Annotated in this window: 48 protein-coding genes (1 of these 48 cut by a window edge); 18 read left to right on the forward strand and 30 right to left on the reverse strand. The window is 70.7% G+C overall.

From position 1 onward, the window contains the following. Positions 1–248: 248 nt before the first annotated feature. Positions 249–3,671 carry a hypothetical protein gene (locus HZZ10_RS10470; protein WP_179913462.1) on the forward strand — a complete coding sequence of 1,141 codons (3,423 nt, stop codon included), beginning with the start codon at positions 249–251 and terminating at the stop codon, positions 3,669–3,671. 285 nt (positions 3,672–3,956) lie between these two features. Here the strand turns inward: HZZ10_RS10470 and HZZ10_RS10475 are convergent, their stop codons facing one another. Next, a complete protein-coding gene (locus HZZ10_RS10475) occupies positions 3,957–4,859 on the reverse strand; it encodes a sugar phosphate isomerase/epimerase family protein (RefSeq protein WP_179913463.1) in 903 nt (300 codons plus the stop codon). A 272-nt stretch (positions 4,860–5,131) separates the two neighbouring features. On the opposite strand from HZZ10_RS10475, the gene HZZ10_RS10480 reads away from it, so the two are divergent. Together HZZ10_RS10480 and HZZ10_RS10485 are read left to right on the forward strand one after the other, a co-directional pair. Beyond that, positions 5,132–5,920 carry a 3-ketoacyl-ACP reductase gene (locus HZZ10_RS10480; RefSeq protein WP_179913464.1) on the forward strand — a complete coding sequence of 263 codons (789 nt, stop codon included), beginning with the start codon at positions 5,132–5,134 and terminating at the stop codon, positions 5,918–5,920. 63 nt (positions 5,921–5,983) lie between these two features. Then, positions 5,984–8,296: an L-aspartate oxidase gene (locus HZZ10_RS10485; RefSeq protein ID WP_308507551.1), complete on the forward strand. Its 2,313-nt coding sequence runs from the start codon at positions 5,984–5,986 to the stop codon at positions 8,294–8,296. A gap of 84 nt (positions 8,297–8,380) precedes the next feature. Here the strand turns inward: HZZ10_RS10485 and HZZ10_RS10490 are convergent, their stop codons facing one another. From HZZ10_RS10490 to HZZ10_RS10500, 3 genes are read right to left on the reverse strand one after another with little or no spacing between them, the layout of a single operon-like run. Further along, positions 8,381–9,178: an ABC transporter permease gene (locus HZZ10_RS10490; RefSeq protein ID WP_179913465.1), complete on the reverse strand. Its 798-nt coding sequence runs from the start codon at positions 9,176–9,178 to the stop codon at positions 8,381–8,383. Further along, positions 9,175–9,933 (reverse strand): ABC transporter permease, encoded by a 759-nt coding sequence (locus HZZ10_RS10495; RefSeq protein ID WP_179913466.1) that lies wholly within the window; start codon positions 9,931–9,933, stop codon positions 9,175–9,177. Before HZZ10_RS10495 ends, HZZ10_RS10490 begins: the two co-directional genes overlap by 4 nt. Then, positions 9,930–10,919 carry an ABC transporter ATP-binding protein gene (locus HZZ10_RS10500; protein ID WP_218928657.1) on the reverse strand — a complete coding sequence of 330 codons (990 nt, stop codon included), beginning with the start codon at positions 10,917–10,919 and terminating at the stop codon, positions 9,930–9,932. The genes HZZ10_RS10495 and HZZ10_RS10500 overlap by 4 nt, the downstream gene beginning before the upstream one ends. Before the next feature lie 348 nt (positions 10,920–11,267). Between HZZ10_RS10500 and HZZ10_RS10505 the strand changes: the two genes are divergently transcribed. From HZZ10_RS10505 to HZZ10_RS10530, 6 genes are all read left to right on the forward strand, one after another. After that, entirely contained in the window at positions 11,268–11,969 is a 702-nt protein-coding gene (locus tag HZZ10_RS10505) for a hypothetical protein (protein WP_179913467.1), read from the forward strand. Positions 11,970–12,018: 49 nt separating this feature from the next. Further along, complete coding sequence (locus HZZ10_RS10510) at positions 12,019–12,246, forward strand: helix-turn-helix domain-containing protein (RefSeq protein WP_308507552.1); 228 nt, start codon at positions 12,019–12,021, stop codon at positions 12,244–12,246. 90 nt (positions 12,247–12,336) lie between these two features. Then, positions 12,337–13,452, forward strand: a complete 1,116-nt coding sequence (locus tag HZZ10_RS10515) for an iron-siderophore ABC transporter substrate-binding protein (RefSeq protein ID WP_228087412.1) — start codon at positions 12,337–12,339, stop codon at positions 13,450–13,452. Further along, positions 13,452–14,492 (forward strand): FecCD family ABC transporter permease, encoded by a 1,041-nt coding sequence (locus HZZ10_RS10520; RefSeq protein ID WP_179913468.1) that lies wholly within the window; start codon positions 13,452–13,454, stop codon positions 14,490–14,492. Before HZZ10_RS10515 ends, HZZ10_RS10520 begins: the two co-directional genes overlap by 1 nt. Continuing rightward, entirely contained in the window at positions 14,489–15,601 is a 1,113-nt protein-coding gene (locus HZZ10_RS10525) for a FecCD family ABC transporter permease (protein WP_179913469.1), read from the forward strand. The genes HZZ10_RS10520 and HZZ10_RS10525 overlap by 4 nt, the downstream gene beginning before the upstream one ends. Continuing rightward, positions 15,580–16,416 carry an ABC transporter ATP-binding protein gene (locus tag HZZ10_RS10530; RefSeq protein ID WP_218928658.1) on the forward strand — a complete coding sequence of 279 codons (837 nt, stop codon included), beginning with the start codon at positions 15,580–15,582 and terminating at the stop codon, positions 16,414–16,416. The genes HZZ10_RS10525 and HZZ10_RS10530 overlap by 22 nt, the downstream gene beginning before the upstream one ends. Here the strand turns inward: HZZ10_RS10530 and HZZ10_RS10535 are convergent. From HZZ10_RS10535 to HZZ10_RS10565, 7 genes are all read right to left on the reverse strand, one after another. Then, positions 16,413–16,688 (reverse strand): hypothetical protein, encoded by a 276-nt coding sequence (locus HZZ10_RS10535; RefSeq protein ID WP_179913470.1) that lies wholly within the window; start codon positions 16,686–16,688, stop codon positions 16,413–16,415. The genes HZZ10_RS10530 and HZZ10_RS10535 overlap by 4 nt on opposite strands. A gap of 235 nt (positions 16,689–16,923) precedes the next feature. Further along, entirely contained in the window at positions 16,924–18,087 is a 1,164-nt protein-coding gene (locus tag HZZ10_RS10540) for a Gfo/Idh/MocA family protein (RefSeq protein ID WP_179913471.1), read from the reverse strand. 171 nt (positions 18,088–18,258) lie between these two features. Then, on the reverse strand, positions 18,259–18,741 hold the full coding sequence (locus HZZ10_RS10545) for a DUF4870 domain-containing protein (RefSeq protein WP_179913472.1): 483 nt from the start codon (positions 18,739–18,741) through the stop codon (positions 18,259–18,261). 277 nt (positions 18,742–19,018) lie between these two features. Next, positions 19,019–21,082 carry a beta-galactosidase gene (locus HZZ10_RS10550; protein ID WP_179913473.1) on the reverse strand — a complete coding sequence of 688 codons (2,064 nt, stop codon included), beginning with the start codon at positions 21,080–21,082 and terminating at the stop codon, positions 19,019–19,021. A 151-nt stretch (positions 21,083–21,233) separates the two neighbouring features. After that, positions 21,234–22,595: an ABC transporter substrate-binding protein gene (locus HZZ10_RS10555; RefSeq protein WP_056136219.1), complete on the reverse strand. Its 1,362-nt coding sequence runs from the start codon at positions 22,593–22,595 to the stop codon at positions 21,234–21,236. Positions 22,596–22,673: 78 nt separating this feature from the next. Then, positions 22,674–23,642, reverse strand: coding sequence for a carbohydrate ABC transporter permease (locus HZZ10_RS10560; protein WP_056136221.1), 969 nt, complete (start codon positions 23,640–23,642; stop codon positions 22,674–22,676). Further along, a complete protein-coding gene (locus HZZ10_RS10565; protein WP_056136223.1) occupies positions 23,639–24,595 on the reverse strand; it encodes a carbohydrate ABC transporter permease in 957 nt (318 codons plus the stop codon). The genes HZZ10_RS10560 and HZZ10_RS10565 overlap by 4 nt, the downstream gene beginning before the upstream one ends. A 305-nt stretch (positions 24,596–24,900) precedes the next feature. Here HZZ10_RS10565 and HZZ10_RS10570 point away from each other — a divergent pair, with 305 nt between their 5' ends. After that, positions 24,901–26,010, forward strand: coding sequence for a LacI family DNA-binding transcriptional regulator (locus HZZ10_RS10570; protein WP_306525986.1), 1,110 nt, complete (start codon positions 24,901–24,903; stop codon positions 26,008–26,010). A gap of 75 nt (positions 26,011–26,085) precedes the next feature. Here the strand turns inward: HZZ10_RS10570 and HZZ10_RS10575 are convergent, their stop codons facing one another. Beyond that, complete coding sequence (locus tag HZZ10_RS10575; RefSeq protein ID WP_179913474.1) at positions 26,086–26,622, reverse strand: DUF4188 domain-containing protein; 537 nt, start codon at positions 26,620–26,622, stop codon at positions 26,086–26,088. A 68-nt stretch (positions 26,623–26,690) separates the two neighbouring features. On the opposite strand from HZZ10_RS10575, the gene HZZ10_RS10580 reads away from it, so the two are divergent. Together HZZ10_RS10580 and HZZ10_RS10585 are read left to right on the forward strand one after the other, a co-directional pair. Then, a complete protein-coding gene (locus HZZ10_RS10580) occupies positions 26,691–27,326 on the forward strand; it encodes a MerR family transcriptional regulator (RefSeq protein ID WP_179913475.1) in 636 nt (211 codons plus the stop codon). A gap of 119 nt (positions 27,327–27,445) precedes the next feature. Then, entirely contained in the window at positions 27,446–27,916 is a 471-nt protein-coding gene (locus HZZ10_RS10585) for a GNAT family N-acetyltransferase (protein ID WP_056136230.1), read from the forward strand. 88 nt (positions 27,917–28,004) lie between these two features. Here HZZ10_RS10585 and HZZ10_RS10590 read toward each other — a convergent pair whose 3' ends face one another. From HZZ10_RS10590 to HZZ10_RS10610, 5 genes are all read right to left on the reverse strand, one after another. Continuing rightward, a complete protein-coding gene (locus tag HZZ10_RS10590) occupies positions 28,005–30,830 on the reverse strand; it encodes a lamin tail domain-containing protein (protein WP_228087416.1) in 2,826 nt (941 codons plus the stop codon). A gap of 199 nt (positions 30,831–31,029) precedes the next feature. Next, the gene (locus tag HZZ10_RS10595) at positions 31,030–32,058 is read right to left on the reverse strand and encodes a hemolysin family protein (RefSeq protein ID WP_179913476.1); all 1,029 of its coding nucleotides are present in this window, start codon (positions 32,056–32,058) and stop codon (positions 31,030–31,032) included. Then, complete coding sequence (locus tag HZZ10_RS10600) at positions 32,055–33,476, reverse strand: hemolysin family protein (RefSeq protein ID WP_179913477.1); 1,422 nt, start codon at positions 33,474–33,476, stop codon at positions 32,055–32,057. Before HZZ10_RS10600 ends, HZZ10_RS10595 begins: the two co-directional genes overlap by 4 nt. 237 nt (positions 33,477–33,713) lie before the next feature. After that, positions 33,714–34,394: a YceI family protein gene (locus HZZ10_RS10605; RefSeq protein ID WP_179913478.1), complete on the reverse strand. Its 681-nt coding sequence runs from the start codon at positions 34,392–34,394 to the stop codon at positions 33,714–33,716. Positions 34,395–34,466: 72 nt separating this feature from the next. Beyond that, positions 34,467–34,985: a COG4315 family predicted lipoprotein gene (locus HZZ10_RS10610; RefSeq protein ID WP_179913479.1), complete on the reverse strand. Its 519-nt coding sequence runs from the start codon at positions 34,983–34,985 to the stop codon at positions 34,467–34,469. 300 nt (positions 34,986–35,285) lie between these two features. Between HZZ10_RS10610 and HZZ10_RS10615 the strand changes: the two genes are divergently transcribed. Continuing rightward, positions 35,286–35,792, forward strand: a complete 507-nt coding sequence (locus HZZ10_RS10615) for a sigma-70 family RNA polymerase sigma factor (RefSeq protein ID WP_056136241.1) — start codon at positions 35,286–35,288, stop codon at positions 35,790–35,792. After that, positions 35,789–36,502, forward strand: coding sequence for an anti-sigma factor family protein (locus HZZ10_RS10620; protein WP_179913480.1), 714 nt, complete (start codon positions 35,789–35,791; stop codon positions 36,500–36,502). Before HZZ10_RS10615 ends, HZZ10_RS10620 begins: the two co-directional genes overlap by 4 nt. 79 nt (positions 36,503–36,581) lie before the next feature. Here the strand turns inward: HZZ10_RS10620 and HZZ10_RS10625 are convergent, their stop codons facing one another. The 7 genes from HZZ10_RS10625 to HZZ10_RS10655 form a co-directional block, all read right to left on the reverse strand. Next, positions 36,582–38,687 carry a beta-galactosidase gene (locus tag HZZ10_RS10625; protein ID WP_179913481.1) on the reverse strand — a complete coding sequence of 702 codons (2,106 nt, stop codon included), beginning with the start codon at positions 38,685–38,687 and terminating at the stop codon, positions 36,582–36,584. 64 nt (positions 38,688–38,751) lie between these two features. Then, complete coding sequence (locus HZZ10_RS10630) at positions 38,752–39,798, reverse strand: LacI family DNA-binding transcriptional regulator (protein WP_228087418.1); 1,047 nt, start codon at positions 39,796–39,798, stop codon at positions 38,752–38,754. 69 nt (positions 39,799–39,867) lie between these two features. Then, positions 39,868–41,046, reverse strand: coding sequence for a CobW family GTP-binding protein (locus tag HZZ10_RS10635; RefSeq protein WP_179913483.1), 1,179 nt, complete (start codon positions 41,044–41,046; stop codon positions 39,868–39,870). Then, on the reverse strand, positions 41,046–41,519 hold the full coding sequence (locus HZZ10_RS10640; RefSeq protein ID WP_056136248.1) for a tRNA (cytidine(34)-2'-O)-methyltransferase: 474 nt from the start codon (positions 41,517–41,519) through the stop codon (positions 41,046–41,048). The genes HZZ10_RS10635 and HZZ10_RS10640 overlap by 1 nt, the downstream gene beginning before the upstream one ends. An 80-nt stretch (positions 41,520–41,599) precedes the next feature. After that, on the reverse strand, positions 41,600–42,718 hold the full coding sequence (locus tag HZZ10_RS10645) for a DUF4862 family protein (protein WP_218928659.1): 1,119 nt from the start codon (positions 42,716–42,718) through the stop codon (positions 41,600–41,602). 22 nt (positions 42,719–42,740) lie between these two features. Continuing rightward, positions 42,741–44,444 carry a bifunctional 3'-5' exonuclease/DNA polymerase gene (locus HZZ10_RS10650; RefSeq protein WP_179913484.1) on the reverse strand — a complete coding sequence of 568 codons (1,704 nt, stop codon included), beginning with the start codon at positions 44,442–44,444 and terminating at the stop codon, positions 42,741–42,743. A gap of 165 nt (positions 44,445–44,609) precedes the next feature. Then, positions 44,610–45,764, reverse strand: coding sequence for a PrsW family glutamic-type intramembrane protease (locus HZZ10_RS10655; RefSeq protein ID WP_179913485.1), 1,155 nt, complete (start codon positions 45,762–45,764; stop codon positions 44,610–44,612). An 11-nt stretch (positions 45,765–45,775) separates the two neighbouring features. Between HZZ10_RS10655 and HZZ10_RS10660 the strand changes: the two genes are divergently transcribed. Continuing rightward, positions 45,776–45,973, forward strand: coding sequence for a hypothetical protein (locus tag HZZ10_RS10660; protein ID WP_179913486.1), 198 nt, complete (start codon positions 45,776–45,778; stop codon positions 45,971–45,973). Positions 45,974–46,249: 276 nt separating this feature from the next. Here HZZ10_RS10660 and HZZ10_RS10665 read toward each other — a convergent pair whose 3' ends face one another. Further along, positions 46,250–46,870 carry a TetR/AcrR family transcriptional regulator gene (locus tag HZZ10_RS10665; RefSeq protein WP_056136254.1) on the reverse strand — a complete coding sequence of 207 codons (621 nt, stop codon included), beginning with the start codon at positions 46,868–46,870 and terminating at the stop codon, positions 46,250–46,252. Positions 46,871–47,043: 173 nt separating this feature from the next. On the opposite strand from HZZ10_RS10665, the gene HZZ10_RS10670 reads away from it, so the two are divergent. Then, on the forward strand, positions 47,044–49,335 hold the full coding sequence (locus tag HZZ10_RS10670; RefSeq protein WP_179913487.1) for an MMPL family transporter: 2,292 nt from the start codon (positions 47,044–47,046) through the stop codon (positions 49,333–49,335). Between the two features lie 88 nt (positions 49,336–49,423). Here HZZ10_RS10670 and HZZ10_RS10675 read toward each other — a convergent pair whose 3' ends face one another. The 4 genes from HZZ10_RS10675 to HZZ10_RS10690 form a co-directional block, all read right to left on the reverse strand. Continuing rightward, positions 49,424–50,719, reverse strand: a complete 1,296-nt coding sequence (locus HZZ10_RS10675) for an alpha/beta fold hydrolase (protein ID WP_179913488.1) — start codon at positions 50,717–50,719, stop codon at positions 49,424–49,426. A gap of 182 nt (positions 50,720–50,901) precedes the next feature. Further along, on the reverse strand, positions 50,902–52,419 hold the full coding sequence (gene glpK / locus HZZ10_RS10680; protein ID WP_179913489.1) for a glycerol kinase GlpK: 1,518 nt from the start codon (positions 52,417–52,419) through the stop codon (positions 50,902–50,904). Between the two features lie 121 nt (positions 52,420–52,540). Next, complete coding sequence (locus tag HZZ10_RS10685) at positions 52,541–53,278, reverse strand: MIP/aquaporin family protein (RefSeq protein ID WP_179913490.1); 738 nt, start codon at positions 53,276–53,278, stop codon at positions 52,541–52,543. Between the two features lie 174 nt (positions 53,279–53,452). Beyond that, positions 53,453–55,207: a glycerol-3-phosphate dehydrogenase/oxidase gene (locus HZZ10_RS10690; RefSeq protein ID WP_179913491.1), complete on the reverse strand. Its 1,755-nt coding sequence runs from the start codon at positions 55,205–55,207 to the stop codon at positions 53,453–53,455. 123 nt (positions 55,208–55,330) lie between these two features. Between HZZ10_RS10690 and HZZ10_RS10695 the strand changes: the two genes are divergently transcribed. Together HZZ10_RS10695 and HZZ10_RS10700 are read left to right on the forward strand one after the other, a co-directional pair. After that, positions 55,331–56,281: a sugar-binding transcriptional regulator gene (locus HZZ10_RS10695; protein WP_056136265.1), complete on the forward strand. Its 951-nt coding sequence runs from the start codon at positions 55,331–55,333 to the stop codon at positions 56,279–56,281. A gap of 124 nt (positions 56,282–56,405) precedes the next feature. After that, positions 56,406–56,936: an amino-acid N-acetyltransferase gene (locus tag HZZ10_RS10700; RefSeq protein WP_179913492.1), complete on the forward strand. Its 531-nt coding sequence runs from the start codon at positions 56,406–56,408 to the stop codon at positions 56,934–56,936. Between the two features lie 224 nt (positions 56,937–57,160). Here the strand turns inward: HZZ10_RS10700 and HZZ10_RS10705 are convergent, their stop codons facing one another. Further along, positions 57,161–57,301, reverse strand: partial view of an iron-sulfur binding domain-containing protein gene (locus tag HZZ10_RS10705; protein WP_228087420.1) — the 3' end only. Its footprint extends 819 nt past the window's final position; only the last 141 of its 960 coding nucleotides appear in the window; its start codon lies beyond the right edge, outside the window — the gene reads right to left on this strand; it ends in the stop codon at positions 57,161–57,163.

Consider the following 57,301-nt stretch of genomic DNA (forward strand, 5'->3'; position numbering starts at 1 on the left):
CACCCGGCCCCCACGGGGGCGGGCGGGACCCGACAACAGCACAGACCTCAGGACTCGTGGATCTCACGAGCCCGGCACCGCCGTGCAGCGAGACGCCCTGGCGTGACCTGACGGCGAGGGGTGAGGGGGCGGTCCGACCGCCCGTCCCGCCCGATCCCGACCTCCCGCGGGGGCGACCCGACCTCGTCCTCGTGGCTGCGGACACCGCAGCGACCGACCATCCCGAACCCGACCGAGGGACCCCCGCCGTGAACAGCTCTCCCGTCCACCCGTCCACCACGTCCGCCGTGCTCGAGGCGCCCAGCAGCCCGGTGACGCCGGTCGACGCCGAGCTGAGCAGCGGACCGACGCGCATCGCGCTGACGGTGACGGGCGACGTCCGCTCGATCCGCCACGGCGGGTCGACCCTCGTCAGCCAGTACAGCCCCTCGGACCACGACGCGATGATCGGCGGGGTGTTCCTGCGCCGCCACACCGACGGCTCCGTGCAGAGCGCACCGCTCGTCGGCGCGCGCTCGGCGAGCAGCTTCTCCGTGGTCGACGGCTCCGCCCGCTGGGCCGGCGAGGTCCTCGGCGCGGCCTACACGGTCTCCCTCGTCCTCGACCCCACGGGTGACCTCTGGGTCTGGCGCGTCGACCTCGCCTCCGTCGAGGCCGGTGCGGCCGGGACCTACGACGTGGTCGTCGCGCAGGACCTCGCGCTGGCGCCCGAGGGCATGTCGCTGAGCAGCGAGCCCTACGTGAGCCAGTACATCGTCCACCACGTGGTCGAGGGCTCGACCGCAGGCTCGGTCCTCGCCAGCCGCCAGACCATGGCGACGGCCCCGGTCCTGCCGCTCGCCGTGAGCGCGATCGTCGAGGGTGCGCGTGCGCACCTGACCGACGGCTTCTCGCTCTACGGCCTCGACAGCAAGCTCGACGGGCACGCGCACGCCCTCGACACCGCCGAGTGGGACTCCCTCGTCTACCAGTACGAGCTCTCCATGCCGACGCTGCTCGGCCCGACGCTCGACCTCTCCGAGCCGCGCACGGTGCACGCTGTCACGGCCTTCGTGCCGGACTACCGCGGCGAGCTCGCCGACGCGATCGACGCCGTCCCCGGCCTCTTCGACCGCGCCGTCGAGGCTGCTGCCGCAGTGGTCGCGAGCGACGCCGCCGCCCCGGCTGTCCGCTCGCTCCTCGTCTCCGCCCCGCTGTTCGCCGGCCGGGACCTCACCGAGGACGAGCTCGTCGACCTCGGAGCCGGCTCGGTCCTCCAGCCGGAGCGTGCGGCCGACGGCTCGCTGCTCTCGTACTTCACGGCGGACGCCACCCACGTGGTGTCCCGCGCCAAGGAGCTCGCGGTCGAGCGTCCGCACGGCCACGTCGTCAAGGCCGGCACCGACGTCGCACCGAACGACAACATCCTCTCGGCGTCCTCCTACGTCTACGGTGTCTTCGCCTCGCACGTCGTCGTCGGCAACACCTCGGTGAACCGCTTCGTGTCGGTCCAGCGCAACCACCTCAACCTGCTCCGCTCGAGCGGTGTGCGCGCGCTGGTCAAGATCGACGGCGCCTGGAACCTGCTCGGCGTGCCGTCCGCGCTCGTCATGGACCTCGGCGGGCTCCGCTGGGTCTACGAGACCTCGGCCGGACGCATCGACGTGCGCACCACGGCGAGCGCCGAGGGCCGTGTCCTCGAGGTCCGCGTCGACTCCGAGCAGCCTCTCGAGCTGCTCGTCACGGTCGACGTCGAGCTCGGTGACCACGCCTGGTCCGCCGAGCCCGCCCTCGACGGGCGTGCGCTCGTCTTCACGGCCGAGGCCGGGACCGACGTGCAGTCGCACTGCCCCGACCTCACCTACGTGCTCGCGAGCCCGACGGGCCGGATCGGCGACGACTCAGTGCTCTTCGCCGACGGCGAGGCGCGTCGCACCTCGGTCGTGACCGTGGCCTTCGAGGCCGCGACCTCGGCCTCCGTGGTCCTCACCGGTGACCTCGAGGGCCGCGCACCGGCTCTCGACGCCGCTGCGCGCACCCTCGACGCTGCGCTCGACGTGCCCGCCGAGCTCGTGACGCACCGCCGCTACATCGGTGACTTCACGCGCAACCTGCACGTCGAGGGCTCGGGACGCCTCGCCGAGGTCAACCTGCTGCTGCCGTGGTTCACGCAGAACGGGCTCATCCACTTCCTCGTGCCGCACGGCCTCGAGCAGTACTCGGGCGCCGCGTGGGGAACGCGCGACGTCTGCCAGGGTCCGCTCGAGCTCAACCTGGCCTTCGGTCGCTTCGACACCGCACGCGAGATCGTGCTGCGGGTCTTCGGCCACCAGGACCCCGACGGCACGCTGCCGCAGTGGTTCATGTTCGACGCCTACTCCGAGCGCTACTCCGACGAGGCGCACGGCGACGTCGTCGTGTGGCCGCTCATGGCCCTCGGTGAGTACCTGTCTGCGACCGGCGACACGTCGGTCCTCGACGTCGAGGTGCCCTTCTGGGACTCCTCCGCCCGTCGCGCCGGGACCGAGGCCGTCCCCGTCCTGGAGCACGTGCGTGCCTCGCTCGAGTACATCCGCACGCACCGCGCCCCCGGCACCCAGCTGCTCTCCTACGGCGAGGGCGACTGGGACGACACGCTCCAGCCCGCTCAGGAGTCGATGAAGGAGGAGATGGCGTCGGCGTGGACCGTCGCGCTCCTGTTCCAGGCGACGTCGACGCTGTCCGCTCTGCTGCGCGGCGGCTCGCACGACGCGCTGGCCGACGAGCTCCAGGCCGAGGCCGACGTCATCGCCGCCGAGTTCACCGACCGTCTGATGATCGACGACGTGCTCGCCGGCTACGTGGTCTTCGCCCCCGAGGGCCCCTGGCCCGTCATCCACCCGACCGACGACCGCACAGGTCTGCGGTACCGCCTCATCCCGATGACGCGCTCGATCATCGCGGGGCTGTTCACACCCGAGCAGGTGCTGCGTCACGAGGCCCTCGTCGAGGACAACCTGCACTTCCCCGACGGCGTGCGCCTCATGGACCGCCCGGCCCCGTTCCAGGACGGCATCACGAAGTACTTCCGTCGTGGGGAGCAGGCCGCGAACGTGGGTCGCGAGATCGGCCTCATGTACACCCACGCGCACGTGCGCTACACGCAGGCCCTCGCCGCCCTCGGGCGTGAGCGTCTGGTGACCGAGCTGCTGCGCATCAGCCCCGTCGGGCAGTTCGAGCGCCTCGACCACAGCGCCGCACGCCAGCGCAACTGCTTCTACTCCTCCTCGGACGCGGGCTTCACCGACCGCTACGACTTCGCGGAGAACTTCGACAAGCTCCGTGACGGCTCGGTCCAGGTCAAGGGCGGGTGGCGCGTGTACTCCTCGGGTCCCGGCATCTACCTGCGCCAGCTGGTGCACGGCGCGCTGGGCATCACCGAGCGCGCCGGCGGCGTGGTCTTCGACCCGGTCCTCGCGGCCGAGGACGACGGCACCGTGCTCGGTGTCGACCTCGCGGGCGTGCACCGCCGCGTGACCCTGCACGTGGTCGCCGGTGACGCACCGGTCCGCGTCGAGGTCGGTGGCGTCGCGGTCCAGGGCGCCGAGGTCCCCGCGCACTACCGCTCGGGCGGGCTGTTCGTGGCCTCCGAGCAGCTCACGGGCGACGTCGACGTCTACGTCGGCCTCGACCGCAGCACCCTCGCGGGCTGACGCACGACCGCCTCCCGGCCCCCCACTCGCGAGGTCGTACGGACACGCCGGATCACGCCCTCTGAAGGGCGGGTCTGGCGTGTCTGTACGACCTCGGTGCGCTGCGTACGACCTCGGTGCGCTGCGTACGACCTGGGTGCGCTGCGTGCGACCTGGGCGCGGGCGGGGCGACCTGGGTGGCGAGCGACTGACAGCATGACGACGGCCCGGTGGCCGCCTGCGCCCGAGGAGGGGACGTGCAGGTGACCACCGGGCCGTCGGTGTCTCCGGGCCGCGGTGCGCGGCTCAGAGGTACGGCTGCACGAGCGCTGCGTAGCGCTCGGCGACCGTCCGGATCACCACATCCCCTGCGGTGTCCCAGATCTGCTGGTTGAAGATCTCGACCTCGACGTCACCGGCGTAGCCCGTCGCGGCCACCCACCGGGTGATCGTCGGGAAGTCGACGTAGCCGTCGCCCATGTACCCGCGGGAGAGCAGCGGGTCGGCCGCGAGAGGGAGCAGCCAGTCGCACACCTGGTACGACGCGATGCGTCCCTCGGCGCCCGCCCGCGCGACCTGTGCCTCGAGGTCCGGGTCCCACCACACGTGATACGTGTCGACGACCACGCCGACCACGTCGGCCGGGTGCGGGGCCGCGAGGTCCAGGGCCTGCCCGAGCGTCGAGACGACAGCGCGGTCGGCCGCGAACATCGGGTGCAAGGGCTCGAGCACGATGCGCACGCCGTGCTCGGCGGCGAAGGGCGCGAGGTCGCCGATGCGGTCGGCGACACGCTGGCGGGTCGCGACGATGTCGCGGCCGGCGTCCCGCTCGGTCGGGTCCTGCGAGGTCCGCGCGGGCTCGCCCGGGCCGGGGTTCGCGCCCAGGCCGCCGACGACGAAGACGAGCTCGCTCGTCCCGACGGTCGCCGCCTCGACGATCGCGGTCTTGTTGTCCTCGAGGGCCGAGGCGATCCCCGCGTCGTCGGAGGCCGTGAGAAACCCGCCCCGGCACAGCGACGAGACGCGCAGACCGGCGTCGGCGACGACCTTCGCGGCCTTGTCGGCTCCGATCTCCTGGACCCTGTCCCGCCACAGCCCGACCGCTCCGTAGCCGGCGCGCGCCGCACCGTCGACGGCCTCGGTCAGGGTGAGCAGCTTGGTGGTCGCGGTGTTGAGGGAGAGCCTGGACAGGTCTGCGCCGGAGGTCATCGTCGAGTCCGTTCGAGAGGGCTGCGGGCACCCCAGGTCGGAATGCGCTTTCCGGCGAGCCTAGTGAGGCAAGGGGGCAGGGTCAAGACGCTGACGCGCGCGGCCGGAGGCTGCGGTGCGCGGGCTGGAGGCGCGCGGCCGCTCCTGTCCGACCGGGCAATGGAAAGCGCTTGCCCAAACTGTCGATCTCTGAGAGCATCGACGGCACGTGAGCGTCTCCGCGCGCTCAGACCTGACGACGGGCGACGGTGCCCGCACAGACCGGAGGACGAATGACCCAGGTTGCTCTTGTCACCGGCGGGAACCGCGGGATCGGGCTCGGCATCACCCGCCGGCTCCTTGCTGACGGCTACGCCGTCGCGATCCTCGCGACCCGGCCCGAGCCCACCGAGCTGCTCGACGAGCTCCGGACGAGCGGACCCGACGGTGGCCCGGCCGAGGTGCTCTACGTCCAGGGCTCTGTCGCCGAGGTGGCCGACCACGCGCGCTTCGTCGACGCCGCGCTCGAGGCCTGGAGGCGGATCGACCTGCTCGTCAACAACGCCGGTGTGGCCCCGACGGTCCGGGCGGACCTGCTCGAGGCCGAGCCCGAGAGCTTCGACAGGGTGCTCGGCATCAACCTGCGCGGCCCGTACTTCCTCACCCAGCGTGTCGCCAACGCGATGATCGCCGGGCGCGGTGAGGCCTCGGGCGTCGACCGTCCTGTCGGGACGATCATCAACGTCTCCTCGATCTCCGCGACGGCGGTGTCGACCAACCGCGGGGAGTACTGCGTGTCGAAGGCCGGCGTCTCGATGGGGACACAGCTCTTCGCCGTGCGCCTGGCACCCGAGGGGATCGTCGTCTACGAGGTGCGCCCCGGAGTCATCGAGAGCGACATGACCGCGGGCGTGCAGGAGAAGTACGACAAGCTCTTCGCCGACGGCCTCGCCCCGATGCCGCGCTGGGGACGCCCGAGCGACGTGGCCGGCGCCGTCGCCGTCCTCGCCTCGGGGCAGACCCCGTACTCGACAGGCGAGGTGTTCCACGTCGACGGCGGGCAGCACATCCCGCGCCTCTGACGCGACCTGCCGCCACCCTCCCCTCTCTCTCGGACCGCCGAGACCGTCCTGCCAGGAGTCACCGTGACAGCCCCCGCCACACCTGAGACGACCGGAACGACCAGCCCCGCGGCCTTGCGCGAGGCAGGTGACCACTCGGTCAACGCGACCTTCGACGTCGAGACCGTGCGCCTCGCCGGGTACGACGTGCCCGTCGTGAGCGCCAACACGGTGATCGTCGGGACCGGCTCGGCAGGGTTCTGCGCCGCTGACCGGCTGTGGGAGTTCGGCCAGGAGGACGTGGTCATGGTGGCCGACAAGGTCAACGCCGGCTCGTCGCGCAACGCCGGGTCGGACAAGCAGACGTACTACAAGATGACGCTCTCGGGCGGAGACGGCGACTCGGTCCGCGAGATGGCCGAGACGCTGTTCTCGGGCGGCGCGATGGACGGCGACAACGCGCTCTGCGAGGCTGCGCTCTCAGCCCGCGGGTTCCTCAGGCTCTGCGAGCTCGGGGTGCCGTTCCCGCAGAACCGCTACGGCGAGTTCATCGGCTACAAGACCGACCACGACCCGCGACGCCGGGCGACCTCGGTCGGCCCGTACACGTCGCGGTCGATGGTCGAGCAGCTCGAGAAGAAGGTGCACCGCAACGGGACGCGGATCTACGACCAGTGCCGGGTCGTGGATGTCGTCACGCGCGACATGGTGAGTACAGCGGGTACAGCGGGTACAGCGGGTGCTGCAGATGCGGCCGGCGCCGGACCGGCCGCGGTCACGGACGGTGCCCCCGACGGTGCGACGAGCGAGGTCGTCGGGCTCCTGTGCCTGCGGACCGACGTGGTGCACGACGGCACAGAGAGCCCCTTCGTGCTGTTCCGGGCCCGCAACCTCGTCTACGCGACCGGCGGGCCCGCCGGTATGTACGCGACCTCGGTGTTCCCCAACGGTCAGTGGGGTGCGTCGGGTGCTGCGTACCGCGCCGGGGTCCACGGCAAGAACCTCACCGAGTGGCAGTTCGGCCTCGCCTCGACCAAGCCGCGCTGGAACGTCTCCGGCACGTACATGCAGGTGATGCCGCGCTTCGTCTCGACCGATGCTGACGGCGGGGACGAGCGCGAGTTCCTCAGCGAGACGATCCCCGACTACGGGCGTCAGCTGTCGATGATCTTCCTCAAGGGCTACCAGTGGCCCTTCGACATCCGCAAGGCCCTCGACGGCTCGTCGCTCATCGACCTGCTCGTCTACCAGGAGACTGTGCTGCGCGGACGCAAGGTCTACCTCGACTTCACGCGCAACCCCGTGCAGCCTGAGCTCGACGCGTCGAAGATCTCGCCCGAGGCGCACGCCTACCTCGAGCGGGGTGGTGCGTTGTTCGGCACGCCGATCGAGCGCCTCAAGCACATGAACATGCCGTCCTACGAGCTGTACCTCGGCAAGAACCCCTACGTGGACCTCGAGAAGGACTGGCTCGAGGTGGACGTGTGCGCCCAGCACAACAACGGCGGACTGGTCGTCGACGCGTGGTGGCAGTCGAACGTCGCCGGGTTCTTCCCGGTGGGCGAGGCTGGCGGGGCGCACGGGATCTACCGTCCCGGGGGAGCAGCGCTCAACTCTGGTCAGGTGGGGGCGACGCGGGCTGCGCAGTTCATCGCCGTGCGCCGCACCGACGAGCCGGTCGACCTGACCTCCTTCAACGAGGCCGCGGCGCCGCTCGTCGAGTCCGCCGCCGCCCTGGTGGCACGGGCTGCGGGCCGTGCCGCGGCGGGGGAGCCTGACAACACCGGTGAGCTGCTGCGCGCCACGAGCGCCCTGATGAGCGAGAAGGCCGGCCCGGTCCGTTCGGCTCAGTCGATCACCGAGGCGCTGGCCCAGGTGACAGCGTGGCTCGCCGCCTACGACGACCTCGTGGTCGCCGACCCGTCCAGCCGCCGGTCGGTCAACCGGACCTTCCTGGTCCGCGACATCCTCACCACGCAGTACGTGTACCTCTCGGCGATGGCCGACTACGTCGACCACGGCGGACGCAGCCGTGGGTCTGTGCTGTACACCGACGCGTCGGGCCACCTGCCGCAGGTCGGCTTCGGCGACGACCCGCAGGCCGAGCTCGACCTTCCGGAGATCTTCAGGTTCGCCCTCGACGGCGGGGCCCTCGACGGCGTGGTCCAGGAGGCGTCGTGGACGGGTACGGAGAGCGCATACCGCGGGGGAGCGGGTGAAGTCCTGGGCGCCGCCGAGGAGGTCGGGGCGGAGCAGGAGGGGTTGGGTGCCGCAGAATCCCGCCGCAGGGCCGGGACCTGCGACTTCACGTGGCGGCCGGTGCGTCCGATCCCCGAGGACGACGACTTCTTCGAGAACGTGTGGCGCAGCTACCGTGAGAACAGGAACATCGTCTGACGCACGCTCGTCGACGACACAGACCACGACGGCTCAGGGCTCCGCAGGGGGAGGACTGGGCCGTCGTGCTGTCCGGTGACGGGATCAGCTGGTCATGACGGCGCTGCCGTGCTTGCGTGCGCGCACCTCGGAGGCCCTCACGGCGAGACGGGCCACCACCAGCAGCGCGCAGAGCAGGACTGCCTCGATGATCAGCGCACCTGCACGGCCTGACGCCGCCGAGTCGCGGGTCGCGTCGATCAGCCCCGCACCAGGGACCAGGCGGACCAAGGGCTTGAGGGCGGCGGGATAGGCGACGGCTGGCAGCAGGGCTGTGCTGAGGAGCGGCATGAGCAACGCATAGGCGGTCGCCAGGACGTGAGGGTCGCGCAGGGAGAGCCCGGCGGCGAGGATCAGCAGCCCTGTGACAGAGCCTGCCAGGGCTGCGACGACCAGGAATCCTAGGTGCCACCCCACGTCAGGGAGCTCGTGGGTCGCGGCTGCGACGACGAGCGATGTCGTCGTGCCGACCGCCATGCCTGCGGCCGAGGCGACTGCTCCCCTGCCGAGCCACAGGGCTGACGAGGCCAACCCTCCCGAGGACAGGAGAGAGTCGACCACCCCGAGGCGCCTGTCTGTCATCCCGAGGTCGACCATCAGTGCCGATGCCGTCGTCACCGCGACCATCACGGCGCACCTGTAGGCCACTGCCGCGCCGGCCTCACCGCCGGCCGACGAGCTCATGGCGGTCAGGAAGATCACGCTCAGCACCGGGGTCGCGAGGCAGACGACCAGAGCGGTCGACCAGGTCGCGAAGGCCGTCAGGCTCTGCCGGGCGACAGATGCGCTGGATGCGAGCAGGGTCGTCCAGACCGTGACGGTGTCAGACCTGGGGCCGTTCACAGCAGGGCCAGCGTCCCGCGCGACCGGGCTCGGTCCAGTGCGTCCCGGAACCCGAGTCGTGCGACGAGCAGCCAGGAGACCGTCGCGCATGCCGACAGTCCCAGCCACACCAGACTCGGGTCGGCGTCGTCGAGCAGAGCTCTGACTGTGGCGACAGGACCTGTGAGCGGGCTGAGCACCGAGAGCCATCGGAGGTAGACGGGTGACGAGTCGAGGCTCGTCACGATCCCGGACACCATCCACACCGGGATGACGAGGAGGGCCTCGTAGACGATGGCGTGCCGTGTCAGCACGAAGAAGACGGCGATGGTCAGTGCGGCCGCGACGCACCCGACAGCGAAGAGCACGACCGAGACCAGCATCAGCAGAGAGGTCGACCACCCGACCTGTCCACCGCAGACGAGGACGGCGAGGACTGCCACCGGGAAGCACAGGAGTCCGGAGCAGGCGGTCGAGGCCACGAGGGGGACGAAGATGCGAGCGGCCCCGTGCGGTGAGACGGCCAGGAGGGGGAGCGTCCCCTGGAACCGCTGGAAGCCGATCATCCCCGCAGACATCGTGGTCAGCGACCACATCCCTGCCGCCCCAGCCTCGAACCAGACCTGGTCGCCGAGCGGTGCGCCGAGCCCGTAGGCGACGAGTGCCTTGACCGCGACGAAGCTCACCGGAGTGACGACGATCAGCTGGACGAAGAACGAGTTACGGAGCATCTGACGGCTGTGGAAGCCCACCATGAGCGCGGCGTCCCGGCTCATGACGCGGCGTCGATCAGGCTGTCTGGCGCGCCGCCGGTCCCCGAGCCGCCTCGGTCGGCGAGCAGCGCCAGGTAGCACTCCTCCAGCCCAGCGGCCTGCGTCTTCTCGCCACGCACGAGGAACGGCAGGTGGGCTGATCCTGGCACAGCACCCGAGCGCCAGGCGACGACGACCTCGGTCATGAGCCCACGGGCATGGACGTCGACAGAACGCACGCCTGGGGATGACAGGAGCTGGCTGCGGTAGGACTCCGCCCAGTCGTCGATCAGGTACGACGACACCTCGCCGATCCCCGCTGCCGCCCCGATCGCCTGCGCGTCGCCCTGAGCCAGCGTCCGTCCGCCGGCGATGACGACGATCGTGTCGGCGAGGAGCTCGACCTCACGCATCGAATGGCTCGTCAGCAGGGCCGAGGTCCCGTCTGCCACGAGCTGCCGCACCAACGAGCGGACCTCGACGGCGACCTCTGGATCGAGGCCGATGGTCGGCTCGTCGAGCAGCAGCAGCGCTGGCCGTGTCACGATCGCCCGCGCGATGTGCAGTCTCTGGACCATCCCGCGCGAGAAGGTCTCGACGCGGGACCGAGCCCGGTCGGCGAGCCCGACCTGGTCGAGCACGTCGCTCAGAGCCCGCCGGGTGATCCGGGCTCCTTGCACTGCTGCGAAGAACCTGAGGTTCTCCTGCGCGGATGCGCGGAGGTAGAAGCCCCGCTCACCGCCCAGCACGAGACCGATGTTCTGGCGAGCGGTGCGGGTGTCTCGGACGACATCGTGCCCGAGGACAGAGATGCTCCCCGACGTCGGCAGCAGGAGCGTCGAGCACATGCGGACCGTCGTGGTCTTGCCGGCGCCGTTGGGGCCGATGAGGGCGCAGACCTGGCCGGCAGGAACAGAGAGGTCGAGTCCGTCGACCGCGCGTCGCCGCTCTCTACCCCTCGAGAACTCGCGCACCAGAGAGCGGCAGGAGAGGACATCAGGTGCGGTCACAGGGCGTCCTCCAGGAGGCGGAGTCCCAGCTGGTTCGGCCCGGAGGTGCGATCGTCGGTGCTGGCGTGCTCTGCCGTGATCGATACCAGGCTCATGTCTTCACCGTTCTTCGGTAGCCCTCGGGCGAACTTCCGAACGGTAGCATCAAGGGGGCGAAACCGGCAAGACTGGCCTGTAGGATCTTTTGCCCATACCTAGGGTTGGCCGCGGGTGTCGCTGGAGAGTGGGGCGTCGTGCTGCCCCGAGGGCAAGGGTCTTGCGCTGCGACTCTCGAGGGGGTTGCCACGGCCGCACAGCCCCATTAGATTATCGACATCAATAATATCGATCTCGATAACAGGGGGCATCATGGTGGGACGCGCCGGCTCGACGGGTCGTGACGGAGACGGTGGGACCGTGCTCCTCGGGTGGGTCGGAGAAGCACAGCTCCCGGAGGAGCCGGCGTCGCGCACGAGCACTCCGGTGCGGTGGATCGCAGGAGCGGTGGGGGTCGTCACCGTGCTGGCCGTGGCGCAGCTCCTCATCGAAGCGCTCACGGTGCTGCTTGCCCGTCAGGCTGCTCCGTACGAGTCGTCCTTCGGTTCCAGGGTCCACGCCACGGAGCTGCCGCAGCTCCTCGAGCTGACGAAGAACGGTGGTCGAAACCCCGTCTACCTCGACGAGCTCCCGACGACGCTCCGCGTGATCGCGGCGGCGCCTGTGCTCGTCCATGCCGCGACGATCCTGGTCGCCGGGGTCCTGGTCGTCGGTCTCGTCCTGGCTGTCACCCACGGGCGGAGGTCGTGGACGTCGGCTCGGCCGATGCTCGCGCTGCTCGGACCTGTGCTGCTCGCAGGTGGTCTGCTCGTCGGCCTCGGCGACACCGTCGCGGTCCGCCTGGTGTCGACCGCAGTCTTCGAGGTGCCGGGGATCATCTCTGTCGACGGCTTCCGCCTGGCCGGCCCGCAGTGGCCGTGGACGATGATCGCCGCCGGTCTTGTCGTCCTCGTGCTGCGGCTGGTGTTCCGCGAAGGTGCTCGACTCCAGGACGAGGTCGACAGTGTCGTCTGAGTCGTCTGAGTCGTCTGAGTCGTCTGAGTCGTCTGAGTCGCCTGACGTCGTGGTCTGCAGGCTCGACGAGATCCTCGCCGAGCGCGGGATGACGCTGACCGAGCTCTCCAGGCGGACCGGGATCACGATGGCGAACCTGTCGGTGCTCAAGACGAACAAGGCCAGGGCGGTGAGGTTCACGACGGTCGCGGCTCTCTGTGCCGCTCTGGGTGTGGGGCCGGGGGACCTGTTCGTCCTGCGCGCCGAGGCCTCGCGGAGCGGTGTCATGGCTCCCTGAACTGCGCGCGGACCGGATGTGCAGCAGGTCACACCCCCGATGACAACCCGGTCCTCGTCCGGGGTGCGATCCTGAGGGTAGCCTTACCAAATGACCTCCCGATCGGTGGTCGGCACCTCGACGTCTTCCGGAAGGCACCCCGTGTCCGTCTCCTCAGCACGCCCCACCTCGCGCCTGCGGCGCACACTCGTCGCGGCGGCGACCGCGACCGCGGTGCTCGCCCTGGCAGCCTGCGGCTCGGACGACTCCGCGGACGACACCTCAGGTGACAGCAGCTCGGCTCCCGCCGCCGAGGCTGGCGCCTTCCCGGTCACCATCACCGGAGCCCTCGGTGAGACGACCATCGACGAGGCTCCCGAGCGCGTGGTCACCCTCGGGTGGGGTTCCTCGGACATCGCCCTGTCGCTCGGCGTCGTGCCCGTCGGCATCGAGACCGATGCGTGGGCCGGTGACGAGGACGGCTACCAGCCGTGGTTCCGTGACGCCGTCGAAGAGCAGGGCGCTGAGCTGCCCACCACGATCGAGATGTACCCCGAGCTCGACGTCGAGGCCGTCATCGCCCTCGAGCCGGACCTGATCCTCGCGCCGCAGTCCGGCCTGGACCAGGCGACCTTCGACCAGCTCTCGGAGTTCACGAACGTCGTCGCGTACCCCGAGGGCCCGTGGATCACGCCCCTCGACGAGCAGGTCGAGATCGCCGCGACGGCCCTCGGCGTCCCCGACGCCGCGCAGCCGCTCCTCGACGAGGTCGACACGACCCTCGCCGACGCCGCAGCAGAGCACCCGGAGTTCGCCGACGTCAGCGTCGCCTACGTCGCCTCGCAGGAGCTCGGCACCCTCGCCGCCTACGTGCCCGGCGACCCGCGCGTCGACATGCTCACTGGGCTCGGCTTCCAGCTCGCGCCCTCTGTCGCCGACCTGACCGCCCCCGAGGGCCTGTTCACCGCAGACATCGGCCTCGAGAACTCTGACGTGCTCTCCGACGTCGACGTCCTCTTCACGTGGTTCAACGACGAGACCGAGCAGGCCGCGACCGAGGCCCAGCCGCTCTTCGCCTCGATCCCCGCCTTCGCGTCGGGCGCCTACGTCCCGATGGTCGACCGCCAGCTTGGCATGGCCGTGACTGTCTCCACGCCGCTGAGCGTGCCGTGGGCCATCGACAAGTACGTCCCGATGATCTCCGAGGCCGTCGCCAAGGTCGGGTGATGACCACGCACGTCGACGCACCCGAGCAGGACCGGACGGTCGCGTCCGGTCCTGCTCGGCGCTGGGGGCTGGGCGCCGGGCTGGTCCTCGCGGTCGCCCTCGCGGCGCTCGTCGCCGGGCTGAGCCTGGCCGTCGGCAGCAACCAGCTGCCCCTCGGGACCGTGTGGCGCGAGCTCTTCGCGCCCGACGACTCCTTCGAGGCGACGGTCATCGCGTCCCGTGTGCCGCGCACGGTCCTCGGGCTGCTCGTCGGGGCGGCTCTCGCCGTGTCCGGTGCGCTCATGCAGGGCATCACCCGCAACCCGCTCGCCGACCCCGGTCTGCTCGGCGTCAACACCGGGGCGTCGGCGGCGATCGTGGCGGGGAGCGTCGTCTTCGGCGCCCTCGGGAGCCGCAGCATCTACTTCGCGCTCCCCGGGGCCTTCGCCGTCGCGGTCCTCGTCTACACGATCGGGTCGGGGCGCTCTGGTCCCACACCGGTGCGCCTCGTGCTGGCCGGCGCAGCTGTCGGAGCCGTCCTGTCGGCGGCGATCCAGGCGGTGACGCTCACCAATCCCGAGGTCTTCGACAGCTACAGGTTCTGGGTCGTCGGTTCGCTCGCGGGACGCCCGGCGTCGACCGTCGACATGGTATGGCCGATCATCGTCGTCGGTCTGGTCGCCGGTCTCCTGCTAGGCCGCCCGCTCAACACTCTCGCGCTCGGAGACGAGACGGCGCAGGCCCTCGGCGGCAACGCCGGCCGGACGCGACTGCTCGGTGCGCTCGTCGCGACGCTGCTCGCCGGCGCGGCGACGGCGGCCGTCGGGCCGATCGCCTTCGTCGGGTTGGCGGTGCCGCACATCGTCCGGAGCATCACCGGCTCGGACTACCGCTGGCTCGTCGCCTACTGCGTCGCCCTCGGACCTGTCCTGCTGCTCGGCGCCGACGTGATCGGACGGGTGGTCGCACGACCTGCCGAGCTCATGGTCGGGGTCGTCACGGCCTTCGTCGGTGCGCCCTTCTTGTACGTCGCAGTCCGTCGCTCGGGGAGCGGGCTGTGACCCGCCCGACGACAGTCGCCGAGGCGGTCGCAGAAGACGCCGCCGCAGGTGGCCGAGCCCCGCGCGCTCTGCGCCCCCGGATCGAGGACGGTCATGTCCGCGTGCTCGGTGCGGCCCTGCCGTGGAACGCCCGTGCGACGCTCGTCGTCACGGTGGCCCTGGTCCTCGTCCTGGTCTCTCTCGTCCTGTCGCTCACCCTCGGTCGGCTCGGCATCGCTCTCGCGGACCTCCCCGCGGTGCTGCGCGGCGAGGGCAGCAAGACCGAGCACTTCGTGGTGTTCACCAACCGGCTCCCGCGGGCTGTCGTCGGCATCTGCGCGGGCGCTGCCCTCGGGATCTCCGGCGCGATCTTCCAGAGCGTCACGCGCAACCCTCTCGGCAGCCCCGACATCATCGGCCTCAACGCCGGTGCGGCCGCCGGCGCCGCCGCGGTGACCCTGGTCTGGCCTGGGCTGCTGCCCGCGCCCGTCGGCGCGCTCCTCGGCGGGGCCGTCGCCGTGGTGCTCGTGCTCCTCGGGGCAGGGCGCGGCGTGCAGGCGCCGCTGCGGATGGTCGTCATCGGGATCGGGGTGGGCGCCATGTCGCTCGCCTTCGTGCAGTTCGCCATCACCCGCACGCGCCGCGAGCAGGCCCAGGAGATGGCCGCGTGGCTCAACGGCTCGCTCAACGCACGCAGCTGGGAGCATGTGACGATCATCGCTGTCGCGCTCGTGGTGCTGGGGCTCGCGGCGCTCGCCCTGAGCCGCGGGCTGCAGCACGTCGAGATGGGCGACGACGCGGCTGTGGCCCTCGGTGTCCCGGCCCGGCGGGTCAGGCTGCTGGCCGTCGCGGTCGGTGTCGGTCTGGCCGCAGCGGCCGTCGTCGTCTGCGGGCCCGTCGCCTTCGTCGCGCTCGTCGCCCCGCAGGTCGCCCGCCGGGTGACCGGGTCGACGGGGCCAGGGATGGTCGCGGCAGGCGCGACCGGCGCTCTGCTGCTCGTCGGCGCCGACCTCGTCGCCGTGCACCAGCCGTGGTTCGGCTCGCTCCCTGTAGGCGTGCTCACCGCAGGGATCGGCGGTCTGTACCTCGCCGTCCTGCTCACCCGTGAATGGAGACGTGGAACGCTGTGACCCCCACCGAGAACCTTGAGCCGCTCGAGGCTGCCGTACCGCCCGTGCGGGGGACTGGCCTGCGCCTGGCCTACGACCAGCGGGTCGTGGTCGACGGGCTCGACGTCGAGATCCCGGCGGGCTCTTTCACGGTGATCGTCGGGCCGAACGGCTGCGGCAAGTCGACCCTGCTGCGGGCCCTCGGCCGGACGCTCACCCCGCGGGCCGGCGAGGTCGAGCTCTACGGGACTCCTCTCGCGTCCCTCGGCAACAAGCAGATCGCCCGGATGCTCGCGCTGCTGCCGCAGACCCCCATCGCACCCGAGGCGATCACCGTCCGCGACCTCGTGGGTCGCGGGCGCTACGCCTACCAGACCCTGCTGCGCCAGTGGTCGGCCTCGGACGGGGTTGCCGTCCGCGCGGCGATGGAGGCGACGGGGACCACGGACCTCGCCGACCGCAAGGTGTCCGAGCTCTCGGGCGGTCAGCGTCAGCGCGTGTGGATCGCGATGGTCCTCGCGCAGGACACCGACCTCTTGCTGCTCGACGAGCCGACGACCTTCCTCGACATCGCGCACCAGGTCGACGTCCTCGAGCTGTGCGCCCAGATGCACAGAGAGGGCCGGACCCTCGTGGCGGTCCTGCACGACCTCAACTTCGCGGCCCGCTACGCGACGCACATGATCGCGATGCGCGACGGCGAGATCGTCGCGACGGGGACACCGCACGAGGTGGTCACCGCCGAGGGTGTCGAAGAGATCTTCGGGCTGCGGTGCCGCATCATCACCGACCCGGAGAGCGAGACGCCCCTCGTCGTCCCGCTGGTGACGCGCTAGGTGCTCTCTGGTTCTGACGGAGCACGGAGATAGGCCGCCACGGCCTCCCGCACGAGGGTCGAGAGGTCCCAGCCTTCCTGTGCTGCGCGGTCTCGGGCGGCGACGTCGAGACGCAGCGGTGCTCGGACGTGCCAGACGGGCGAGCAGGCCCCTGGTGCTGTGCGCGGGTCGAGCGGGGGCCGGCCGCGGCGTGCGGGGATGCTGGTGGCTGCGCCGTCTGTCGACGCTCCAGGTGCGTGCTCTTCGGCGAGGCTCGTGTGATCGATGCTCATGCTGCGTCTCCTCTTCGCACAGGTGTCCTGGGTGAGGGACGGGAGCCCGACCCGGACAGCTCCTCACGGTAGCGCACCATTGTCGCGAAGATCATTCTCGCCCGACTCGTCGCACTCTGGGCTCGTGCGACAGGAGATGGATGGTCTGACGCGCGAAGGCGCCCCGCTGGTCGCGGGGCGCCTCAGGGACGAGCTGGTCAAACGGGGACCGTCGTGACGTGAACCGTGCGTCGTGTCAGAGCGAGATGACCGGCACGTCGAGGGTCCGGCGCTCGGCGGACGACCGCAGGCCGAGCTCGGCAAGCTGGACGCCGCGTGCAGCGGAGAGCAGCCCGAAGCGGTGCTCGCGTCCGGCGACCACATCACGCAGGAACTCTTCCCACTGGGCCTTGAAGCCGTTGTCGAGGTCGGCGTTGGCGGGCACCTCGAGCCACTGGTCGCGGAAGGACTCGGTGACAGGCAGGTCCGGGTTCCACACGGGCTTCGGCGTGTGTGCTCGCTGCTGGGCGACGCACTTGTTGAGCCCGGCGACGGCCGACCCGTGGGTGCCGTCGATCTGGAACTCGACGAGCTCGTCGCGGTAGACGCGGACCGCCCACGACGAGTTGATCTGGCCGACGACGGGGTCGCCGTCAGGCGTCTCGAGCTCGAAGATCCCGTAGGCGGCGTCGTCGGCCGTCGCGGTGTACTCGGTGCCGGTCTCGTCCCAGCGGGTCGGGATGTGCGTGACGGTGGTCGCGTTGACCGACTTCACGGTGCCGATGATGCCCTCGAGGACGTAGTTCCAGTGGCAGAACATGTCGGTGGTCATGCCGCCGCCGTCTTCCTTGCGGTAGTTCCACGACGGGCGCTGCGCAGCCTGGATGTCGCCCTCGAACACCCAGTAGCCGAACTCGCCGCGGATCGACAAGATCCGTCCGAAGAAGCCCTCGTCGACGAGGCGGCGCAGCTTGACGAGCCCCGGCAGGTAGAGCTTGTCGTGCACGACGCCTGCGGTGATGCCCGCCTCCTGCGCGATGCTCGCGAGCTCGACGGCCTCCTCGAGGGTCTCGGCCGTCGGCTTCTCGGTGAAGATGTGCTTGCCGGCCTTCATGGCCTTCTTGAGGGTCTCGGCACGCAGGCTCGTCATCGAGGCGTCGAAGACGATGTCGACGGTCGGGTCGGCGATCGCGCCGTCGAGGTCGGTGGTCCAGTGCTCGACGCCGTGCAGCTCGGCGAGCTCGGAGACCTTGGCCTCGTTGCGTCCGATGAGGATCGGCTCGACCTGCACCTTGGTGCCGTCTTCGAGGGTGAAGCCGCCCTGGTCACGGATCGGCAGGATCGAGCGGAGCAGGTGCTGGCGGTATCCCATGCGGCCGGTGATGCCGTTCATGGCGATGCGGAGCGTGCGGGTGGTCATCAAGGGTCTCCGGGTGGGTCGACGCGGCGGTGGTCCAGCGGCGTCGTCGCCGCTGCGGCCGTGGCAAGAGCTGTAACGGAATGCGCTTTCCAGCGTATGGAAAAGGGTTGCCGCCGTCAAGGGTGGAGACGCGAGGTGCAGCCTAGGGATGGGCCCGGCCCGAGGTGGGGACTACTTGATGATCTGGACGTCGACCGGGTACGAGGTGGCTCGGCGCTGGTTGACGGCCTGGAAGTTGGTGTAGCCGAGGTAGATCGACAGGACCCAGAGGGCCAGCCAGGTGAGGTAGCCGATCAGCACGATCATCAAGACGTAGGAGACGACGTACCCGACGGTGACGACCAGCTGGAAGTTGAGCGCGCGCTTCGACTCGGCGGAGACGTAGCCGCTCCGGTCCTTGAAGACGAGCCAGATGATCAGCGGGGCCAAGAACCCCAGGACACCACCGAGCAGGTGGCTCAGCCCGGCCCACTGCTGAGCCTCGGCGTCGGTCAGCGGGACCGGGGTGGTCCTGCGGGCGGAGGGGGAGTCTGCGGGGGGTAGTCGCTCATCGTCGTACCTCTCTCCGGGCGCCGGTGGCGCATGGTCGCGGCTGACGCTGCCCGCTCTCGGATCGTAGCGCCGTAGTTCCCACCGCGACCAGAGGTGGTTCACGCACGGGCCACGAGGTCGCACAGACGACGACGAGGTCGTACAGACACGCCATCCCAGCCCCGGATAGAGCTGGGTTTGGCGTGTCTGTACGACCTCGTCGGTGTTCGTGCGACCTGGTCGACAGTGGTGCGACCTGGTCGACATCCGTGCGACCTCGGGGAGCTTCGTGCGACCTCGCGCACGATGGTGCGACCTCGCGGGCCGAGGGGGGTCGGCCCGCGAGGTCAGCTGTGTGGTGGCACCGGTGCGCTCTCGCGCGACCGTCCCACCGAGGGTGTCAGCCCTGCTGCGCCGTGCGGCGCAGGACGACGACGCCGCCGGCGTCGATCTTCACCGAGCCCTCGTGCACGTCGCCGGTGAGCAGGTCGGTCCCCGACGCCTCGACAGTCGTCGCGTCGTCCGTGTGGTTGATCGCGAAGAGGAACTCGACGTCGTCAGCCCCACGGCGCACGACGAGCTCGACACCCGCGTCGGCCTGGGCGATCGCGGTGACGCCGGCCTCGGCGAGCAGCACGTCGACGAGCTCGCCGCGGGCCGCGTCGGACAGGTCTGTCGTGACGTACCAGGCGGCGCCGGTGCCACGAGCAGCGCGCGAGATCGCGGGCCACCCGACGCTCGGGCCGTCGACGTACGTCGCACGGGCCTCGGCGTCGACGAGCGCGACGGGCTCGGACCAGCCGGACGCCTCGGCGGACGGCCCGCCGACGACGTAACCGTCGAGGTGGATCGTGTCGCCGGGGAGCACAGGCGCGAACTCTTCGACGCGGACGCCGAGCAGGTCGCGGAACGCGCCCGGGTACCCACCGAGGTGGATGTGGTCGTCCTGGTCCGCGATCCCGGAGAAGTACGTGACCACGACGGTCCCGCCAGCCTCGGCGAAGGCCGTCAGGCGGGAGACGAGGGAGTCGTCGGCGAGGTACAGGTGCGGGACGACCACGAGCCTGTAGCCCGAGAGGTCGGCGTGCGCGGGCACGACGGCCGTGCCGACCTGCTTCTCCCACAGCGAGCGGTACCAGGACAGCACGCGGCGGCGGTACTGGAACTCGTTGTTGGGGTGCGAGTCGATCTCGGTGGCCCACCAGGACTCGTAGTCGAACAGCACGGCGGTCTGCGCCTGGACCGTCGACCCGGCGATCTCGCCGAGGGAGACGAGGTCCGCGCCGAGGGAGACGACGCCGCGCCACAGGGCGGAGTCGGTCCCGGCGTGGGGGACCATCGCGGAGTGGAACTTCTCGGCCCCGGCCTGGGACTGGCGCCACTGGAAGAAGCACACGGCGTCCGCACCGTGGGCGACGTGCGCGAGGGAGTTGCGGCGCATCTGGCCCGGGCGCTTCTGAAGGTTGACGTGCTGCCAGTTGACCGCCGACGTCGAGTGCTCCATGAGCATCCACGGCTCGCCGCCGGCGATGCCGTGCGTGAGGTCTGCGGAGAAGGACAGCTCGATGTGCGAGACGGGGTCGGCCGAGGTGATGTAGTGGTCGTTCGACACGAGGTCGACGTCGCCGGCCCACGACGTGTAGTCCATCGCCTTGGTGTCGCCCATGACCATGAAGTTGGTGGTGACGGGGACGTCCGGCGTGATGCGGGTGAGCACCTCGCGCTCGGCGCGCAGCTGCTCGCGCAGCTGGTAGGAGGAGAAGCGTGCGAAGTCGAGCTGCTGCGTCGGGTTGACGAAGGCCGTCGAGCGGCGCGGCGGGAGGATCTGGTCCCAGGCCGTGTAGCGCTGCGCCCAGAAGTCGGTGCCCCACGCGCGGTTGAGCTCGTCGAGCGTGGTGTAGCGCACCTCGAGCCAGCCGCGGAAGGCGACGGCTGCGACGTCGGAGTAGTCCAGGACGTTGTGGCAGCCGAGCTCGTTCGACACGTGCCACATGGCCAGGGCCGGGTGCTTGCCGTAGCGCTCGGCCATCTTCTCGACGAGGGCCAGCGAGTACTCGCGGTACACCGGCGAGCTCGGGCTCCAGGACTGCCGCGACCCGTGGTAGAGCGTGTGGCCGTCGACGTCGACGGGCAAGATCTCCGGGTGCAGCGTGGTCAGCCACGCGGGCGTCGAGGCTGTCGCCGTCGCGAGGTCCACGGCGATCCCGTGGCTGTGCATGATGTCCAGGACGTCGTCGAGCCACTCGAAGTCCCACTGGTCGGGGGCCGGCTGGAGCCGCGCCCACGAGAAGATCGCGACGGAGACGAGGTTGACCCCGGCCTCCTGCATGAGGCGGGCGTCTTCGAGCCAGACCTCGCGGGGCCACTGCTCAGGGTTGTAGTCGCCGCCGTAGGCGAGAGGTCCGCGCGCTGTGGGAGCAGCGTCGGCGAGGGGCTCGGGCCAGCGGATCCAACGGGAAGCCATGTGATCAGTCCTGTGCGTGAGAAGGGTGGTGCGACGACGCGAGGCGCCAGTCGGTCGAGCTGTGGTGCGGGGACCGGGTCTGGGGGACCCGGGAGACGACGACGGTCGGGGCTCGGCGCAGGCCGTGCCCCGACCGTCGTCTCGGTGGTGCTTACTTCAGCGTGAAGCCCTGGCTCGAGCCGTACGACGTGGCCGACTCCTGCCAGGTCGCCAGACCCGGTGCGAGGTCGGTCTTGGCGCCGAGAGCCTGACCTGCGGTGTCACCGAAGATCGAGTTCGCGTAGACCTGGAAGGGCAGGTACTGCCATCCGGAGGAGACAGCCTTGGACGACTCGACGAAGACCTCGTTGATCTTCTGGTTGCCGAAGAACGGGTCCTCGAAGCCGAGGAAGGTCTCGTCAGCCATGATCTCGGTCGTGGCGGGGAACAGACCGGCGTCGACCTGAGACTGCACGGCCTCGATGTCGGTCGTGAGCCAGCGGGAGAACGCGAGGGCCGCAGCCTGGTTGTCGCCCTGCTTGAGGACGGAGACACCCGAGCCACCGTTCTCGGCGTTCATCGGGGTGCCGGCCTCGTAGGTCGGCATCGGGGCCGCGCGCCACATGCCGGAGGTGTCCGGCATGTTGGTGCGGATCGAGCCCGGAGCCCAGGCGCCGGTCAGCCACATCGCGTACTTGCCGTCGGAGAAGGAGCGCCAGAAGGCGTCGTTCCAGCCCGGGGCCACGTCGATGAGGTCTTCCTGGATGAGGGTGTCGAAGGTCTCGGTGAACTTCGTGGTGCCCTCGTCGGTGAAGTCGATGCCGACAGTGGTGCCGTCGACGCTGAAGGGGCGTCCGCCGGCCTGCCAGATGAGCGAGTCGACACCACCGGCGTCACCCGGGTCGATCGAGGTGATGTAGTTGTCGGGGTTGTCGGCCTTGATGGCGCGGGCCACCTCGGTGAACTCGTCCCACGTCTCGGGGACCTCGAGGCCGAGCTTCTCGAGGATGTCGGCGCGGTAGAACATCACCTGGGGGCCGGTGTCCTGCGGGAAGCCGTACTGGTCGCCGCTCACGGAGACCTGGTCCCAGGCGGAGCCAGCGAACTTGGGCTCGAGGTCGGACAGGCCGACGTCGCTCAGGCTGACCACCGAGTCGCTCAGGGCGAACTGGGGGAGGGCGAAGTACTCGATCTGCGCGACGTCGGGAGCACCGGTGCCGGCCTTCACAGCGTTCTGCAGCTTGGTGTACTGGTCGGCCGACTGGCCGGCGTTGGTCAGCGTCACCTGGATGTTCGGGTGCTTCTCGTTCCAGAGGTCGACCGTCGGCTGCAGGTTCGGGACCCAGGACCAGAACTCGAGGGTGACCTCTTCGTCGGACTCGAGCGCTGCGTCGACGTCGGCTGCGGTGATGTCGGTCGAGCCGGCACCTTCGCCGGAGTCGTCGCCGCCGCCGCAGGCCGCGAGGCCGAAGGTCAGCGCGAGCGCTGCCGTGACCCCGATCGTCCGCGTGAGGCGGGTCGTGTGGTTCTTCATGATCTCTCCTTGGGTACTTCGTCGTATGCGCCAGGGCGCAGGAGGGGGAAAGCCGGTGGTGGTAGAGCGGGCCTCGCGCTACTGCTTCACGGCGCCGGCCGCGAGGCCGGACTGCCAGAAGCGCTGCAGCGAGAGGAAGACGATGACCAGCGGGATGATCGCGACGAGCGAGCCGACGAGCACGAGGTTGTACACGGGCTCGGTCGAGCCGGAGGACCCGGACTGCGAGTTCCACTGGTTGAGGCCGACGGTCAGCGGGTAGAGCTTGGGGTCCGTCAGCATGATGAGCGGCAGGAAGTAGTTGTTCCAGGTGGCCACGACCGCGAACAGCAGGACCGTCACGAAGCCGGGGGCCAGCAGGCGCAGCGACACCGTGAGGAAGGTGCGGAGCTCACCGGCGCCGTCGAGGCGGGCTGCCTCGAGCAGGGAGTCGGGGACCGAGTCCTGGGAGTACACGTACATGAGGTACAGACCGAAGGGGCTGGCGAGCGCCGGGATGAGCACGGCCCACACGGTGTTCGTCAGACCGAGCTGGCTGAACATGAGGAACGTCGGGACCGCGAGGGCGGTCATCGGCACGGTCATGGCCCCGATGACGATCGCGAAGGCGGCGCGGCGACCCGGGAAGTTGTACTTGGCCAGGCCGTAGCCGCCGAAGGTCGCGAGGATCGTCGCACCGATGCCGCCGACCCCGGCGTAGAGCACGGTGTTGGCGAGCCAGCGCGGGTAGACCGAGTTCTGGTAGGAGAACAGCTGCTTGATGTTGTCCCAGAGGGCGAAGTCGTCCGCGAACCAGAGCCCGAAGGAGGTGAACAGACCACCGTTGGTCTTGGTCGAGTTGATGACCAGCCACACGAGCGGGAGCAGGACGTAGAGGAACATCACGACCATGATCACCGTGAGGGTGATCGAGGACTTCTGGCGCGGAGACGTCGGACGGCGGCGGCCACGACCAGCGCGGCTCTTCTTGGCAGCCGAGGCGACGGTCGTGCTGTCGGTCGCGTCGACGACTCCGGAGACGGGGGCGGGGGTGCTGGCGGTGGTCATTTCTTCCCTCCGGTCTCGAGGCGGTTGCTCACGCGCTGTGCGAGGTAGGCGACCACGACGGTGATGAGACCGACGATGATGGCGACGGCGGCCGAGTAGTTGTACTGCTGGCCGTTGAACGCGAGGTTGTAGGCGTACATGTTCGGCGTGTAGTAGGTCGTGATCTCGGTCGGCGCGAGCGCCTGCAGCACGTTCGGCTCGTTGAAGAGCTGGAAGCTGCCGATGATCGAGAAGATGACGGTGAGGAGCAGCGCCGGGCGCAGTGCCGGGAGCTTGATCGAGAAGGCTGTGCGCATCGCGCCGGCCCCGTCGATCTCGGCTGCCTCGTAGAGCTCGGTCGGGATGACCCGCAGCGCCGAGAAGAGGATCAGCATGTTGTAGCCCACGAAGGACCAGGTGACGATGTTCCCGATCGAGACGAGCACCCACGAGCCGGCGAGCAGCGCTGGCGGCTCAGCCCCGAAGAACTCGAAGACCTGGCCGATGAGGCCGAAGTCCTTGCCGTAGATGTAGCCCCACATGAGGGCCGCGACGACCGAGGGCACCGCGTAGGGCAGGAACAGCGCGATGCGGAAGCCGCCCTTGGCGCGCAGGCGGCCGGAGTCGATGGCCAGCGCCGCGAAGAGCGCGAGGCCGATCATGATCGGCACCTGGACCGCGAGGAACAGCAGCACGCGGCCGAGGCCCGTGCGCAGCAGCGGGTCGGCGATGGCCTGCGTGTAGTTGCTCAGCCCCGTGAAGAAGGAGCCGCCGATGAGCCTGTCCTGGAAGAACGACAGGTACATCGCGTAGACCAGCGGCGCGACGATCGCGAAGAAGAAGACGGCGAGGAACGGTGCGACAAAAGCCGCGCCGGCCCAGTCCTGCCGCTTGTACCTGGTGCGACGTCGAGGTCGGGGGGTCGGTGCCGGGTCTGCGTGACCGGGGACCGCGTGCTGCGTAGCGGACGTCATCGTCTCTCGTCTTTCGGTTGCTCGTGCGGCGGCGGTGCTGCGGACCCCCCGAGGAGGGCTTCGGCACCCTCGCCGTGTTAGCGCAAACATTTTCTGGTCCGCACAGCATCACAGGCCGAACGACGTTTGGTCAACCGAGAAAGTGTTGCGAACGGGTAACGGCGAGATTCCAACGATCGCCGTGGACCGGAACGTCGGATTCGCCGGGGACTTCGCTATGGTTGCGCTAACAGCCGACGAGGGCCTACTCTCCGAACTGTCCTCGGTTCACCACTCGTGGACCGTGCACGCAGAAGGGGAAGACGATGGCGTCCGAGGATCGAGCGACGGCTCTGGCCGCAGTGCGAGACCACGACCGGGACAGGGCTGACGAGACCGACAGCCGCCCGGCGGGTCGGCGCCGCGCACCCTCCATGGCCGACGTCGCCAAGATCGCCGGCGTCTCGGCGCAGACCGTCTCGCGCGTGGCCAACGGCCGCGCCAACGTCGACCGCGCGACCCGCGACAAGGTCCTCGACGCGATGCAGGTCGTCGGCTACCAGCCCAACGGTGCTGCTCGCGCGCTCGCCACGGGCCGCTTCGGCGCCTTCGGCGTCATCTCCTTCTCGATCTCGAGGATCGGCGACGCCCGCACGATCGAGGCCATCGCCAACGCGAGCCGCTCCGCGGGCTACTCGATCAACCTCATGGTCGTCGAGCGCCCGACCCTCGGCGGGGTCAGCGCGGCCATCGCGAACCTCGCCGGGCAGAACGTCGACGGGGTCGTCATCATCCAGGCGGAGATCCTCGACGTCCCGTCGCTGGTCATCGGCCCGACGCTGCCCGTCGTCATCACCGACACCTACCCCTCGCCGCACCCGGACTACCCGATCGTCGACACCGACCAGGAGGGCGGCGTGCGCCGCGCCGTCGAGCACCTGCTCGCGATGGGTCACGAGACGGTGTGGCACGTCTCCGGTCCGACCACGTCGAGCGCCGCGCAGGAGCGCACCGAGGCCTGGGGCCAGGTGCTGCAGCGTGCAGGCGCGCCTGTGCCGCCGGTCCACCAGGGCGACTGGACGGCCGGCTCGGGCTACAGGATCGGCGCGCTGCTCGCCGAGGTCCCGCGCGAGGAGCTCACGGCAGTGTTCTGCGCCAACGACCAGATGGCCATCGGCCTGATGCGCGCCTTCCACGAGCGCGGGGTGCGGATCCCGCAGGACGTGTCGGTCGTCGGCTTCGACGACATCGACGAGGCCGAGTACGTGTGGCCCCCGCTCACCACGGTGCGTCAGCGCTTCGACGAGGTCGGCGAGCTGTGCGTGCAGACGATGCTCGAGCAGATCGAGCAGCAGGGACGCGGCGCGAAGACGCTCCGTCTGGTCCCGGTCGAGCTCATCGTCCGCGACAGCTCCGGGCCCGCGCCGCGCCGGTAGGCCCGGCGCGAGGGTCGCGGCTGTGCGCGGGCTCGAGCCGTGCGGGGCGCTGCCCTAGGTGGGTCGGTGCTGCGCTCAGCTGGCCGGAGTCTCCGGCGACGCTGCAGGGCGGCTGTCGGTCTCCGGCGACCCCGTGGTGCGACCGTCGGCGAACCGGGCTCTGGCCCTGTCGTGTCGAGAGGTCACCGGGACCGAGGTCGTCGCGGCGGGCAGACCCATGGGCGGGGTCGAGATGTAGATGCTCTCGGCGCGGTCGACGAGGAAGGTCTCGTGCCAGACCCCGACGGCCCGGGGTGCGGACCGCGCGCGCTGGTTGAAGCGGGCCCAGGCCGGACGGTGGTGCTGCTCGGCTGACGACGCGTAGTCGTAGAGCTTGTCGATCGAGGACCAGTACTGCACGAGGTACGGGCCGGAGGCGCCCAGCAGCATGTGCGACCCGAGCATCCCCGACTCCGGGTCGGTGCTCAGCTCGCGCAGCATCCTGGGCATGTCCGCGAACAGCGGCATCCACAGGTCTGGTCGCCACCACTGGTTGATGGTCATGCCGATGTGGAAGACGACGAGCTCGCCCTCGTGGCGGTGGGTGGTTCGGCCGACGGTGACCCGTGACATACGCTTCTCCTGACCAGATAGTGACGCTCTCTAGATTGGAGAGTAGCACTATCCAGAAAGGATGGGCCATGAGGATGTCCGAGCTGGCTGCCGCGTCGGAGGTCCCGGTCGCGACCATCAAGTACTACCTGCGCGAGAGGCTGCTGCCCGAGGGGCGGCGTACCTCCGCGACCCAGGCTGTGTATACCGACGACCACCTCGCCCGGCTCGGCGTCATCCGCGCGCTCCTCGCCGCCGGCGTGAGCATCGCCCGGGCCCGGGACGTGATCGCGGCCCTCGACTCGCCGCCCTCGGGCCCCTACGACTTGCTGGGCGTGGCGCACTCGGCCGTCGCCCCCGAAGGGCGCCCGGTCGGGGACCCGACCGAGGCTCGCAGGCTCTACGAGAGGCTGGGAGGGGCGGCCGACGAGTGCGAGCCCGGTCTGCTCGCGGGGCTCGCGCAGTCGCTCGACACCCTCAAGCAGGCGGGTTTCACCGTGCCCCCAGAGGTCCTCGAAACCTACGTCACCGCGGCCCGTCGCATCGCGGAGGCCGAGATCGACGGCATCCCGACAGGCTCGCCCGAGAGTGCCGTGGAGTACGTCGTGCTCGGGACCGTGCTCACGGAGCCGCTGATCCTCGCGCTGCGGCGAGCGGCCCAGCAGGTGGTCTCGGCGGAACGGTTCACGGGGGACGACGCTGGCCGGTCGGGCGCAGAGGCCTGAGACTCTGTCGTCCGCCAGGCTGGCCGTGAGCAGCACCGCCAGAGAGCAGGAGCAGTCGCGCGGAGCACGGCGCGGGGCCGACGCGGAGCACGGCGCAGCGCGCGGCCTAGGCTAGATCCATGCTGACCTTCGTCCCGGTGCCCGTCGACGCCGAACCCGCTGCGACGCTGCTCGGTGAGTACTTCACCTCGAGGGAGCTCGGGTTCACCGGCGGCACCTACCAGGTCTTCACCCCCGACCCTGCGAGGTTCACGCCACCCGCGGGGACGTTCCTGGTCGGGCTGGACGAGGACGGCACGGCTGTCGGCTGCGGCGGGGTCCGCCGGATCGACGACGCCCCGGACGGAGCGGTGCGCTTCGAGGTCAAGCATCTGTGGTTGCGCCCCTCGACCCGTGGCAAGGGCTACGGCCGCGCGCTGCTCACCGCCCTCGAAGAAGCCGCTGCTGCGCTCGGTGCCTCGCGCACGGTGCTCGACACCAACGCCTCGCTCGCTGCCGCCGCGGGGCTGTACAGGTCGAGCGGGTACGCGGATGTCCCCGCCTACAACGACAACCCCAACGCGACGCACTGGTACGCCAAAGACCTCTGACAGCGACGAGGGCCGAGCAGTCGTCTGCCCGGCCCTCGTCGTCGTGCTGTCGTGCTCAGCGGTGCTGATCGCGTCAGACCCGCTCGCGTCAGACCCTGTCGCGCCGAGCAGGTCGGCGGGCGGCCAGGACGGTCGCCCCGGCGAGCACGAGGACCATCGCGGCCAGGACGGCGCCACGGCCGTCCAGCCCGGTCGACGCGAGCGGCCCGCTCGCGGCAGACCCGCCGCCCACGCGACCCGGTGCGCCGGCTGCTGCGACGATCTCGATCTCCTGCCACCCGATGATCGCGCCGGTCGAGTCCAGGACCACGAGGCGGTGGAGGCCGACAGGGACGTCAGCCGGGATCGTCACGCGGACGGTCCCGTCGGCGGCCACGACGGGCGAGCCGAGCAGGCGGGGCTCGGAGTGCAGCCACACGTAGACGGTCTGGCCCGCGTACCGGGGGTCGACCGTGATCGTCACCGCCTGACCCGGGACAGCGGTCGTCGGTGCGGCGATGCTGCCACGGGTCGCGTCGGTGAGGAGCGTGGTGTCGACAGGGGTCGTCGCGGGAGCCGGTGACCCGGGCGTGCCCGGGGTGCCAGGCGCAGGCTCACCGGGGGCGGGCTCGCCGGGGACCGGCTGACCCGGCTCGCCCGGGGTGGGCTCGCCAGGTTCTCCAGGTTCACCGGGCTCCCCAGGCTCGGTCGGGCTCTCCGCGCACGGGAAGGTCCCGGTGCGCAGCGAGTACCCGTCGGTGTCGTTGTCGTCCGCGTAGAAGGTCGCGCGCGAGCCGTCGACGCAGGTGGCGGCGTCGGCGATCGCGAAGCCCTCGTTGGCGAGACCGGTGTCGGCCGAGGCCGGTGCCTCGTACACCGTGGTCGCCGTGAAGGCACCGGCGTCGTCGATCTCGAAGAGTGCTGTCCGCCCGGAGCAGGCCTCGTCGCACGCCACCCAGAGGGCGTCGAGGTCGGCGTCGAACTGCACGTCGGCCACGAGGTCGAAGGGAGTCTCCATCGCGGCGACCCGGACGAAGCTGCCGTCGTCGAGGAGCGCGTAGGCGTAGACGCCCGCCGTGCCCTCGACGCCGACGACGAAGAGCCCGTCGCCGTGGCCGGGGTAGCTCGCCGGGGCGTAGGCCGAGCCTGTGCGCTGGTCGACGAAGCCCTGCGCGGTGAGGAAGGTGTCCGGCACCCAGGTGATGCCCTCGAGGCCGGCGTTGGCGCCGAGGCCCGGGAAGTCGGCAGCGAGGTTCCACTCGTCGGTGGCCACCAGGGTCGTCGCGTCGCCCGTGACGTCGTAGCGCAGGACCGAGGGCCGGCTCACCGACGACTGGTCGTTGTTGCGCTCGGTCGAGACGTAGACGCCTCCGCCTGAGGAGTCGGCGGCGACCGTGACACCCTCGGCGTCGACTGCGCCGCCACCGTCGGGGTAGCGGAGCGTCTTGCCCGCGGACCAGCCGGCTGCTGTCGTCGGGGCCCACCCGCCGTCACCGCCGGCGACGATCTTGTAGAGCAGGCCGTCGCCGTTCTGCACGGCCCACAGGGTGCCGGGAGCGGCCGAGCCCGAGGGCTCGTAGTCCAGCCCGCTGAGGTCACCCGAGAAGGTGTCGACAGCGTCGAGCGGGACCTCGTCGGGTCCGCCCGGCCACGGCTGCGGGGTGAGCACGCCCTCGCAGGTGTTCGCGGTGCCGCGGGTCGCGGCGAGCGTCGTGGTGATGTCACCGGTGCCGTCGGGGCAACGACCGTAGGAGGCGCCCGGGTCAGCGGTCCACGTGTGCTCGTCGACGACGGTTCCGTCGCTCGAGCGCAGCTGGAGGGTGCCTGCGCTGGCGAGCGGCAGGTCGAGGGCGAGGAATCCGGCGGGTGCCAGGGACGTGCCGGCCGAGACCGTCGCCGTGCCGGTCGTGCCGGTGCCGTCGGTCGCCGTGAGCGTGTACCCGTCGAGGGGGACGGCAGACGCGCCGATGCTCGTGAGCTCGACCCAGTCGCCCGAGGTCGAGACCTCGTTGACCCGTACAGGCGAGGAGCAGTCGTTCGGGGCGCCCTTGGTCGAGACCGTCGTAGTCGTCATGTCACCGGTGCCGTCCGGGCAGCGCCCGTAGGAGACGAGCGAGTGCACGGTCCAGGAGTGGTCGGCGACCAGGGTGCCGGTCGTGTCGTAGAGCCTGACCGAGTCCGCGTTGCCGAGGCCGAAGTCGAAGCCGACAGGGTTGGAGCCGGACACCTGGTCGATGACGAAGAAGGCGCCGGGCTCGACGACCGAGCCCGCGGGCAGCGTGTACGGCGTCCGCGCGTCGTCGTCGTCGCGGAAGGTGAAGCCCGAGACGTCGACGGGCCCGGTGCCTGTCGTGGTGAGCTCGACCCAGTCGGTGTCGTCACCGTTCGACTCGACCTCGTTGACGACGAGGTCGGCGGTCGCGCCGGGGGTGGCGCAGTCGTTGGCAGCGCCCTTGGTCGGGCTCGCGGTGGTGGCGAACGGCCCCGTGCCGTCGGGGCAGCGTCCGAGGGTGGTCGGGCTGTGCTCGGTCCACGCGTGCTCGTCGACCACCGTGGTGCCGTCGGTGTCGTGCAGGCGGACGAGGTCCTCGCCCCCGAGGCCGAAGCCGAAGGCTGCCTCGTCGAGGACGAGATATCCGTCGGCGGCGATGATCGTCCCGGAGGGGATCGTGTACGACGGGGTGCCCTTGCTGTCGGAGAGCACGAGACCCGAGGCGTCGACCGGGACCGTCGAGGTGTTCTTCAGCTCGACCCAGTCGCCCGGGTCGCCGTCCTTCGACTCGATCTCGTTGATGACGACGCCGGTCAGGGCGGCAGGTGCCGCGGGCGGGTCGGTGACAGCGAGGGCGGGAGAGGCGGCGAGGGTGACGAGGCTGCTGGCGGCGAGGGTGCTGGCGATCAGCATCGCCCCAGGCCGGAGGGAGGGCGCGCGCATGCGTATCCGTTCGTCGAGGCAGAGGTGCGGCCACTGTCCCGGAGCCAGGCGTAGGTGGGGTGAACGGGAGGTGGCGTGGCGGGCGCTGCCTGCTGAACTATGGGCTGACGGCGGACGGCCCGCCCCCAGAGCGGGACGGGCCGTGCGGTGCGTGCCGTGCTGTCTCAGCCGACGTCGGCCGGGCTGGTGCGCCCGGACCTCAGGCGTGCTGGAGCGTGGGCTCCTCGGGTGCGCGCGGGAACAGCCGCGAGAGGACGTCCGAGAGGGTGATGACCCCCAGGATCGTCTCTTCGTCGGTGACGATCGCGAGGTGGTTGCGGGTCTCGCGCATGGTCGCCAGCGCGCTGTACACGGGCGTGTCGGGCGCGAAGGACGGGACCTCGCGGACGAGGTGCGTGATCGGCCTGTCGTCCGGCTCGCCGAGGGTGTCGCGGACGTGCACCACACCCGTGATCGACTCGATGTCGCCCACCAGGATGCGCAGGTGACCCGACTCGCGCGTGGCGTCCTGCACGGCCGAGACCGTGGCTCCGCTCGGGACTGTCGTCGGGCGGCCGTCACCCCGCACGAGGTCGCGCACCGTGAGCGTCTGGAGGTCCAGGGCTCCGGCCAGCTGTCCGACATAGGACGCGTCGAGGGCCCCGACGTTCGCGGAGTGCTCGACCAGGTGGCGCAGGTCGTCAGGGTTCTGACCGTTGGTGACCTGCGCGGCCGGCTCGACGCCGACCTTGACCAGGCACCAGTTCGCCATCGAGTTGAGGGCGATGAGCAGCGGCCGGGTGAACCACATGAAGACGCGCATGGGGATCGCGAGCATCGTCGCGGAGGTCTCCGGGTGCGCGATGGCCCACGACTTCGGTGCCATCTCGCCGACCACCAGGTGCAGGAAGGTCACGATGACCAGCGCCAGGACGAAGCCGGCAACGTCGGCCAGCCACAGCGGCGAGCCCCACGTCTCGAAGAGCGGGGTGAGCCAGTGGTGCACGGCGGGCTTGGTGACGGCGCCCAGGGCGAGGGCGCACGCGGTGATGCCGAGCTGGGAACCGGCGAGCAGGACCGTGAGCTCGGTCGAGCTGCGCAGCGCCGCCCGTGCCGAGCGGCTGGTCGGTGCCGCGTCTTCGAGCCTGTGCCGCTTGGCGGCGAGGAGCGCGAACTCCACGGCGACGAAGAAGGCGCTCAGGGCGATGAGCACTGCGGTGATGACGAGGATGGTCCACGGGTTGCTCATCGTGCGTCCTCTCCGTCGTCGACGGTCGTGGCGTGGTCGGTGACCAGGCCAGGGCCGGGTTCGGGGTCAGGGGGGTCGGCGGGCATGAGGACACGCACCAGGGCTGGCACGTGCCGCTCGACGTCGAGGACCTCGACGGACATCCACACCACCTCGGGCTCCTCCGCGGACGCGAGGTCTGCGGGGTCGAGGGGCAGCTGGACCAGTACGCGGGTCCCGACTGTGGGCAGCGAGCCGTGCTCGGCGATCACGAGTCCGGCGATCGTCTCGTAGTCGCCGCGCGGGACGTCGTGCTCGAGCGCACGCTCGACCTCGTCGATGTGCACGTCGCCGGCCATGACCCAGGTGCCGTCGTCGTCGCGCGGGGCGATCGTCGGGGTGGCGGGGTCGTGCTCGTCGGTGATCTCCCCGACGAGCTCTTCGGCGAGGTCTTCGGCGGTGAGCACGCCGGCGAAGCCGCCGTACTCGTCGATGACGCAGGCCAGCTGGTTGTGGGTCGACGTGAGGTGGTTGAGGGCGTCGGGCAGGGTCATCGTGGTGGGGATCATCACGGCGGGACGCATGAAGGTCGTCACCGTGGTGTCACCGCTCCACCGCGCCCGCAGCACGTCGTCGAGGTGGACGACGCCGAGGACCTGGTCGTCCTCGGACAGCACGGGGTAGCGCGAGTGGCCGCGGGACATGGTCTCGCGCACGTGGTCGAGGGTGTCGTCGTCGTGCAGCACGTCGACCCGCGACCGCGGGATCATCGCGTGCTCGGCGTCCTGCTCGGGGAAGTCGAGGATCCGGTCGAGCAGGACCGAGAGCTCGGCGGGCAGGTCGCCGCTGAGGCGAGAGTCGGCCACGATGTGCTCGAGGTCCCGGGCCGTCGCCGAGTGCTCGACGTCGTGCACGGGCTCGATCTTCAGCGCACGCAGCAGCAGGTTCGACGCCTGGTCGAAGATCGTGATGAGCCAGCCGAACACCTTGAGGTAGACGGTCGTGGACGTCGCCAGCCAGAGGGCGACAGGTTCGGGGCGCGCGATCGCGAGGTTCTTGGGGAACAGCTCGCCGAAGAGCATCTGCACGAAAGTCGAGAAGACCAGCGCGAGGACGGTCCCGACGGCGATGCCGACGCCCGTCGGCACACCGACGCCGCCGAGGGCCTCACCGAGGGCTTGCCCGACGAGGGGCTCGGCGACGTAGCCGACGAGCAGGGTGGTCACGGTGATGCCCAGCTGGGCACCGGACAGCATGAAGGAGGTCCGCCGGGTGACGGCCAGGGCGCGCTTGGCGCCGGCGTCCCCGGCAGCGGCGCGGGCGTTCAACCTGGACCGGTCGACCGCCATGTACGCGAACTCTTGGGCGACGAAGTAGCCGGTCGCTGCTGTGATCAGCACGATGACCGCTACTCCGAGCAGGAGGGTCAGGATCCACACGGGCACTCACATCCCCTCGTGATGTCGTTCTGCACGAGGGGATGTCTACTGTCTGCGTCCATCATCTCTTCCGGGTGAGGGGGTAGGTAGCCAGCACAACGGCCGGCCCCGCGGGAAGGTTCCCGTGCGAGAGATCATGCCCTGCCGTGCGCCCCCGAGCAGCGTCGCGCCGCGGTCCGGGCCCCGGCGGGCACGATCGCCTGCCGGGGCGTCCCCGCCACTGTCCCTGCCGTCCGGCTACTTCGCCAGGGTGAGGAGCATCTCGACGGTGCCTGTGTCCTCGACCTTGACGAAGCCGAGGTCAGGAGCGTCGACGCCGAAGTCTGAGAACGTGACGGGGATGCTGCCCGAGACCTCGACCCCCGTCGCGGTCGTCTGGGCGTCGAGGGCGACCACGACGGGTGCGCTGACGCCGGCGACCGTGAGCTCGCCCGTCGCCTGGACCGAGGTGGTGCCCTCGGTGACGCCCGAGACGTCGACGGGCTCGGTGAGGGTGAAGGTCGCCGTGGGGAACTCCGAGGTCTTAAGGATGTCGAGGAACTGGCCGTCTCGGTTGCTGTTGTCCGTCGTGATGGTGGTCATCGAGACGGTGACGTCGGCCGCGCTGAGGGAGGTCCCGTCGATCGTCACGGTGCCCTCGACGTCGGAGGTCCGGCCCACGACGGTGACGTCCTGGCCGTTGAGCACCTCGGCGACCCTGTACCCGGCCTGCGACCCGTCGGACACCGTCCAGGTCCCGGCGAGGTCCTGCTCGGTCAGGCCGGGGCTCGCCCCGTCGGTCGTGGCGGTCGGCGTCGAGAGGGCCAGTGCGTCCGGCGCCTTGTCGTTCTCGATCTTGGCGTAGAGGGCGCTGCCTCCGACGGCGATCCCGGCGAGGGCGAGCAGGGCGACGACCGCGATGACGAGCTTGTGCTTCATGGTGGTTCCTGTCCTGAGGGTGCGTGGACGGTCCCCGCCGTCGGCTGGGGACCCGTGGTGGTCTGGGTGCGGTCAGTAGCCGCTGGACGCGGTGGCCGACGGGGCCGGCGAGGTGATCTCTGCACCCTCGGGAGCGACGGCGAACCACGCGTCGTCCACGCCCTGGCCCGCGGTGTCGCCCGCATCGGTGTCCCCGGCGAAGGTGTACACAGGGCGACCGTCGATCGTGACCTGCGGCTTGCCGTCGGCACCCGTGATGGTCGCGACCTCCCCGGTGACCCCGTCGACCACGGGGGCCGAGCCTGTCGGGTGCACAGGGGGCCAGGCCGTCAGGCAGTCGCCGGTGCACGCGCTCTCCCCAGACCCGGGTGTGTCTGCGGTGAAGTAGTAGACGGTCATCCCGGAACCGTCGACGACGACCTGCCCGAGATCCGTCGAGGCTGTCGAGAGGTCCGCGGTCGCTGTCGCAGCGGGGGCGGGCTGCGTGGTGGCCGCAGGGGTGGGGGTGTTGTGGTCAGTGGTCGAGCAGGCTGCTGCGGAGAGCACGAGCGCCAGCCCGAGCGCGGCGGGGACAGCGTGAGATCGCTTCATGGGAGTGCTCCTTCGAGGTGGGGGACCCGGCGGCCGGGTGGTCCGGGGCCGTCGAGAAGGTCTGTCGCCAGGAGAGACGGGGCAGGGGACGAGAAGGTTCACCGGGCTCTCTCGACGGTCCGCCGCGATGTCCGGCGCCCCGGCCCAGACAGGTGCGGGACGGCGGTGAACTTCTGGAGGGCCTGTCCCGTCTCTAGGACAGAGGACACTGTGGACAGACGATCGGCGAGGAGCTCAGATGGACACGCGCAGGACGGCGGCACCCCAGCTCGGGTGCCTCCACGGCACGTGGGGCGGCTGATGGGCGCCGAGACCGACGCCCTGCTCCGGCGGATCCACGACGAGTACGCCGACATGCTCTGGCGGTACGTCGTCCGGATCCCCTACGACAGCGAGCTCGCCCGAGACGTCGTGCAGGAGGCGCTGCTGCGTGCGTGGAAGGACGGTGCGATCCTCGAGAGGCCCGATCCTGTGGTGCGGGCGTGGCTCGTCAAGGTGGCCCGCAACCTGGCCCTGGACGACCTGCGCAGCGCGCGCACCCGCCGTGAGCGCGCCACCGAGGTGCTCCCCGAGGGGCACCAGGAGGACGAGACCCGCCGTTCGCTGGACGCCTGGTTGGTCACCGACGCGCTGGCCACGCTCTCCCAGGAGCACCGCGAGGTGGTCGTGGGGGCCTACTACGGCGGCAAGACCGTCGCCACGCTGGCCGAGGAGCTGGGCATCGCGGCCGGGACCGTGAAGTCACGCATGCACTACGGGATCCGCGCGCTCAGGCTCGCGCTGCAAGAGAGAGGCGTCACCGCATGACCCACCAGACCGACCCCTACGCGGACTGGGACGGCGCGTACGTCCTCGGTGCGTTGAGCCATGACGACCGTCGGGAGTACGAGCAGCACCTCAAGACGTGCGAGCTGTGCAGCCGGGCTGTCGGAGAGCTCGCCGGGATCCCCTGGGTGCTCGGGCTCGTCGAGCCCCTCGACGCCCTCGCGGTCACGGGTCCAGCAGCGCAGCCCTCAGGCGAGGCCGACGGTGAGCCCGCCCCGCCGGTCTCGCTGCTCGCCCGGAGGGCCCGCACCGCCCAGACCCGTCGGCGGGTGCTCCTCGTCGCGGCCGCGTCCGCTCTCGTGCTCGGCGGCTTCGCGACGGGGACCCTCGTGTCCCAGGTCTCCGGCGAGGACCAGACCCCGGCGGTCCAGGCGCTCGCGGACGAGGTCCGGCTGCAGCCCGTCGACGGCAGCGGTGTGCAGGCAACCCTGGCGCTGCAGCCTGCCGCATGGGGCACGGGGCTCGAGTGGTCCTGCAGCTATCCGGAGGGTCGGCTCGTCGACGGCGTCACCTACGAGCTGACGCTGGTGTCCCAGACCGGGGAGCGCCTCACGGCGGCCACCTGGACCGGGGGCCCCACCTCGACGACCACGGGCCTGAGCGCCAGCACGGCGCTGGCGCCCGAGGAGATCGCCCGCGTCGAGCTGACGACACCCGCCTCAGACACCCCGTTGGCGTCGGTCACCCTGTGACGAGCGAGCACCGGGCGACGGAGACGTGCGGTGACGCCTCGGGAGACGGACTGAGGCCGATGCGCCGCGGGTGCGTCTCCTAGCCTTCCTGGACGACGGCGACCCCCGCCGCATCGACGGTGAGCTCGCCGTCGACCTCGACCCCGCCGGTGAGCTCGGTGCCCGTCGTCTTGACGGTCACCGCAGCACCGGTGTGGTTGAGGACGAAGAGATAGCTCGTGCCGTCGGCTGCGTGCCTGCGGACGACCTCGACGCCCGCGGGGACGTCGGCCTCGCCGGTGAGCCCGGCGTCGGCGAGGGCTGCGTCGACGACCGCCGCGACGCCGGCTAGGTCGAGGCGCGCGCCGACGTACCAGGCGGACCCGCCCGAGGTCCCGACGTCGGCCCGCGTGATCGCTGGCAGACCGGCGAGCGGGCCCTCGTCGAAGGTCGCGACAGCCGTCGCGCCGACCAGGTGGGTCTTCTCGGTCCAGAGGTCGGCCGAGAACGTGCCGCTGAGCGCGTCGCCGGATCCGCTGAGCCCCACGGTCTCGCCCTCCTGGAGCGTGTAGAACTCTTCGGTGCTCACCCCGAGCAGCGTGCGGAAGGCTCCGGGGTAGCCGCCGAGACGCACGTGGTCGTTGACGTCCACGATCCCTGAGAAGTACGTGACCAGCACTGTCGCACCGAGCTCGGCGGCGGCCGCGACGTTCGCAGCATCCTCGTCGGAGACGAGGTAGAGCGTCGGGACCACGACGAGGTCGTACCCGGAGAGGTCTGCGCTCGGGTGCACGACGTCGGTGGTCACCCCGCGGTTCCACAGCGCCGTGTACGTCGAGAGGACCTCGTCGGTGTAGCGCAGCTGCTGGGTCGGGTGCGAGTCGAGCTCGCTCGCCCACCAGGCCTCGTAGTCGAAGAGCAGGGCCGCGCGCGAGCGGACCCTCGAGCCGACGACAGGGGCGATCTTCTTCAGGGTCTCGCCGAGCGTGACGGTGCTGCGCCACACATCGGTGTCGCGGCCTGCGTGCGGCAGCATCGACGAGTGGAACTTCTCCGCACCGGCCTTCGACTGGCGCCACTGGAAGAACATCACGGCGTCGGCGCCGCGGGCGACGTGCGCGAGGGAGTTGCGGAGCATCTCGCCCGGGAGCTTGGGCCGGTTGCGCGGCTGCCAGTTGACCGCCGAGGTGGAGTGCTCCATGAGCATCCACGGCCGCCCGCCGGCGATCCCGCGCGAGAGGTCCGCCGAGAAGGCGAGCTCGATGTGGCGGGCCTCGTCGGAGGCGATCGTGTAGTGGTCGTTGGCGACCACGTCGACCTCCGGGCCCCAGCCGAAGTAGTCCATGCCCTTGGTGGCCGAGGACATCATGAAGTTCGTGGTGATCGGCACGTCGGGCGTGATGACCCGCAGCGCGTCGCGGTGCTCGCGGTAGTAGCCGAGCAGCGCGTCGGAGCTGAACCTGTCGAAGTCGAGCTGCTGCGTCGGGTTCGCGTAGGTCGGGGCCGAGCGCGGGGGGAGGATGTCCTCGAAGGCGGAGTAGCGCTGGGACCAGAAGGCCGTGCCCCAGGCCTCGTTGAGCGCCTCGACGGTGCTGTAGCGGGCGGCGAGCCACGAGCGGAAGGCAGCGGCCGCCGCGTCGGAGTAGTCGCGCGGGACGTGGCAGCCGATCTCGTTGTCGACGTGCCAGACCGCCAGCGCGGGGTGGTCCTTGTAGCGCTCGGCGACGAGAGTCGCCAGGCGGAGCGCGTGCTCGCGGAACACCGGGTGCGTCACGGAGTACGACTGCCGTCCGCCCTGCCACAGGACAGTGCCGTCGGCCGTCTGCGGGAGGATCTCGGGGTGGCGTGCGGTGAGCCACGGCGGCGGGCTCGCGGTGGCCGTCGCGAGGGCGACCCGGATGCCCGCGGCGTGCAGGCGGTCCATCGTCTCGTCGAGCCACCCGAAGTTCTGCTCGCCCTCGGCCGGCTCGATGGTCGCCCACGCGAAGATCGCGACGCTGACGATCGTCACACCGGCCTCGACCATGAGCTCGACGTCCTCGACGCGGGTGACCTGGGGCCACTGCTCAGGGTTGTAGTCGCCGCCGTAGCCGAATCCCTCGAGACCTGTGGGCCAGCCCGGGCGGCCACCCGGGGTGCTGTCGGGTTGCTCTAAAGGGGTCGTGGCGGCAGGGGACGGAGGACGGTTCGCGTCGGTGAGAGCCATTCGGGAAGCGTATTCCACAGCGTGGTCCGGACCAAGCCGCGCCCGAGCGGCGAGACGTCCGGCGTCAGCTGCGCGGCGGCGTCGAGTCGCGGAGGATGACCTCGCCGTCGACGGGCACCAGACGTGGGCTCTCGTTGTCCGGGGCGAGCGCGAGCTCGGTCACCATCGCGCCGATGTCGGCGAGAGGCAGCCGGATGGTCGTGAGCGACGGTGTGATGTCGCGGAGCGTGATGATGTCGTCGAAGCCCGCGATCGCCACGTCGGCCGGCACGTCCAGCCCGGCGGCGCGGGCCGCGGCCATCGCACCGACGGCCATGACGTCGTTGACGGCGAACACCGCGTCCACGCTCGTCGACGGGTCGTCGCGACGCCCGACGACGCCGCGGGCGATGAGCTGCTCCATCGCCTCGTAGCCACCGTCACGGGTGAAGGCGCAGGGGACCACGAGGTCGGGGTCGACGGGTGCGCCGAGCTCGGCGAGGCTCCCGCGGAAGCCGTCGAAGCGTTCGTGCGCGGTGAGGTGGTGCGCCGGACCGGCCAGCGCCGCGAAGCGCCTGTACCCGCGTCCGTGCAGCTGGCGGGCGAGCTCGGCTGTCGCGCTCCGGTTCTCGATGACCACGGTGTCGACGCCGAGCAGCGGCTGGCCGACGGCTGCGGCCCCGCCCCCGCGGGACCTGTACTCGACGAGGGCCTCGGCCAGCGCGGCGTTCGCCGCCTCGTCGTCGTAGCGCCCGCCCGCGACGATGATCGCCCGGGCGCGCTGGCGCTGCATGAGCTCGACGAAGGCCATCTCGCGGTCCGGGTCGCGGTCCGTGCTCGCGAGCGTGACGACCAGGCCGGCGCGCTCGGCGGCGGCGGTGACCCCCGACGCGATGGTCGAGAAGTACGGGTCGGCGATGTCGTGCACGATCAGTCCGAGCGCCGTGGTCCGACCACGGGCCATCGCCTGGGCGTTGGCGTCGGGGGAGTAGCGCAGACGGGCTGCGGCGGCCAGCACGCGCTCGCGCAGCTCCGGGCGGACTGTACGGTTCGCGCTGCCGTTGATGGCGCGCGACGCCGTGGCGAGCGAGACGCCGGCCTCGCGTGCGACATCGCTCAGGGTGACGGTCATGTCCGTCATCTTAGGGACACGCAGGGCCACCCCGGAGAGGGCATTCCGCACCATCTCCTCTGTGCCCGGTCACAGGGTGGGTGAGATCTGGGTCTCTGGCGCGGTGCTCGGGGCCTCCGGAGGGCTCGCCTGCGGGTCTGTCTGCGGGGCAGGTCGAGGGTCGAGGTGGCGTCCCGGTCGGACCGTCGCGCGGCGCACTCGGGCGAGGTCGGCCTCCGACGGTGCGGTCTCCGGCGTCGCCTGGCAGGCGTCGAGCCGGCAGCGCAGCTCTGGCAGGTCGAGGCCGGAGCCGATGGCCACGAGCCGGCTCGTGGCGTCGAGGGTCTCGTGCAGCACGTCGATGCGGACCTGGCGGCCCGCGGCGTGCACGACGACAGGCGCGGTCTGGCCCGGGGCGATGGCCAGGTGCACCACTCCCTTGACGCGGAACAGGCCAGTCGGTCGGTCGTCGAGGAGGTCCATGAGCGCACCGGGGTCGACAGGGGCGTCGGTGACGAGGTCGAGCGACTGAGCGCTGTGGTGCAGGTGCGGGTGTGCGCTCGGTGAGGTGCTTCCGCCGGCGCGGTGCCCGTGCCCGTCCTCGTCGAGCGCGGCGTGCGCGAGCAGCTGCTCCTGCGGACCGGTGGGCTCCGGTGCCGCGTCGAGGACGAGGCGCGGGTCGAGCACGCCGTCGACCGTCGCGACGACAGGGGCGTGCGGGTTGAGCCGACGGCACAGTGCGAGGACTGGCGCGACGTCCTCGACGAGGTCGGCCTTGGTCACCACGACGAGACCGGCGCCGGCGATGTGCCGGGCGAGCGAGGGGTGGGTCGCGAGCAGGCCCTCGGTCTCGACGGCGTCGACCACCTGCACGATCCCGGCGAGGATCGTCGCGGGGTGGTCGGCGACCCTGCGGGCGAGGGCCTGCGGGTCGGCCAGGCCGCTCGCCTCGAGCAGCACGGCGTCGACCCCCGCGCCACGACGGGCCAGGCGGGTGAGCAGCGGGTGCAGGTCGTCCTCGGAGTCGAGCACGCAGCAGAAGCACCCGCCGCTCGTCGCGTACACGGCTGTCGCGCTCGTCGAGACGAGCATCGGGTCGATCCCGACGTCGCCGAAGTCGTTGACGACAGCCGCGATGCGCAGCCCCCGGGGGTGGGTCAGCAGGTGGTTGAGCAGCGAGGTCTTTCCCGCGCCGAGGTACCCGGCGAGGACCGTGACGGGCAGAGGACCGCGAGCCTGGTCGCTCGCGGGCGTGGCAGACCGGGCCACTACTCGCCGCCGGGGAACCCGAGCTGGCGCCAGGCCTCGTAGATGACGATCGACGCGCTGCTCGTGAGGTTGAGGGATCGGCGGCTCGGGAGCATCGGGATCTTCACCTGGTCGGTGATCCGCGGGTGCGCGAGGACCTCGTCGGAGAGCCCCGTGGGTTCGGGGCCGAAGACCAGCAGGTCGCTCGGGCGGTACTCGACGTCGGAGTACCGGGTCGTCGCCTTGGTGGTGAAGGCGAAGACGCGGGCCTCGGGGTCGGTCGCGAGCAGCGTCTCGAGGTCCGGTTGCACGGTCAGGTGCGCGAGGTCGTGGTAGTCGAGGCCGGCACGCTTGAGCTTGGGCTCGGACAGGTCGAAGCCGAGCGGCTCGACGAGGTGCAGGGCGGCACCGGTGACGGCGGCGAGCCGGATCGCGTTCCCGGTGTTCTGTGGGATGCGGGGCTCGTGGAAGACGATGCTCGGGAGTTCACTCACCCGCCGATTCTGCCACCGCGTGGCACGGTGCGGAGCGCTGGGCTCCCGGGAGAGCCGGCCCCGGTTGCGTGTGGTGTCTCTCAGTCGCCGTGCACGCTCCCGCCGCGCAGGACCTCGGAGACCATCCGGAGGCTGGCCCGCGCGACAGCCAGCCGCTCCTCGACGTCGGCATCCTCGGGACGGGCCGTGACCTTGATCCCGACAGCCTCGAGCGTGGCACCTCGAGCCGCCTGGAGAGTCTCCAGGATCTCTGCAGCACCGAGGAGCGATCCCGCTGACGCTTCCAGGGCGGGGTCGGAGCCACGAGGGGCGATGTGCTGGTCGCCCCAGGCCGGGCCCCACGGGGTGTCCGAGGCTGCGGCGCCCGAGAAGACGACCGCCCGGAGCAGCCCCGCCTCGGCCGCAGCCCGCACGTGCTCGACCGGGGTGCGGGCCGAGCGTCCCTCGATCGCCGAACGACCCCAGTTGAGGCTCACTCCGAGCCTCGACCCGGAGCCCGGGACGTCGTCGACGATCGCCTGCAGCACCGCGATCTCCTCGCGCAGCGGCCAGAAGCCCTTGGCGGGCGGCTGCCCCTCGACGAGTGCGTCGCAGTGCTCGACGAGCAGGTGCGCCCCACCGAGGTCCCACGCGAGCACCTCGTCGAGCGACTCGCGGAAGGCCGTGAGAGTCCCCAGACCAGGCCCGGGGGCGCTGTGCAGCTCGACTGCGGCCAGTCGAGGACGGCCTGCGTCGTCGGCGAGCCGGCGTGCCAGGTCCCGCAGGACGGCCAGGTCGTCGAGGGCGGCCCGGCGCTGCACGAGGTCAGCGGACGACAGGCCGTAGCCGGGGTCGGAGGCGAGTCGCTGCATCGTCTGGGGGACAGCCGTCACGACGAGGTCGACGTGCTCGGGCAGGTGCGCCCGGACCCAGCGTGCCGTCTCGGCGGCCGTCCCGGGAGCAGGCAACGGCATCTCGAGGGCCTGCACCCCGAGCCCGTCCAGACCGGCGAGGAAGGTCGCCTCACCGGCGGGGTCGCCGGGCGCGAGGGCGTAAGCGCCGAGCAGCAGACGCGGGCGTGCGGGGCCCGTGCGGACGGCGCCGGCTGCGCTCGCGGACTGCGCGGTGCTCTCGGTGCTCCCGCGAGTCTCGGTGCTCCCGCGAGTCTCGCTTCTCGCGCCGCTGCTGCTCTCGGTGCGACTGCTGGTCTGACGCGACATCGGGTCTCCAGTGCTCGGACGGCTACTTCGCGTCCGAGTATGCCGTGACCACGGCTGTCGTCAGCCGGAACTCCACGGGGGAGCCCTCGAAGAGGATGCGCCCCGCCTCGTGCGCGGTCTCCTGGACCATCTCGACCACCTGGTCGGCGAGCTCGGCCGGGGTGTGGACCATGATCTCGTCGTGGAGGAAGAACGCCAGGTGCGGACCGCCGGTGACGGTCTCGCTCAGGGCTCGCAGCCGCAGGCGCAGCAGAGCCATCCAGCACAGCGCCCACTCGGCGGCGGTGCCCTGCACCACGAAGTTCCTCGTGAAACGTCCCCACGACCGGGCCTGGGCGCGGACGGCCTCCTGCTCGGCGGCCGACCCGCCCTCGGCACCCGCCGCGGAGTGGGCTGAGCGCCACTCGGCGCTCGGCAGGGGCGAGCTGCGCCCGAGCCACGTCGAGACGATCTCGCCCTGCTCGCCGGCCCGTGCTGCGGCCTCGACGAGGGCGAGCGCCTGCGGGAAGGCCCGCGTGATGCGCGGGAGCATGCGACCGCTCTCACCCTGCGTCCCGCCGTACATCGCCCCGAGCATCCCGAACTTCGCCTGCTGACGGGTCGCGACGGCGCCCGTGGCGACCATGCCCTCGTACATGTCGGCGGCCTGCCCGGCCGTGGCCATCGCCTCGTCGCCCGACATCGCCGCGAGGATCCGCGGCTCGAGCTGCGCGGCGTCGGCGACCACGAGCACCCAGCCCGGGTCGGCGCGGACCGCGCTGCGCACCTGGTGCGGCAGCTGTAGGGCGCCGCCGCCGTCCGAGGCCCACCGTCCGGTGACCACACCGCCCGGCACGTAGACGGGCCGGAACCTGCCGTCGGCCACCCAGGTGTCGAGCCAGTGCCAGCCGTTGGCGGTCATCAGCCGCGACATCTTCTTGTACTCCAGCAGCGGGGCGATCGCCGGGTGGTCGATCTGCTGGAGCTCCCACGAGCGGGTGGAGGTCGCGGGCAGCCCGGCCAGGCGCATCGACCGCAGCAGCTCGACGGGGGAGTCCGGGTTGATCTCGCCCACCCCGAGGGCAGCGCTGACCTGTGCGGCCTTGGCCTCGAGGAGCGCCGGGCGGAAGCCGAGAGCAGGACGGGGCCCGAGGAGCTCGGAGAGCAGACGGTCGTGCTCGACGACGTCCCACGGAACCCCCGCGAAGGTCATCTCTGCTGCGACGAGCGCCCCGGCAGACTCGGCGGCGAGCAGCAGCCACAGCCGGGACGACTCCGGACGGCCGTCCTCGCCGACTGCTGCCGTGAGGGCGCGCTGCTGATCGCGCAGCTCTCGCAGCGGGTCGAGCGCGACGGGCGGGGTGAGGTCGAAGAGGCCTTCGGGGGCGGCCGCCGTCCGCGCCTCGTCCCAGGCTGAGCGCGGCGCGCTCGCGTACGGGGTGCGGGCGGTCAGCGCGCTGCCCCGCAGGATCGTGCGGCACAGGCGCAGGTCCCAGCACCTGTCGACGCGGACGTCGGCGTCGAGGAGTGCGGGGTACGTCGCTGCGGTGTCGGCCCAGACCCACCGCAGACCGGCGTCCGGGGCGACACCCGTCGGGGCGGCGTCAGCCTCACGAGCGCGCACCAGCGCCGGGAGCTCCTCGACCTCGACGGTCTCCGTCGCGACGACAGGCAGCCCTGGCTGCGCCCTGTCGACGTCCTGCACCACGACGGTCCCGTCGGGCTGAGGGCAGACGACGACGAGCATGACACCAGTGTGCGGGCTGCCACCCACACGCGGTGACCGGTCGGGCTGTCGTGCAGCCGGCGCGCTGAGGTCGCGGCGCGCCACGAGCCGGGCGGCCCCGGAGCAGGTGTCTGTCGTCTGCTCCGGGGCTGGGAGCGGACGACGGCTCCGAGCGCTCTGGTCGGGCTAGTCCGTGGAGCCCGGTGTGCGGTCGCCGCTCTTCTGCGTGGAGCCGGTGTCGACGTGAGTACGGCCCGCGGTGTGTCGGGGCAGGTGCTTCGGTGTCCAGCCGCGGGACACCCGCCCGATCAGCTGGGGTGGGGTGGACTTGCGGGCCCAGGCACGGAAGGTCAGGTACATCACGACGAGCAGGACCCAGCGCAGGAGCGAAGCGAGCGTCTGGGCGGACTTGTCGTCGCAGAAGGCGGTCACCGAGCTGTCGTTGAGCGAGTGCACCACCATGACCAGCACGATGCCGCCGACCGCGCCGAGGGTCCCGCGGCGTCCGTGCAGGTGCCAGAGCCGCCACGCGATCGCCACGGCGATGCCGGTCCACAACCAGTGCATGGGTGAGACCGTGAGGATCCGGAAGACCTGCTCCTGCACCACGACCGCAGGTGACGTGTCGACGGTCCCCGTGCCGCAGAAGTTCGGGCCTGAGGCCGCCGCGGTCTGGTACGCGTACTGGGTGGTCTCGGTGATCGCGAAGCCGAAGCCTGAGGCGAGCCCGACCGCGATACCGGCCCGGGGGTCTCGGTACCGCCCGAGGATGAAGAGGGCCAGCGGGACGATGAGCTTCGTCCCCTCTTCCACGAGGCCCACCAAGGCTGTCGCCGTCTGGATCCCCGGTCCTTCGATGATCCACGAGTTGACGTTGGCCGCGACGAGGAGCACGGCGCCGCTCGTGGCGACCACCACGGCCAGCAGCTCGACGGGACCGATGACGTCGTCGAGCGCGAGCTGGCGGTCCACGAACCTGTAGAAGGCCCAGCACACCAGCGCCATGCCGACGAGGCTCGCGACGCCCATGACGTGGATCTGGTCGCTCGACGTGTAGACAGCAGCGCCGACACCGAGGACGACGAAGGCGGCCAGCAGGCTCGCCACCCAGGACGAGCCCCAGAACCTGCCACGGAACCTGTGCCCGCGCTCGGCGGCCTGTGCGCCCTCCCGGGTGTCACCGGTCCACGCGCGTGAGTCCCAGCGCCGCTGCCGGGGTGCGTGCGACGCCGGGTCGGGGAACCACCCCGCCGCAGGTACCCCGTCCCGTGCCCGGCCGGCGGAGACGACGGCCACCATCCCTGCCACCAGGAGCACCGCCCCGACCACCGTGAGAATCATGTGAAGATTCTGTGACACCACGAGGAGGGCTGCAACCCCTCGATCGGGTATCTGCCCTCGTCACGGCGGTGCGGTCCGGGCGGGCGGCACTCGCGGAGAGCACTCTCGACCCGTTGTCGCTGCTCGAGCGTGGCAACTCCCGCGCCAACCAGATCGCCGACCGAACCCTCGACGACGTCCGAGAGCTCATGGGCACGGTCTACGCCTGACCGCCGGCTCAACGGTGCCTCGCGCCGCCGGCGAGTCGCGCCGCCGGCGACGAGGTCGCACGACCCTCACCCAGGTCGTGCCTACGACTGCGAGGTCGTACAGACACGCCAGATCATCAGGTCTGCCATCGAACTTTGGCGTGTCCGTGCGACCTCGCCGCAGACGAGGCGACCTCGGGGCCGGCGAGGCGACCTCGGGTGCGACGTCGCGACCTCATGCCCGAGGTCGCGACCTCGCTCACGATGCAGGAGGCTTCGGGCCTCGTGTGCCGGGTCTCAGGCCTCCGCCGGTCCGCTCACCGTGCACACCGGGGCGCCCCCGGCAGCCCCCTGCGCGATCTCCTTCGCGACGGCGGGGACGAGCATCCGCCACGCCCACCCGGACGCCTCGGCGACCGAGGGGCGGGGTTCCATCTCGAGCCAGGCCGTGAGCACGCCGACGAGAGACCCGGTGATGCCCGCCGCGACGATCTCGAGGGGCATCTCCGTCTCGGGGTGGTCGCTGTGCTCGCTCACGCCCTGGATGACCACGGTGTTGATGCGGGCCCGCAGCCGGGCTGCCGCGATGCTCGACCCGCCCTCGCCGAGGGCGCGCCTGTACAGCGCCGCATTCTCGTCGAGGTGCTCCACGTACCGGGTGAGCAGCAGAGGCGGGGCGTCGGTGAGCTCGAGCGTGCCGGCCTCGGACAGGTCCGCGCCGGCCTGGCGTGCCCGGGTGTCGAGGGCGTCGGCGAGCAGCGTCTCCTTGTCGGCGTAGTGCTGGTAGAAGGTGCTGCGGTTGATCGTGGCCCTGTCGGCGATGTCCGCGACGGCGATCTCGTCCAGGTCGCGCTCGCGGGCGAGCGAGAGCAGCGCGTCCTGGAGCAGCGCTCGGGTGCGGGCGATCCGGGGGTCCATGCCCTCATTCTGTCAGCCTGGAGCGATCTGCGAAACCGGAAAGCCAACACGTGTTGCGTACACGACGATCGTTGCTTACGGTGGCAACGTCGTTCAACGAGGTGCGACGCAGCGGCACGCCCGCAGACCGTTCTCCACCCCCGGGACCCCTCCCGGACGACCAAGGGATCACCATGGCCTCCTTCCTGTACAGGGTCGGGCACTTCTCGTTCACCAGACGGTGGACAGTGCTCATCGCCTGGCTCCTCGTGCTCGCCGCCGCAGGCGCCGGAGCCGTCGCCTCGGGCATGAAGATGACCGAAGAGCTCACCATCCCGGGCGTCGAGTCCGCGACGGCGCAGACCATCCTCGAAGAGCGCTTCGGCGACGCCGCCTCGGGTGTCGGTGCTGGGACCGGTGGTCAGGCCGCCGCAGGGGCCGAGGCCGAGAAGCCCGCGTCGTCCAAGTTCGTCGTCCAGGCGCCCGAGGGGACCAACCTCATCGAGGACGGCAGCCTCGAGACCGTCCTCGGCGCTCTCGCGCCCATCTCCGAGGAGAGCCAGGTCGAGTCGGTCTCCGACCCCATGACCACGGGCACGATCGCCCCCGACGGCGGGGCCGTCTACGTCGACATCCAGTTCACGGTCCCCGCGGACGACGTGAGCGACGCGACCCTCGACACCATCGCCTCGGCCGAGAGCACGCTCAGCGACGACGGCTTCACGGTCGCCGTCGCGGGTGGGCCGTTCACCGAGCCGCTCGAGCTCCTCGGACCGACCGAGCTCGTCGGCGTGGTCGTCGCGCTGCTCGTCCTGCTCGTCACCTTCGGCTCGCTGCTCGCCGCCGGGATGCCCATCCTCACCGCGCTGCTGGGCGTGGGCATCGGCGTCGCCGGTGTCCTGTCGCTCTCGGCCGTCGTGACGATCTCGTCGGCGACGCTGACGCTCGCACTCATGCTGGGCCTGGCGGTCGGGATCGACTATGCGCTGTTCCTGCTCTCCAGGCACCGTCAGCAGCTCGCCGAGGGCATCCCTCCGGCCGAGTCCGCGGGTCGTGCCGTCGGCACCGCCGGATCCGCGGTCGTCTTCGCAGGTCTGACCGTCGTCATCGCCCTCGCCGGCCTCTCCGTCACCGGGATCCCGTTCCTCGCGACCATGGGTCTCGCAGCCGCCGCGACGGTCGCCATCGCCGTGCTCATCGCCACCACGCTGCTGCCCGCGATCATGGGCTTCGCCGGCGACAGGCTCATCCCGAAGGGCCGGGCTGCCGCTCGTGCCCAGCGCTCGACCAAGGCCGAGAACCGCTGGGGCACCTTCGTCACCACGCACCCGGTATGGACCCTGCTGGTCGGCGTGCTGCTCCTCGGGACCGTCGCGCTCCCCGCGACCTCCATGCGTCTGGGGCTGCCCGACGCCGGCCAGGAGCAGGCCAGCTCGCACGACCGCCAGGCCTACGACCTGCTCGCCGAGGGCTTCGGCCCCGGCATCAACGGACCGCTCGTCGTGCTCCTCGACGCAGAGTCCGACCCTGACGCGCTGCCCGCCGCGATGGCCCAGATGTCGGCTGCGCTCGAGGGCGTCGCGAACGTCGCCGCCGTCGCACCGGCGATCCCCAACGGGGCCGTCGAGGGCATGGAGGTCGCCCCGGGAACCCCGCAGGCCGACGCCGCGATCATCACGGTGATCCCGACGACAGGACCGAACGCCGAGGAGACCGCGGAGGTCGTCCACGACATCCGGGACCTGCGCGGCGCCGTCGAAGACGCGACCGGGGCCGACGTGTGGGTCACCGGCGCGGCCGCGGCCAACATCGACGTCACCGAGAAGCTCGCGGACGCTCTGCCGCTGTTCCTCGCGATCGTCGTGGGCCTCGCGATCATCCTGCTGCTGGTCGCCTTCCGCTCGCTGCTCGTCCCGGTCACCGCGGTCCTCGGCTTCCTGCTCACCGTCGCCGCAGCCTTCGGTGCGACCACGGCCGTGTACCAGTGGGGCTGGCTGGCTGACGTGTTCAGCGTCGCGACCCCGGCGCCGCTGCTGAGCTTCATGCCCGTCCTGCTCGTGGGTGTGCTCTTCGGCCTCGCGATGGACTACCAGGTGTTCCTGGTCTCCCGCATGCGGGAAGACTTCACGCACGGTGCCGGTGCCATGCAGGCCGTGCGGTCGGGTTACGCCCACGGTGCGCGGGTGGTGCTCGCCGCCGCGCTCATCATGATCGCGGTCTTCGCGAGCTTCGTGTTCTCGGGCAACACGACCATCGGACCGATCGCCTTCGCGCTCGGCTTCGGCATCGCGGTCGACGCCCTCGTCGTGCGCATGACGATGATCCCGGCCGTCATGGCGCTCCTCGGCAAGTCCGCCTGGTGGCTGCCGCGCTGGCTCGACAAGGCGCTGCCGAACGTCGACATCGAGGGCGCGTCCCTCGAGGCCCGCACGGAGACGCACCACGAGCCGAAGCACGAGGCGCACACCGGCGCCCACGCGAAGTAGCCCGACCCGCCGCCTCACGGCTGCGGTAGGTGCCGACGGCCCCGGCCGGTCCCTCACGGGACTGGCCGGGGCCGTCGTCTGCTCTCGCTCAGTCCCGCAGCGGCCCGCCCTGGTCGGCGACGAGCCGGACCAGGCGGCTCAGCACGTCTCCGGTGCGCAAACCGTCGTGCTCGAACTCGTTCGTCACCCACGTCTGCACAGAGCCGACGTGCGCGGCCGTCGCGAGCGAGAGCTGCGCGTCGACGAACATGTCGTCGTGGTAGACAGCCGCGGCGACCGGGACCTCGTTCGACGCGAGGACGTCAGGGTCGTAGAGAGTCGTCCAGGAGCTGCGCGCCGCGAGCTCGTCCGCGGCGGCCTGGAAGGGGCGCAGCCCGGAGATCTCCTCGAACATCCACGGGTAGATCATCTCGCCGCTGAAGAGCAGCGGCCGGGCTGACGGGTCGAAGGCCGGGTGCTCGTCGCGCACCGTGTGGGCCGCCCAGCCGGTCGTCGTCGCGCCCGAGGCGTAGATGGACTCGTGCAGGACCGCGTAGAGCGGGCGCGACCTGTACGACGTGAGGTCCATGACGGCCTCGAGGAAGGTGTCGCTCAGATCGTCTGACCCACGGTCGAAGGCCTCGTCGACGAGCCAGTGCACCCGTTCGAAGCCAGGCTTCATGCCGAAGTCCATGCCGACGGTCTGGAAGCGCCGGGTGCTCAGCACGTCGCCGTCGGGCAGACGGACGTCCCCGGCGTCGAGCCTGTCGGCGATCCGCGCGACCCTCTCGACGTCCTTCGGGAAGCGCTCGTAGTACTGGGCGTTCTTCGCGGCCGTCCGCGGGTACGTCCGCCTGTAGACCTCGTGGGTGTCCGGCCAGATGCTCGGCAGGCCGCCGGTGACGTAGCAGGCGGTCAGCGCGTGCGGTGCCTTAGAGAGGTAGGTGAGGGTGAGGAAACCCCCGTAGCTCTGCCCGATCGTCGCCCAGCGTCGACCGCCGTAGACGGTCTTGCGCAGGTGCTCGGCGTCGTCGACGATCGAGTCGGCACGGAAGTGCGCGAGGAATGCGGCCTGCTCCGCGGGGTTGCCGAGGGCCGCCATCTGGCTGCCGCGCACGGCGCTCGACCGGCCTGTGCCGCGCTGGTCGAGCAGCACGACCCGGTGGGTCGTGAGCATCTGCCCGACCCAGCCGTCGGCCGCGGTCGGACGCGGGCCCTTGCCGCCCGGCCCGCCCTGGAGGAAGACCACGAGCGGCAGGTCGTCGTGCCGTCGGGACGGTGCGACGAGCTCGCGCGCGAAGACCGTGAGCGTCCGGCCGTCGTCGGGCGACGCCCAGTCGAGCGGTACCTCGACCTCGTGGTCGGTCACGTGCAGGCCGGGGATCGTGTAGCTGACGCTCGTCACGGGGGAGGGCTCCAGGAGGCTGAGGTGCTGTCGGTCCGGACAGCCTATGCCGTGCAGGTCGGCGTGCTCGGCCCTTCCCTCTGCTCGTACGACGACGCCCGGCGCCCGGCGGGAGAGATCCCACCAGACGCCGGGCGTCTGTCGTGCCTCAGACCGCAGAGAGGGCCCGGTCGTGCGTCGGGTCAGACGACGTCCTCGTCGACCCAGTCGAGGGTCTTCGAGACAGCCTTCTTCCAGAGGCGGTACTGGCGGTCGCGCTCGGAGCTCTCCATCGTCGACGACCAGCGCTTGTCCTCGGCCCAGTTGTCGATGACGTCCTGCTCGCCGTTCCAGAAGCCCACGGCGATGCCGGCCGCGTAGGCGGCACCGAGGGCGGTGGTCTCGGCGACCTGCGGGCGGACCACGTCGACGTCGAGGATGTCGGCCTGGAACTGCATGAGCAGCTCGTTGGCGACCATGCCGCCGTCGACCTTGAGCTCGGTGAGGTCCACGCCGGAGTCGGCGTTCATGGCGTCGAGGACCTCGCGGGTCTGGAACGCCGTGGCCTCGAGGGCTGCGCGGGCGATGTGGTTCTTGTTGACGAACCGGGTGAGACCGACGAGCGCACCGCGTGCGTCCGGGCGCCAGTACGGTGCGAAGAGGCCGGAGAACGCGGGCACGAAGTACGCGCCGCCGTTGTCCTCGACCTTCCTCGCGTAGTACTCGACGTCCTTGGCCTCTTCGAACATGCCGAGGTTGTCGCGCATCCACTGGACGAGCGAGCCCGTCACGGCGATCGAGCCTTCGAGCGCGTAGACCTGCGGGGCGTCACCGATCTTGTAGCAGACCGTGGTCAGCAGGCCGTTCTTGCTGTGCACGGGCTCGGTGCCCGTGTTGAGCAGCATGAAGTTGCCGGTGCCGTAGGTGTTCTTCGCGGTGCCCTTCTCGAAGCAGGCCTGGCCGAAGGTCGCCGCCTGCTGGTCGCCGAGGATGCCGGCGATCGGCACACCGGGGAGCAGACCGCGCTGACGGCCGGTCCCGTAGACCTCGGAGGAGGAGCGGATCTCGGGGAGCATCGACAGCGGGATGCCCATGTCCTTCGCGATGTCCTCGTTCCAGGTGAGCGAGTCGATGTTCATGAGCATGGTGCGCGAGGCGTTGGTGACGTCGGTGAGGTGCACGCCGCCGTCGGTCCCGCCGGTCATGTTCCACAGCACCCAGGTGTCGGTGTTGCCGAACATGAGGTCGCCGCGCTCGGCAGCCTCGCGGGCACCCTCGACGTTGTCGAGGATCCACTTGACCTTCGGGCCCGAGAAGTAGGTCGCGAGGGGGAGGCCGACGATCGCCTTGTACTTGTCAGCGCCCTCAGCACCGCCGAGCTCGTCGACGATCTTCTGCGTGCGGGTGTCCTGCCAGACGATTGCGTTGTAGACGGGCTTTCCGGTGGTCCGGTCCCAGACCACGGCGGTCTCGCGCTGGTTGGTGATGCCGACAGCCGCGATGTCCTCGTGCGTGAGGTTGCCGCGGGTGAGCGCCAGGCCGACGGCCTCGCGGACGTTGTTCCAGATCTGCTCCGGGTTGTGCTCGACCCAGCCGGCCCGCGGGAAGATCTGGTCGTGCTCGAGCTGCCCGGAGGAGTGGATGGTGCCGTTGTGCTTGAAGACGATGGCACGCGAGCTCGTGGTGCCCTGGTCGATGGCGAGTACGTACTGCTCGGTCATGAGGTGAGTCCTTCACTTCGGTGTGCGGGTCGAGACGGACGGGTCCTGCGGTGTCTCGGAAGAGCGAGGGGAGGGGTGCGGGTGGCCGCGGTCGTGCGCGGCCACCCGCAGGTGGATCGGCTCAGGCCATCGCCGTCGCGGCGAGACCGGCGAGGGCTCCACCGACGAGCGGACCGACGACGGGCACCCAGGCGTAGGACCAGTCGCTGCCACCCTTGCCCTTGATGGGCAGGAAGGCGTGGGCGATGCGCGGACCGAGGTCACGAGCAGGGTTGATGGCGTACCCGGTCGGGCCACCGAGGCTCGCACCGATCCCGACCACCAGGAAGGCGACGGCGAGCGGACCGAGCTGGCTCGGGGTGTTGCCGAAGTTGAGGATGGTGAAGACGAGGACGAAGGTCGCGATGACCTCGGTGATGAAGTTCCAGGTGTAGGACCGGATCTCCGGACCCGTCGAGAACACGCCGAGCTTGGTGGCTGCAGGAGCCTCGAGGTCGAAGTGGTTCTTGTACGCGAGGAAGGCGAGGACGGCACCGATGATGGCACCGATCATCTGGGCGGCGAGGTAGAGGAGCATGTTGCCGAAGTTGACCGGCAGTCCGTCCGGGGAGAACGTGTCCTGGCCGTTGGTCATGATGCCGATGGTCACGGCGGGGTTGAGGTGGGCTCCGGACTTCCACGAGGCGTAGACACCTGTGAAGACCGCGAGGCCCCAGCCGAAGTTGATCATCAGCGTGCCGCCTGCGAACCCCTTGGTCTTGGGGAGGATGACGTTGGCGACGACACCTGCACCGAGCAGGATCAAGAGTGCGGTTCCGACGACTTCTGATGCGAAGACTTCACCAGCGGAGAAATTCATGTCGTGTCCTCATGTGTCAGGGACTGCTGCGTCCCGGGCTCCTCGGAGCGGCTCTGCGTCCGAGGTCGTGCTGTGGAGGTGTGGTGCGGCCAGGGTCGTCGCCGACCCTGGCAGATCGGGGAGTAGCGCTGAGAGGTGCGGCGGACCGAGCAGGTCCGCCGCACCACAGGGTTGTCAGGAGGAGAGCGCGGTCATCGGGGTCACGTCCGTGGCCGCGAGGCGGGTGCGCTCGGCGGCAGCGTCGTCGAGGTCGTGCTCGGCAGCAGCCTCGGCCTCGGCTCGAGCCGTGTACGAGGCAACCTCGGCGAGGCGGGTCTCCTCGTCCCAGCCGAGCCCGGCAGCGGCGATCTGCGAGATCTCCTCGAGGGCGGCGACACCGCGGTCGGCGACCTCGTAGTTGAGACGGGTGCGGTGCAGCATGATGTCCTCGAGGTGGAGGACGCCCTCGTGGCTGACCGCGTACGCGATCTCGGCCCGCAGGTACGCCGGGGCGTGCTGCAGAGGCTTGGCCATCTCCGGGTCAGACTCGCAGAGCTCGACGATGTCGGAGAGCAGCGAGCCGTAGCGGTGCAGCAGGTGGTCGACGAGCGCCGGGGTCCACCCGTAGGTGGCGGCGTAGCGGCGACCCCAGTTCTGCTGGACGTCGAGGCCGACGGCGCCGAGCAGCGGCACCTCGGTCGTGATGGACGGACGGGCCTTGGCGCCCTCGCCGAGAGCGAAGTCGACGGCGTCCTCCGCCATGACGCGGTACGTCGTGAGCTTTCCGCCCGCGATGACCGTCAGGCCGGGGACGGGCGAGGCCACCGTGTGCTCGCGGGAGACCTTGGCGGACGAGGTGCCCTCCTTGGTGCCCGGCTGGAGCAGCGGGCGCAGACCGGCCCACGTGCCGATGATGTCGTCCCGGGTGAGCGGGTCGGCGAGCACGGTGTTGGCGTGCTCGAGCACGTAGTCGATGTCCGCGGCTGTCGCGACGGGGTGCTGGAGCTCCTGCTTCCACGGGGTGTCCGTGGTGCCGATGACCCAGTAGCGCGACCACGGGATGACGAAGAGCACGCTCTTCTCGGTCTGCAAGATCAGACCGACGGTGCCCTTGATGCGCTCGCGCGGGACGACGATGTGGACGCCCTTCGACGCGAGCACGCGCAGACCGCCGGTCCCGCCGGCGAGAGCCTCGGTCTCCTCGGTCCACACGCCCGTCGCGTTGATGACGTTGCGGGCCTTGACCGGGAAGGTGTCACCGGTCTCGAGGTCCTTGAGCACGGCACCGTCGACACGGCCGCTCGGGTCCTTGGTGAGCTCGACGACCTGCGTGCGGGACGCGGCGCTCGCTCCGTAGGAGGCAGCCGTGCGGATCAGGGTCGAGACGAGGCGTGCGTCGTCGACCGAGCCGTCCCAGTAGCGGACGGCCCCGACGGCGGCGTCGTGACGCAGGTCGGGGAACAGCCGCTCCATGCCCTTGCGGGAGACGTGCTTGTGGAACGGCAGCGCGCGCTTGCCCGGGATGAGGCTCGCGAGGGTGTCGTAGAGCATGATGCCCGCGCCGACGTACCCGCGCTCCCACACCCTGTGCTCGAGCGGGTAGAGGAAGGAGACGGGCTTGACGAGGTGCGGGGCCAGCTTCTTGATGAGCAGGTCGCGCTCGGTCAGCGCCTCGTGGACGAGGTTGAAGTCGAGCATCTGCAGGTAGCGCAGGCCACCGTGCACGAGCTTGCTCGAACGGCTCGAGGTGCCTGCCGCCCAGTCCTGAGACTCGACGACGGCTGTGGTGAGCCCACGCGTCACGGCGTCGAGCGCGATGCCGGCGCCTGTGACGCCACCACCGATGACGAGGACGTCGAGAGGTTCTCCCTCGGCGCTCGCGCGGAGGGCGTCGAGCGACTGTGCTCGGCTCTGCGGGGTGAGCTTGGACGACGTTCCGGACGTGGACATGGATGACCTTTCGACTCGCACTACGGCTAGGACTAAGGTCACACTGTCAGAACGTTCGCGCAACCTGGATGCACATATGTGCACGGGCGGGTGCAAGGGTCGTCTCACGAGGGAGTTTGCGCTATGGCGGTTCGAGACAAGGACGTCTTGAGGGCCGCGTCCATGTACTACCTGCAGGACCTCACGATGGAGACCATCGCCAAGCACCTCGGCACCTCGAGGTCGACGGTCTCCAGGATGGTCAAGCACGCCCGCGAGACCGGGCTCGTCGAGATCACGCTGCGCCCGACGCACTCCAACGCGCCGAGCCTGGGGCAGAAGATCCGTGAGGTCTACGGCATCGAGGCCTACGTCGTCGCAGTTCCCGACCACAACAGCGAGGTCGAGAGGCTCGAGCAGGTGGCGCTGACGACGGCGCGTCTGATCGGCACCTGGTTCGACTCCAACATGATCCTCGCCGTGGCCTGGGGGACGACGCTCAGCGCGATCGCCCGGAACCTGCCGCGCAAGACCACGCGAGGCAGCGCCGTCGTCCAGCTCAACGGTGCGGCGAACACCCGGACCTCGGGTGTCGAGTACGCCGGAGACCTCATCGCGGAGTTCGGCAAGGCCTTCGACGCCCACGTGCACTATTTCCCAGTGCCGGCGTTCTTCGACTACGCCGAGACGAAAGAAGCCATGTGGCGCGAGCGCTCGGTGCGCCGCGTGCTCGCCCAGCAGCGCCGCGCGGACATCGCGCTGTTCTCGGTCGGCGCGCTGTCGGGCGGGCTGCCGAGCCACGTCTACACGGCCGGGTACCTGGAGGCGAGCGACGTCGCCGTGCTCGACCACGAGGGTGTGGTCGGCGACGTCTGCACGGTGTTCTTGCGGGAGGACGGGACGTACAAGGACGTCGCGCTCAACGCCCGGGCCACAGGGCCCTCGCCGAGCGAGCTGCGTCGAGTGCCGCGCAGGGTGTGCGCCGTCGCGGGGGACAACAAGGTGGTGCCGCTGCGGGCCGCGCTGCGTGCCCGGGTCGTCACGCACCTGATCGTCGACGAGGTGACGGCGACCAAGCTGCTCGAGGACGACTGACCGGGGAGAGGGGGGGCGGGGTCCTCGCAACCCCCTGAGCAGGCGGAGCGCAACCAGGACGTGGCCGGGTGACCGTCAGGTGGATAAGTATGCAGTCGATTGAGTATGGGCGTAGGTTGTCCGCGTGACTCCTGCACCCCCGACGCAGACCGCGACAGTCCGAGCTGCGCGCCCCTCCGACGTGCGGCACATCCGCGCGCTCGTCGAGCCCTACGCGCAGCGCCGGATCCTCGTCGAGAAGGAGGCTGTCGCGTACTACGAGTCGGTCCAGGAGTTCGTCGTCGCCGAGGCCGGACCGGTCGACCAGCCGCGCCTGGTCGGCTGCGGGGCGCTCCACGTCATGTGGGAGGACCTTGCCGAGATCCGCACGCTCGCCGTCGCACCCGAGATGCACGGCAGCGGGCTCGGCCACGCTCTCGTCGACGAGCTGCTGGCCCGCGCACGGACGCTCGGTCTGCGTCGGGTGTTCTGCCTGACCTTCGAGGTCGACTTCTTCGTCCGCCACGGTTTCCACGAGATCGAGGGCACACCGGTCGACCCCGCGGTCTACGCGGAGCTCCTGCGCTCCCACGACGACGGGATCGCCGAGTTCCTCGACCTCGCCCGCGTGAAGCCCAACACCCTGGGCAACAGCCGGATGCTCATCGAGCTGTAGGGCTGACTGGGCTGACCGGGCTGACCGGGCCGACCAGGGCTGACCGGGCCGACCAGGGCTGACCGGGCTGACCGGGCCGACCAGGGCTGACCGGGCTGACCGGGCCGACCAGGGCTGACCGGGCTGACCGGGCCGACCAGGGCTGACCGGGCCGACCGGGCCGACCAGGAACGGACCCCGGAGTCCGCCAGCCGTGGCCCGCTCTCCCAGCGCGACGGGTCGTGTCAGGCGGGCAGCCTGTACACCTGCGCGTCGTCGGCATCGCCCCCGGGGGTGCGTCCGTCCGGTCCGCCTGAGAGGTCAGCGTCGCACTGCTCGACCAGACCGTCTTCGACGAGCGAGGCGAGACACCGCCCCAGCTGAGC

The organism is Sanguibacter inulinus (assembly GCF_013415325.1).
Classification (GTDB): domain Bacteria; phylum Actinomycetota; class Actinomycetes; order Actinomycetales; family Cellulomonadaceae; genus Sanguibacter; species Sanguibacter inulinus.

Bases quoted from the DNA above. Each gene is read 5' to 3' on its own strand.
- HZZ10_RS10695 (WP_056136265.1), top strand. From the start codon at position 55,331: ATGGCGGTTCGAGACAAGGACGTCTTGAGGGCCGCGTCCATGTACTAC.
- glpK (WP_179913489.1), bottom strand. From the start codon at position 52,419: ATGACCGAGCAGTACGTACTCGCCATCGACCAGGGCACCACGAGCTCG.
- HZZ10_RS10650 (WP_179913484.1), bottom strand. From the start codon at position 44,444: ATGCTCGTCGTCGTCTGCCCTCAGCCCGACGGGACCGTCGTGGTGCAG.
- HZZ10_RS10535 (WP_179913470.1), bottom strand. From the start codon at position 16,688: ATGAGCATCGATCACACGAGCCTCGCCGAAGAGCACGCACCTGGAGCG.
- HZZ10_RS10590 (WP_228087416.1), bottom strand. From the start codon at position 30,830: ATGCGCGCGCCCTCCCTCCGGCCTGGGGCGATGCTGATCGCCAGCACC.
- HZZ10_RS10570 (WP_306525986.1), top strand. From the start codon at position 24,901: ATGGCGTCCGAGGATCGAGCGACGGCTCTGGCCGCAGTGCGAGACCAC.
- HZZ10_RS10670 (WP_179913487.1), top strand. From the start codon at position 47,044: ATGGCCTCCTTCCTGTACAGGGTCGGGCACTTCTCGTTCACCAGACGG.
- HZZ10_RS10655 (WP_179913485.1), bottom strand. From the start codon at position 45,764: ATGATTCTCACGGTGGTCGGGGCGGTGCTCCTGGTGGCAGGGATGGTG.
- HZZ10_RS10610 (WP_179913479.1), bottom strand. From the start codon at position 34,985: ATGAAGCGATCTCACGCTGTCCCCGCCGCGCTCGGGCTGGCGCTCGTG.
- HZZ10_RS10620 (WP_179913480.1), top strand. From the start codon at position 35,789: ATGACCCACCAGACCGACCCCTACGCGGACTGGGACGGCGCGTACGTC.
- HZZ10_RS10585 (WP_056136230.1), top strand. From the start codon at position 27,446: ATGCTGACCTTCGTCCCGGTGCCCGTCGACGCCGAACCCGCTGCGACG.
- HZZ10_RS10645 (WP_218928659.1), bottom strand. From the start codon at position 42,718: ATGTCGCGTCAGACCAGCAGTCGCACCGAGAGCAGCAGCGGCGCGAGA.
- HZZ10_RS10615 (WP_056136241.1), top strand. From the start codon at position 35,286: ATGGGCGCCGAGACCGACGCCCTGCTCCGGCGGATCCACGACGAGTAC.
- HZZ10_RS10595 (WP_179913476.1), bottom strand. From the start codon at position 32,058: ATGAGCAACCCGTGGACCATCCTCGTCATCACCGCAGTGCTCATCGCC.
- HZZ10_RS10575 (WP_179913474.1), bottom strand. From the start codon at position 26,622: ATGTCACGGGTCACCGTCGGCCGAACCACCCACCGCCACGAGGGCGAG.
- HZZ10_RS10475 (WP_179913463.1), bottom strand. From the start codon at position 4,859: ATGACCTCCGGCGCAGACCTGTCCAGGCTCTCCCTCAACACCGCGACC.
- HZZ10_RS10530 (WP_218928658.1), top strand. From the start codon at position 15,580: ATGGAGACGTGGAACGCTGTGACCCCCACCGAGAACCTTGAGCCGCTC.
- HZZ10_RS10480 (WP_179913464.1), top strand. From the start codon at position 5,132: ATGACCCAGGTTGCTCTTGTCACCGGCGGGAACCGCGGGATCGGGCTC.
- HZZ10_RS10665 (WP_056136254.1), bottom strand. From the start codon at position 46,870: ATGGACCCCCGGATCGCCCGCACCCGAGCGCTGCTCCAGGACGCGCTG.
- HZZ10_RS10555 (WP_056136219.1), bottom strand. From the start codon at position 22,595: ATGAAGAACCACACGACCCGCCTCACGCGGACGATCGGGGTCACGGCA.
- HZZ10_RS10580 (WP_179913475.1), top strand. From the start codon at position 26,691: ATGAGGATGTCCGAGCTGGCTGCCGCGTCGGAGGTCCCGGTCGCGACC.
- HZZ10_RS10505 (WP_179913467.1), top strand. From the start codon at position 11,268: ATGGTGGGACGCGCCGGCTCGACGGGTCGTGACGGAGACGGTGGGACC.
- HZZ10_RS10685 (WP_179913490.1), bottom strand. From the start codon at position 53,278: ATGAATTTCTCCGCTGGTGAAGTCTTCGCATCAGAAGTCGTCGGAACC.
- HZZ10_RS10515 (WP_228087412.1), top strand. From the start codon at position 12,337: ATGACCTCCCGATCGGTGGTCGGCACCTCGACGTCTTCCGGAAGGCAC.
- HZZ10_RS10565 (WP_056136223.1), bottom strand. From the start codon at position 24,595: ATGACGTCCGCTACGCAGCACGCGGTCCCCGGTCACGCAGACCCGGCA.
- HZZ10_RS10520 (WP_179913468.1), top strand. From the start codon at position 13,452: ATGACCACGCACGTCGACGCACCCGAGCAGGACCGGACGGTCGCGTCC.
- HZZ10_RS10605 (WP_179913478.1), bottom strand. From the start codon at position 34,394: ATGAAGCACAAGCTCGTCATCGCGGTCGTCGCCCTGCTCGCCCTCGCC.
- HZZ10_RS10560 (WP_056136221.1), bottom strand. From the start codon at position 23,642: ATGACCACCGCCAGCACCCCCGCCCCCGTCTCCGGAGTCGTCGACGCG.
- HZZ10_RS10625 (WP_179913481.1), bottom strand. From the start codon at position 38,687: ATGGCTCTCACCGACGCGAACCGTCCTCCGTCCCCTGCCGCCACGACC.
- HZZ10_RS10540 (WP_179913471.1), bottom strand. From the start codon at position 18,087: ATGACCACCCGCACGCTCCGCATCGCCATGAACGGCATCACCGGCCGC.
- HZZ10_RS10630 (WP_228087418.1), bottom strand. From the start codon at position 39,798: ATGACCGTCACCCTGAGCGATGTCGCACGCGAGGCCGGCGTCTCGCTC.
- HZZ10_RS10495 (WP_179913466.1), bottom strand. From the start codon at position 9,933: ATGAGCCGGGACGCCGCGCTCATGGTGGGCTTCCACAGCCGTCAGATG.
- HZZ10_RS10550 (WP_179913473.1), bottom strand. From the start codon at position 21,082: ATGGCTTCCCGTTGGATCCGCTGGCCCGAGCCCCTCGCCGACGCTGCT.
- HZZ10_RS10690 (WP_179913491.1), bottom strand. From the start codon at position 55,207: ATGTCCACGTCCGGAACGTCGTCCAAGCTCACCCCGCAGAGCCGAGCA.